This is a genomic window from Mycobacterium sp. NGS27 (assembly GCF_059813005.1).
In genome coordinates, this window is record NZ_JCALDT010000013.1 from 1 (window position 1) to 57671 (window position 57671).

A 57671-nucleotide genomic window follows, 5' to 3' on the forward strand; every position below is an offset into this window, starting at 1 on the left:
ACGGGGGTCTGACGCATGCATCCGGCAGCGCCCGGGCCCGTGGTGAACACGGCGTTGATGGCCGGTCTGCCGGCCAGTCCCGGTACCGCCAGCTACACCGCCTTCCAGCGCGCCGCGCGTCGTACGTTCAAACGACTGCGCGAAATACGGTCCAGCCCAACGTAATCCGCTGCGCCCGTCGTTGTTGGGCTCGGCGGATCAGCGCCAGTTCGGGTCCCACGGGCCGTTGTGCCAGTGCCCCTGGTCGTGGACTTCACCGTCATACCAGTGGTCACCGTGGCAACGACCCGCGTCCCAGTTACCGCCCCAGCCCGGATCCCACCATTGGCCAGGGCACCAGTGGTACTCCGGTGAGGGCGCGGGATGCGCGTGTGCGATGGCGGACGCCCCCGAACCGGCGAGCCCCAAACCGGCGGTCAATGCGACCACCGATGCTGCGATGCGCACGATCTTTTTCATGACAGGCAGTTACCCGCTCCGGCACTGCCTAATCCAGCTCGACGGCCATACTTGGCACGGCACCGCCCGGCTTGCCACATCCGCCGAGCGGGAACGGATTTGGCAGAAGGGCGCCGAGCTCCATCCCGGCCTCATCAAGGAGCGGGCGGGGGCCGGCAACCTGTGCTCCTGAAAGCCTGCTGAGAACCAGCTGCGACGCAGTTTGCGCAGCACGACCCGGGGTACACAGCCGTTGCGCTTCGGTCGCGACGCGTCGTCGAGACCACTTCGGTTGAAAGACACAGCTGGGCGCTTTCAGTTCTCTGGGCAGCTTTGGCAACCAGTGTTGTAGTGACAGCGCCGGGACCGAAGCCCGCCGGAGCGTGGTTTCAGCCGAAGGCGAGGTCGTTCATGGACACGACGACAGAATTCGTCGGCGGACCCAGCACCGAAAGCGTCAGCGGGTTCCCGCAGTCACCGAATGACGGCGCCGTCGGCGCACCGAACGCGGCCAACCTCCCCACCAAAGAAACCAGCCGGCACCGGTAAACCCCGGTCCGGGCAAACGCGCGCGAGAAAGGACGACACATGTTGTTGCTGGGCGACGGCGGACGGCGAAAAGGCCGCACCGCCGGCAGCGACGGATTCGGCGAGGTACAGCATCTGGCCGGAAGGGCGTTGTACGACGTCGCGCACGGCCGTTTCGAACGCTCGCTGTCTGGGCTCACCGCCGTCGCGGCACTCGTCACGACGGCCGAAATCTACTTCGAGCACTACAAAGCCAGCTTCGGCAACAAGTGGATGTGGAGCCCGATCGTGGTGACCCCGCCGGTGGTCGTCGCCGGAGTCGGTGGGGTGTTCTCGCGGCGCTGGGCCAAAGTCTGGCTGCCGATCACCGCGGGCATCTACACGGCCAACGGACTGCTGGGTGAATACCTGCACGCGCGCGGGGTTGCCCGCAAGCCGGGCGGGTGGAAGAACGCGTCTTACAACGTGCCGATGGGCCCGCCGATCGCGGCACCGGGACTGATGTGCATGGTCGGCGGGATGGGATTGCTGGCGTCGATCCTGCGCCGCGAGCGGTTCCGGGATTAGGGGCGCTGGGATTCCCGAGATGGCCGACACCTCACGCCCCGACCACCTGCCCAACCTGCGTCCCGATGGCAAGCCGCCGCACCCGTCCTGGCTGCCCAAGCAACGTCGCGGCACCACGCCGCAGATGATCGGGCGCTACCCCGATTACGACGTGCTCGAAACCGCCGACAACTGGGACGCTGCCACCAGGAAGGTGGTGCTGGCCCGGCTGGAACCGCCCGGGCCGCTACGGTTTTTCACTCCAGAAGAGGAGCCCTGCCTGCGCGCGTTCTGCGACACGGTGCTGGCGCAGGACGTCGAGCCGCGGGTTCCGGTGGCTGAGTCCGTCGACTCCAAGCTCGCCGACGGGCGCCTCGACGGCTACCAGTACGTCGACATGCCCGACGACCGCGACACCTGGCGGCTCGTGCTGCGCGGGCTCGACGAGACGGCGTCGGCCAAGCACGGCAAGCCCTCGTTCGCCGAAGCCGATCCCGCCACCCGCGAAGCGATCATCGACAAGTTCTCGCAAGGGGATCTGCAGGGCGGGGCGTGGGAGAGCCTGAACGTCAAGCGCGCGTGGTCGGTGTGCATGCGAGCGACGTTGTCCGGCTTCTACTCTCACCCCTGGGCGTGGAACGAGATCGGCTTCGGCGGGCCGGCCTACCCGCGCGGGTTCATGCGCCTCGGTGGTGCCACCGGGCCGGCCGCCGCGCGGGAACCGTACGAGACCCCCGGCGCCACCGACGAGGATCCGGTGCAGATCGTGAACAACGGGGAGCTGTGATGGGCGATCTGCTGCGCGGCCTCTTGAAAGGCGCGGTCGAACCGAAAGACAACGATTCGCGCTTCCTGCTCGACGTGCACTCGCGCGATCTGCCCGGTGAGAAGACCATGCGCCGCTACGCCGACGACGACGAGGTCGACCTGGTGGTAGTCGGGGCCGGGGCCGGCGGCTCGGTGCTGGCGCAGCGGCTGGCGCGGGAGGGCTGGCGGGTCGTGATTTTGGAGGCCGGCCCGTTCTGGCACCCGGACGAGGACTGGGTGTCCGACGAGGCCGGGTCCCATGCGCTGTACTGGACGCAAAAGCGCATCCTCGGCGGCGATGACCCGATCGAGCTGGGCAAGAACAACTCCGGGCGCGGAGTCGGCGGCTCCATGGTGCACTATGCCGGGTACACCCCGCGGTTTCACCCCAGCGACTTCGAGACGTACACCCGTGACGGCGTCGGGGCGGACTGGCCGATCCGCTACGAGGACATTCGCCGCCACTACGAACAGGTCGAACTCGAGCTGCCCGTGGCGGGCCAGAACTGGCCCTGGGGCGACCCGCATCGCTATCCGTTCGCACCGCACCCTATTTCGGGTGCCGCCGCCAAGATCTGGCGCGGAGCGCTCAAGCTCGGAATCGAGATGCGCGTCGGGCCGGTCGGCATCGTCAACGGCACGTTCGGCAATCGGCCGCATTGCATCTACCGCGGTTACTGCCTGCAGGGCTGCAAGGTCAATGCCAAGGCCAGCCCGTACGTCACGCATCTGCCCGACGCGCTGGCCCACGCCGCGGAGATCCGCGCCAACTGCATGGCCTCGCGGGTCGAGCTCGACGAGAGCGGCGCGGCGCGCGGCGTGGTGTACTACGACGAGATCGGCGGCAAGGAGCGGCTGCAGCGCGCCAAAGTCGTTGCCATTGCCGGTTATTCGATCGAGACGCCGCGCCTGCTGTTGAATTCGGCCAGCAACCGCTTCCCGAACGGGTTGGGCAACAACGACGATCAGGTCGGGCGCTACGTCATGGTGCAGGGCGCCACCCAGTCCGCCGGCCGGTGGTCCGAGGAGGTCCGCATGTACAAGGCGCCTCCGCCGGAGGTGACCTCCGAACAGTTCTACGAGACCGACGTCTCTCGCGGCTTCGCCCGTGGCTTCGCCATCCAGACCGTGTCGCCGCTGCCCATCGGATGGGCTGAACACGTTCTTGCCGAAGGACACTGGGGCCGCGCGATGCGGGAATACATGCGCGACTACAACCACTGGGCGACCGTCGGCGTGCTCAACGAGCTGCTGCCGCTACCCGACAACCGCGTGACCCTGGCCGACGAGAAAGATCCGTACGGCATTCCGGTGGCCCGGTTCGACTACACGCTGTGCGACAACGACAAGGCCAATATGGCCTACTCCACCAAGGTGATCGGTGACATCCTGCACGCGGCCGACGCCCAGGATGTGCTCACCATCGAGCGCTTCGCCCACCTGATCGGCGGCGCCCGCATGGGCACCAGCCCGCAGCAGTCGGTCGTCGACTCCGATCAACGCGTGTGGGGGGTGCCGAACCTGTTTCTCGCCGACGGCTCGGTGTGCCCGACCCAGGGATCGGCGAACCCCGCGCTGACCATCATGGCGCTGGCCTCGCGGCTCGCCGAACGGCTGGCCGGTGGGAAGATCGATACCACCGCGGGACGGAGGTCGGAGGCGAGAGCCCGTGGCTGACCAGACAATGGACGTCGAGACTACCTTCGCGCCGCGGGTGCTGCGCGAGTACGCGCTGCTGGCCGACGGCGAGCGCGGCGCGCTGGTCGGGCCGCAGGGGGACGTGGCCTGGATGTGCGCGCCGCACTGGGACTCCGACGCCGTCTTCTCCAATCTCATTGGTGGCGGCGGAATTTACGCGATCACGCCGACCGACATCCGGCACGTGTGGGGCGGTTACTACGAGCCTGGCACCCTGATCTGGCGCAACCGCTGGATTACCCGCGACGGCACCGTGGAATGCCGTGAGGCGCTGGCCTTTCCGGGCGATCCCGACCGGGTGGTGCTGCTGCGGCGCCTCATGGTCTGCCGCGGCACGGCGCGGGTGCGGGTGCTGCTGGCGCCGAGTGCGGGATTCGGCCGGCACGGTCTGGGCCGGCCGAGTTGCGACGGTGGGGTGTGGAGCGGCCGGTCGGGCCGGTTGCGCTGGCGTTGGCAGGCCGGCTGCGACGCGCGCACCGTCAAAGCCTCGCACGACAAATCCGAACTGCTCACCTGCGAGATCACCCTCGAGGAGGGCAGGCAGCACGACCTGGTGCTGGAGTTGTCCGAACGCGCCCTGCCCGATCAACCGCCCAACCCGGACCTGGCCTGGGACGCCACCGCGGCCGCCTGGCGGCGGAGCGTGCCCCAGCTCGACTGCACCATCGCCCCCCGCGACGGTCGCCACTCCTACGCGGTGCTGCGCGGGCTGACCAGCAGTGGCGGCGGCATGGTGGCCGCCGCCACGATGAGCCTGCCCGAACGCGCGCACACCAATCAGAACTACGACTACCGGTATGCCTGGATCCGGGACCAGGTCTATGCCGGGATGGCCGCCGCCACCGTCGGCACCACCGAACTGCTGGACCGGGCTGTCGAATTCGTCGGCGCCCGGTTGCTCGACGACGGTCCGAACCTCAAACCCGCCTACACCGTCACCGGCTGTGCGGTGCCCAGCGAAGAAACGCTCGACCTCCCGGGCTATCCGGGCGGCACGGACAAGGTCGGCAACTGGGTCAATCAACAGTTTCAACTCGATGTATTCGGCGAGGCCCTGCAGCTGCTGGCCAAGGCGGGTGACGCCGACCGGCTCGACGCCGACGGGTGGCGAGCCGCGCAGACGGCCATCAAGGCCATCGAAAAGCGTTGGCGCGAACCGGACGCCGGGGTCTGGGAGATCGACGATGAGCACTGGGCGCAGTCGCGGCTGGCCTGTGTAGCGGGATTGCGTGCCATCGCCAAGGTGGCCGGCGCCGGCCCCGAGGTGGCAGCCTGCGCTTCCCTGGCCGACGCGATCCTGGCCGAGACCGCCTCGAGCAGCCTGCACCCGCACGGCTACTGGCAGCGCAGTCCGCGGCGGACGGGGGTCGACGCGTCGCTGCTGCTTCCGCCGGTGCGCGGCGCCGTTCCCGCCGAGGATCCCCGCACCCGGGCCACCCTGGACGCCGTGCGGCGGGAACTCACGCAAGACGGGTTCGTGTACCGCTTCCGGCACGACGAGCGCGAACTCGGCGACGCCGAGGGGGCGTTCTTACTTTGCGGATTCATGATGGCGCTGGCCGAAAACCAACTGGGACACGGCGATTGCGCGATGCGCTGGTTCGAACGCAACCGGGCCGCGTGCGGCCCGCCGGGACTGTTCTGCGAGGAGTACGACGTGCGCCAGCGCCAGCTCCGCGGCAACCTGCCGCAAGCGTTCGCGCACGCGCTGATGCTCGAATGCACGGCAACCCTCACCGACGACGACGCCCACCATGACTGATTACTCGGACCGAGCGAAAGGCAGTACTGCGATGACACAGACAGTGGTGATCACCGGAGCCAGCGCGGGCATCGGCCGCGCCACCGCGAAGGCGTTCGGGCAGCGCGGCGACAACGTGGTCCTGCTCGCCCGCGGCGCCGCGGGGCTCGACGGCGCCGCTCGCGATGTCGAAGCCGGCGGCGGCAAGGCGCTGACGATTCCGACCGATGTGGCCGACCACTCGGCCGTCGAGGCCGCGGCCGACGAGGCCGAATCCGCCTTCGGTCCCATCGACGTCTGGGTCAACGTCGCGTTCACGTCGGTGTTCGCGCCGTTCAGTGAGATCAGCGCCGAGGAGTTCAAACGCGTGACCGAGGTGTCCTACCTCGGGTACGTGCACGGCACCATGGCGGCGCTGGGCAAGATGCGACCCCGCGACCGCGGCACCATCGTGCAGGTCGGGTCGGCGCTCAGCCAGCGATCGATCCCGCTGCAGTCGGCCTACTGCGGCGCCAAACACGCCATCAACGGGTTCACCGAGTCGGTACGCTGCGAGCTGTTCCACGAGGGTTCGAACGTGCGGATCACCGTCGCTCAGATGCCGGCGGTCAACACCCCGCAATTCTCCTGGGTGCTGTCCCGGCTCCCCCGCCATCCGCAGCCCGTGCCGCCGATCTACCAGCCCGAGGTGGCCGCGCGCGGCGTCCTGTACGCCGCCGATCATCCAGGGCGCAAACAATATTGGGTCGGTGATTCCACCGCCGTTACGCTGCTGGGGCAGAAGTTCGTCGCGCCGCTGCTGGACCGCTACCTCGGCCGCACCGGATACGACTCGCAGCAGACCTCCGAACACGTCAGCCCCGACCGGCCCAACAACCTGTGGCAGCCGCTGGATCAGGAGCCGGGCACCGACCACGGCCCGCACGGCCAATTCGACAACCAGTCGCACACGCACAGCCCGCAGCTGTGGGCTTCCCAGCACCCGGTCGTCAGCGGCACCGGCGCGCTGAGCGCCGCCGGGGTGGGTGCCTGGCTCGTGGCGCGGGCGGGACGACGGTGGGCGCGATGACTCCCGACGCGCAGATCGAAGAGGTCACCGCGCAGGTTTACGAAATCCCCACCGACGCACCGGAAGCCGATGGCACCCTGGCCTGGTCGTCGACCACGCTGGTGCTCGCCGAGGTTGTGGCCGGCGGCCGGCGCGGGGTTGGCTACACCTATGCCGACGGGGCCTGCGCCAAGCTGATCGGCGGCAAGCTCGGCAAAGCGCTCACGGGGCACAGCGCCGTGGATATCCCGGCGCGGTGGGGGTCGATGGTCAGGGCGATGCGCAACAACGGGCGGCCCGGGCTGGTGTCTTGCGCGATCTCGGCGGTCGACACCGCGTTGTGGGATCTCAAGGGCAAACTGCTGGACCTACCGGTGTGCCGGCTGATCGGGATGGCGCACCCCGAAGTACCCATCTATGGCAGCGGCGGCTTCACCACCTACGACGAGTCCACCACCCGCGCCCAACTCCAGCGCTGGGTCGACGAATGGAAGATCCCGCGCGTCAAAATCAAGATCGGTGAGTCATGGGGCTCCGACGTCAGCCGGGACTTGGATCGGATTGCATTGGCGCGCAAGGTGATCGGTCCCGATGTCGAACTGTATGTGGACGCCAACGGGGGTTACCGCCGCAAACAGGCGATCCGGGTGGCCCACGCCATGGCCGACCACGGGGTCACCTGGTTCGAAGAACCTGTGTCCTCCGACGACCTGGCCGGGCTGCGCGAAGTGCGCGACCAGGTCAGCCCGGACGTCACGGCCGGTGAGTACGGTTACGACCTGGCCTACTTCAACCGGATGCTCGCCGCCGACGCGGTCGACTGCCTGCAGATCGACGTCACGCGCTGCGGGGGGATCACCGACTGGGTGCGCGCCGCGGCCGTGGCCGCCTCCTACAACGTGGACGTCTCGGGGCACTGCGCTCCCAACCTGCACGCCCACGTCGCCAGCACCATCGGAAACCTGCGGCATTTGGAGTACTTCCACGACCACCACCGCATCGAGCACATGCTTTTCGATGGCGCGCTCTCGCCCGAGGGCGGCGCGCTACGACCCGATCAGCAACGCCCCGGGTTCGGCCTGGAGTTCAAGCACCAGGATGCCGAGCGCTATCGGGTGGCCTGACCGTCGAGCAGCTTTCGAAATCCCCTGGCCGGGCAGGAATGGACGCGCTCAAAAACGGGAATGATATGCCAAGGTTTTCACAGCGGGAATTGGGGAAACGGCGATGACGGTGAACTCCAACGACGAGACTGTTGAGCGCCGCGAGGCGCCGGCGTCCGACGTCGTCGAACACGACGACCTGAGCGCGGTCGACGAGGTGCTGGGTCTGGGCGATCCGCAGCGTGTCGGCCGGTTCCGGTTTTTTCTGGACGGCCATCGCTGGGAATGGTCGGACGCGGTGGCGCGCATGCACGGCTACAAGCCGGGACGGGTGCAGCCCACCACGGAACTCTTGCTGCAACACAAGCACCCCGAGGACCGCGAACGGGTGGCGGCCGTGCTCGAACGGGTGATGAAGGGAAAGCCGTTCAGCAGCCGGCACCGCATCATCGATACCGCCGGGCGCACCCACTGCGTCGTCGTCGCCGGCGATCGGATGGTCGACGACACCGGCGCGCTGGCCGGCACCTCCGGCTTCTACGTCGACGTCACCGACTCGCTGCACTCCGATATCACCAATGTGCTGTCGGCGGTCGCCGACGCCCGGGCCCGCATCGAGCAGGCCAAGGGCGTGCTGATGATCGCCTACGGCATTTCCGCCGAGCGTGCGTTCGACATCCTGGTGTGGCGTTCCCAGGAGACCAACCTCAAGGTGCGAGACGTCGCCAGCCGTTTCCTGGACGCCGTGGCCAGCAAGGCGTCAGCGGAAACGCAAAGCCACGTGGACCAGGCGCTGCTGACGCTCATGTAGCGCCATAGGGTCGGGCCGGTGGCGCACCTACTCGGAGCCGAGGCCGTACACCTCGAATACCCGACCCAGGTGGTGTTCGGGTCGATCACGGTCGGCGTCAACGACGGCGCGCGCATCGGCATCGTCGGGCGCAACGGCGACGGCAAATCCAGCCTGCTGCGGCTGCTCACCGGCCAGCAACGGCCCGATTCGGGCCGGGTCACCCGGCGCGGCGGGTTGCGGGTCGGCGCGCTGAGCCAGGCCGACACCCTGGACCCGGACCACACCGTGGGCTGGACCCTGGTCGGTGCGGCGGCCGAACACCAGTGGGCCGGTGACGCGCGAGTCCGCGACGTGGTCGCCGGGCTGGTCTCCGACATCGCCTGGGAGGCAACGGTTGCCACGCTGTCCGGCGGTCAGCGCCGCCGGGTGCAGCTGGCCAGGTTGCTTGTTGGCGAGTGGGACGTCATCGCGCTCGACGAGCCCACCAATCACCTGGACATCGAGGGCATCACCTGGCTGGCCGGCCACCTGCGCCAACGCTGGGCACGCAACACCGGCGGCCTGCTGCTGGTGACCCATGACCGCTGGTTCCTCGACGAAGTCGCCACCACCACGTGGGAGGTGCACGACGGCATCGTCGAACCGTTCGACGGCGGATACGCGGCCTACGTCCTGCAACGCGTCGAACGTGACCGGATGGCCGCCGTCGCCGAGGCCAAGCGGCAAAACCTGATGCGCAAGGAGTTGGCGTGGCTGCGCCGCGGGGCCCCGGCGCGCACCTCCAAGCCCAAATTCCGGATCGAGGCGGCCAACCAGCTGATCGCCGACGTGCCGCCACTGCGCAACACCGTCGAGCTGGCCAAGCTGGCCACCGCCCGGCTGGGCAAGGACGTGGTCGACCTGCTCGACGTGTCGGTCTCCTACCCACCTCTCAGTGGCCGCCCGGTGCTGCGCGACATCGAGTGGCGGATCGCGCCCGGCGAGCGGACCGGCATCGTCGGGGCCAACGGCGCCGGCAAGTCGACGCTGCTGGGCTTGATCGACGGCACCGTCACGCCGGACGCGGGGCGCGTCAAACGCGGCAAGACGGTGCGGCTGGCGGTGCTCGACCAGCAGGGCGATGCGCTGGCCGGCGTGGGCGGCGACCGGATCGCCGATGTGCTGGGCAGGCTGCAGGGGGGTTATCAGGTCGACGGACGCGAGGCCACCCCGGCGCAGCTGCTGGAGCGGCTCGGGTTCGCGCGCGGCCAGCTGTCCGCCCGCGTCGAGGATCTCTCCGGCGGTGAGCGGCGGCGGCTGCAGCTGATGCTGACGCTGTTGGCCGAGCCCAATGTGTTGCTGCTCGACGAGCCGACCAACGACGTCGACACCGACACCTTGGCCGCGATGGAGGATCTGCTGGACTCGTGGGCGGGCACCCTGATCGTCGTCTCGCACGACCGCTACCTGCTGGAGCGGGTCACCGATCAGCAGTACGCGGTGCTCGACGGCCGGCTGCGCCATCTGCCCGGCGGCGTCGACGAGTATCTGCAACTGGCCGGCCGGCGCACCGTTGCGGCGCCGGAACCCACGCCGGAGCGCGCGCCGGCCGGTTCGTCGGAAATGTCCGGCGCGCAACGCCGCGCCGCGGAAAAAGAGGTGGCCTCCCTCGATCGCCAACTTGCGCGGTTGGCGGGCCGGATCGAGGACAAGCACACGGAACTCGCCGCGCACGACCAATCCGACCATGTCGGCATCACCCGGCTCACAGGCGAGTTGCGCGCGCTCCACGACGAGGTCGCCGAGACGGAGACCCGCTGGCTGGAGCTCTCCGAGCTACTCGAATGACAGTGATGCGCAGGGGATTTCGCGAGCCGGCCCTGGAATTCAGTGCCAGCGCAGCAACACCAGTTCGGAGCCGAAGCCGGGACCCATCGCGAGCATGAGCCCGGGGCTGCCGCTGGGCGGCGGCTTGGCCATGGTGTCGCGCAGGATGTGCAGCACCGACGCCGAGGACAGGTTGGCGACCTCCCCGAGCGAGCGCCAGGTCAATTCCTGCGCGTCGGGCGGCAGTTCGAGGCTCTTGGCGATCGTGGTGATCACCTTGGGGCCGCCCGGGTGGGTCACCCAAACGCCGATGTCGTCCTTGGTCAGGCCATGTTGGGCGAGGAAACCGTTCACGTCGTCGGCCAGGTGACGGTCGATGATGTCCGGCAGTTCGGGCGACATCGTCAGTTGCATGCCGTCCGCGCCGATGTTCCAGCCCATGATGTGCAGCGATTCGGGGTACAGACGGCTGCGCGAATCCACGACGTCCGGCCCTGCGGAATTCAGCCGCTCGGCGCGACGGTCGCCGACTGCGACCACGGCCGCGGCGCCGTCACCGAACATGGCCGTCCCGACCAGTCCGGACACGGTCGGCCTGACCGTCGGAAAGGTGAGCGAACACAGCTCGACCGACAGCAGGGCGGCGACGCCGTCGGGCGCACCCCGCAGGTAATCGTGCAGCCGTCCGACGCCCGCCGCGCCGGCCGCGCAGCCCAGCCCGAACAGCGGGGCCCGGCGCACGTCCGCCCGCAGGCCGAGCCGCCCGACGATCCGGGCGTCGAGCGACGGGACCGCGATGCCGGTGACCGTCGTGGTGGCGATCATGTCGATGTCGTGCGGTTGTAGCCCGGCCTCGTCGAGAGCGCCCAGCAGTGCGTCGCAGCCCAAATCCACGGCTTTGTCGATGAAGATCTCGTTGGTCGCGTCGAAATCGGTCAACTCGCCGTACCGCTCGAGGGGCAGCACGAAGTGGCGCCCGTTGACCCTGGCGGCCGCGTGCAGGCGCCGGACGACGCCTTCATGCTCCTTCAACGCGGGCAATTCGACTAGCGCGTCGGTGATTTCACGTTGGCTATACCGATGTGGCGGCAACGCGCCGAATACACCCGCGATGACGCTCATCTTCTACCCTCTTGATTGCCCAGCGGAAAAGGACCTCTTAATGCGAGGAAGTTTATGCGGTTCCGTTTGGTGGCGCAAAGACTCGCGTATTCAACACGTGTCTGATCAAGCTGATCTTGGGTCCGCGTAATCATATCCGCCAGAGCAGAATTCGTCATTCGGCGTCATCCTCGTCCGCCGGGCTGAGCGCCATCGCGATTAATGCCTCGGGGCTCAATGAGTCGATCTCGTCGGCACTGACATTTCCGTCGGGGACGGCAGTTTCCGGGGCGCCGGCGAGCAATAGCAGTTTTTCGAGCAATCCGGTTCTGCGAAGCTCGCGCACCGGAATCCTGCGCACCGCCGACCAGATCTTCTCCTCCTCCGATTCGCCCGCCTCGTCATGCAGCAGCTGCCGGCGAAGATGGTCGGCCAGCGCTGCCGGCGTCGGGTAATCGAAGATCAGCGTTCGCGACAAAGCCAGGCCGGTATGGCCGGTGAGGCGGTTGCGCAGCTCGACCCCGACCATCGAATCGAAGCCGAGGTCGCCGAATGCGCGATCGGGGTCGATCGCGTCGGCGCCCGGATGCCCCGACACCGCCGCCGCATGCTCGCAGACCAGCTCCACCAGCAGCCGGTGCTGGTCGTCGGGCGCCAGTCCGTGCAGCCGGTGCGTCAGGTCGGGTGTTCGGGTGGACGTGGCCGGCGAACTCCCCGCCGCACCGGCGCCCAGCCAAAAACTTTGCCGCGCAAAGCCATACGTCGGCAACTCGACCCGTCGCGCGTTGCGCCCGGCGAACAGGGCCGCCCAGTTCGGATCGAGGCCGCGGGTGAACAACTGGCTGACCGCACCCATCAGCGATTCCGTCTCGGGCCGGTCCTTGGCCATCGTGGGCAGCGACAGGGCGCGCTCGGCGCTCAGCGATTGGTCCACCGCTGCGGTGAGCGAGGCGCCCGGACCCAGTTCCACGAAGAGTTCGGCACCGGCCGTCTCGGCGGCGCGTACGCCCTCGAGAAAGCGCACCGGCTGACCGACATGCGCCGCCCAGTACTGCGGCGACCCATACCCGGCGTCCGCCAGCCGCCCGGTCACGTTGGACACCAACCCGATTCGCGGCGCCGCCACCTCGATGCCGGCCACCGCCGCGGAGAATTCCGCCATCATGGGCCGCATCAGAGCCGAATGAAACGCGTGCGACACGGCCAGCCGATGCACGCGCCGGCCCTCGCGGGCGAGCCGGTCCGCCACCGCTTCCACCGGCGCCTGCGCGCCCGAAAGCACCACCGCGTTGGGACCGTTGACCGCGGCGATGCTCACCTCGTCGGTCAGCAACCCAGCCACCTCGGCCTCACCGGCGCCGACGGCCACCATCACCCCGCCGGCGGGCAGCCCCGCCATCAACCGTCCCCGCGCCGCCACCATGCGCGCGGCATCCGCGAGCGACAGCACGCCGGCCACACATGCCGCGGCGATCTCGCCGACCGAGTGGCCCATCACCACATCCGGCGCTATGCCGACCGACCGCCACAACGCCGTCAGCGCGATTCCGAGCACGAACAACGCCGGCTGGGCAAACTCGGTGCTGCGCAACAACTCCGGGTCCGCTCCCCACATCACCTCACGAAGCGGCAGCCGCAGATGGGCGTCCACCGCGGCGACAGCCTCGTCGAAGGCCCGGGCGAACACGTCGAACCGGTCATAGAGCTGTCGTCCCATTCCCAACCACTGCGACCCCTGGCCCGGGAACACGAAGACGGTCTTGCCCGACGGCGTCTCGCGGCCCACCGCCACATCCGGCGATGACTCGCCCGCCGCGAGGGCCGCCAAACCCCTTGCCAGCGTAGGGCGGTCGTCGCCGACTACCACCGCGCGGTGCTCGAAGGCCGTCCGGGTGCTGACCAACGACCAGGCGATGTCGAGGGGGCTCAGATCAGGCCGTTCGCCGACATGGGCCGACAACCGTTGCGCCTGGTTGGCCAGCGCCTGCTCGGAGCGGGCCGACAGCACCCACGGCAATGCCCCGCCTGCGTCCGCCGGCGGTTCGGGTCGGCCCGATTTCTGCTGGACGGGGGGCTGCTCGAGGACGAGGTGCGCGTTGGTGCCGCCCATTCCGAACGAGGACACCCCGGCTCGCCGTGGATGGTCCGCCGGCGGCCACGGCGTCAGCGCGGTGTTGACCTGCAGCCCAAGGCTATTGAGGTCACCCTGGGACTCGGCGTAGTTGAGGCTGGGTGGGATGGCGCCATGTTCGATCGCCAGTACGGCCTTGAGCAGGCCCGCGATTCCCGCGGCGGCTCCGGCGTGGCCGGTGTTGGTCTTCACCGATCCCACCGGCACCCGATCGTGGGCGCGCTCGGCGAAGATCTCCCCCAGCGCCTGAGCTTCGACCGCGTCGCCAACCTTCGTCCCCGTGCCGTGGGCCTCGATGTAGTCGATGTCGCTGCCGCGCAGGCCGGCATCGGCGAGCGCGCGCCGGATCACGTCGGCTTCGCTGCGCGCCGACGGCACGGTCTGGGCGGTCGCGCTGTGTCCGGCATTGACGACGGCGCTGCCGCGAATGACCGCGCGGATGCGGTCACCGTCTCGCAGCGCAGACGGCAAGGGCTTCAGCAGCACCAGCCCGCCGCCTTCACCCCGCACGTAGCCGTCGGCGCGCCGATCGAACGCATAGGTGTGGCCCGACGCCGACACCGCGCCGAATTCCCGTTCCAGCATGGTGATTTCGTCGGCCAGGTTGAGGTGGACCCCGCCCGCGATCGCCAGCGTCGACTGGCCGGAGGCCACGCTTTCGCAGCCGAGGTGCACCGCCACCAGAGATGACGACTGGCCGGAATCGACGGTCATGCTGGGCCCCTGCAGCCCGAAGGCATACGAGATACGGTTGGCGATCATCGCCCGGCTGATCCCGGTGAAGGTGTGGTGGTCCAGGTTGTCGGCGAGGTCGCGCAGCGTCAGCGCGGCATAGTCATCCGTCATCGCCCCGAGGTACACCGAAACCGGCTCTCCCCGAACCAGTTCCGGCAGCAGGAAGGCGTCTTCGAACAACTCCCAGCTCAGTTCGAGGGCCAGGCGTTGCCGGGGATCCATCGCGCACGCCTCGCGCGGTGACACATTGAAGAAGTCGGCATCGAATCCGCCGGGGTCACCGCTGAATTCAGTGGCCTCCCGCCCGTCGCGGATCAGGCGCCAGAACGCGCCGGGGCTCGCCGCGGCGGGGAACCTGCATGCCAGCCCGATGATCGCTACGTCTGTCGATGGCAAGATCAGGGGCCGACTTCATCGTCGAGGATCGCGAAAAGCTGGCTCTCGGTGGCGGTGGAGATGTCGTCGTCGAACGCGTCCTCGGGGGCCGGCAGGAGCGGCGCGGGTGACGCCACCGCCACGCCGCCCAACAGGCCTTCCAGCCGGGCGATGACCTGCGCCTTGTCGCCGGGACTCAGATCGGCCTGGTTGAGCAGCGCCTGCAGCTCTCGGGCGATGTCGTTGAAGCGGGTCATGCGATCGGGCGTCGTGACAGTCGCCCCTTGCGGGGCACTGGTGGCCAGCTGGGTCTCGAGGTGTTCGGCAAGCGCGCCCGGCGTGGGCTGGTCGAAGATCAGCGTGGGCGAAAGGGTAAGGCCGGTGGCGATTTTCAGCCGGTTGCGCAGTTCGACGGCGGTCAGCGAGTCGAAGCCGAGGTCGCCGAACGCATCGTCGGCGTTGACGTCCGCGGTGCTGTGGCCCAGTACCGCGGCCGCGTTGCTGCAGACCAGTTCGACCAATTCGCTGTGCCGCTGTTCGGGGGTCATGCCCTCCAGGCGCGCCCGCAGGCCAGTCAGGGACACCATGTCGGTGTGTTCCAGGACGCGCCGCGCCGGCCGGGCGGCCAACTGGCTCAGCAACGGCGGCAGCGTGTCGCTGTGGTGGGCCAGCGCCCCCCTGTCCAGTCGGGTGCCCACCACCATGGGGTGTTCGGTCAGCAGCGCAGCGTCCAGCAGGTCCAGCGCCTGCCGAGTGGACAACGCGCTCAGACCGGCCCGGGTCATCCTGGCCTTGTCACGCTCACCGAGGTGTCGGGTCATCGTGGAGGCCTCCTCCCACATCCCCCACGCCACCGACAGGCCCGGCAGGCCGTGGGCGCGGCGATGCGCCGCCAGCGCGTCGAGGAAGCTGTTGGCCGCGGCGTAATTCCCTTGGCCCGGCGCGCCCACGATGCCCGCCATCGACGAAAACGCCACGAACGCCGACAAATCCAGCGCTTTGGTGAGCTCGTGCAGGTTCCAGGCGCCATCGACTTTGGCCCGCAACACCGTGTCGATGCGCGCGGGCGTCAGCGACGCGATCACCGCGTCGTCGAGCACGCCGGCCGCGTGGAACACCGACCGCAGCGGGTATCGTTCCGGTACTTGTGCCAGCAACGCCGCGACGGCGTCGCGGTCGCCGACATCGCACGCCACCACCGCCACCGAGGCTCCCGCCTCGCGCAATTCGGCGGCGAGCCCGGAGATGCCGTCGGCGCGTTCACCGCTGCGGCTGACCAGCATCACGTGGGGCACCCGGTGCCGCCCGACGAGGTGCCGCGCCACCGCAGAACCCGCCATGCCGGTGCCGCCGGTGATCAGCGCGGTGCCGCCGGCCAGCCCGGCGGGCCCGTCCGGCATGGTGAGCACGACCTTGCCGATGTGGCGGGCCTGGCTGACGAACCGGTAGGCGTCGGCGGCGCTGCGGGCGTCGAAAACCTTGACGGGCAACGGCGCCAGGACACCCGCCGCGAACAGCCCCATCAATTCCGCCAGCATCTCGGCGATGCGGTCCGGGCCGGCCTCCATCAGATCGAACGCGCGATACATCACCCCGGGGTGCGCCGATGCGACGGCATCCGGGTCACGCAGATCGGTTTTGCCCATCTCGATGAAGCGCCCGCCGGGCCCCAGCAGGCGCAGCGACGCGTCGTTGAACTCCCCGGCCAGGGAGTTGAGCACCACGTCCACGCCGGCGGCGAATTTCTGTTCGAAATCCAGCGTCCGGGAATCGGCGATGTGCGCATCGTCGAATCCCATGGCGCGCAACGTGTCCCACTTACCCTGGCTGGCGGTCGCGAACACCTCCGCGCCCCAGTGCCGGGCCAGCTGCACCGCCGCCATGCCCACGCCGCCGGTGGCGGCGTGCACCAGAACTCGCTGCCCTGCCCGCAAGCCCGCCAGCACCGACAGCCCGTAATAGGCCGTCAAGAACACCACCGGCACGGCCGCGGCCTGAGCCGTCGACCAGCCCTGCGGCGCCCGGGTCACCAAGCGGCGATCCACCACTGCCTCGGAGCCGGCCAGCCCGAAGATCCCCATGACCGCGTCCCCGACGGCCACATCCGTCACGCCCGCGCCGAGTTCGGTGACGATTCCCGCGCCCTCGGCGCCCAGCTGCGCGGCCCCCGGGTACATGTTCAGCGCCACCAGCACGTCGCGGAAGTTCACCCCGGCCGCGCCGACCGCCACCCGCACCTGACCGGCCTGCAACGGCGCCGGCCCGGTCTCCTGCACCGCCAGATCCTCGAGCGTTCCGGCGTCGCCGGCGGCCAGCCGCCACACCGACGGCGGGTCGGGCAGCTGCAGCAGGGGTCGCCGGTCGGCCGGTTTCAGCCGGGCGCTGTAGGCCACACCCGCGCGCACCATCAATTGCGGCTCACCACAACCGATCACCGTTGCGACATCGAGTGTGCCGTCGGTGTCGACCAACACGACGCGGCCCGGGTTCTCGGCCTGGGCGGACCGCGTCAGCCCCCACACCGCGGCGCCGGCCAGGTCCGCGACGTCCTCGCCCGTCAGGCTCACCGCCCCGCGGGTCACCACCGCCAGGACGCCGGCCGCCTCACCTGTCAGCCAGGGTTGCAGCGCGCCCAGGGCCTGGTGGGTCGCGGCGTAGACGGAGCGCACCGTGCCCGAGCCCGTGGCCGGTAGCTCCCAGACGGTGAACTTCTCGCCAAGGTCGTCGCCGGGCAGCGGGACCGGCGACCACACCACCTCGAGCAGTTCCCCGCTGCCGGAGCGGGCCGCCACGGCCGCGGTCAGCTGATCGGCCGACACGGGGCGCGTCACCAGCGCGCCCACCGACAAGACGGGCAGCCCGGACGAGTCGGCCAGCTCGACCGACACGGCACCCGAACCGACCTGCGCCAGCCTGACCCGGACCCGCGATGCGCCGGCCGCATTCAAACTCACTTGCTGCCACGAGAACGGCAACACTGTCTCGATCTGCGCGTCGGACACTCCCAGCCCGTGCAGCGCCGCATCCAGCACCACCGGATGGATGCCGAAGCCACCGGTCGACACTCCGGCCTGGTGCGACAGCTCCACCTCAGCGAAAGTCTCGGTCCCCCTTCGCCAGACGGCCCGTAACCCCCGAAAGGCGGGTCCATATCCGTAGCCCCGGGCGGCCAGGCCGTCGTACGCACCGGTCACATCCACCGGGTCCGCACCCGGCGGCGGCCACACCGACAGGTCGGCGCCCGGCGCGGGTGCACCGTCGCTCAGCACGCCTTCGGCGTGCAGCACCCAATCGGATTGCGCGGCACGCGAATACACCGCGACCGAACGCATTCCGGCCTCGCCGGCGGCGGCTACGACCACCTGGAGGTGCACCACACCGGCCGCCGGCACCGACAGCGGCGCGGACAGCGTCAACTCCTCGACCACCGAGCAGCCGACCTCGTCGCCGGCCCGCAACGCCAACTCGACGAAGCCGGCCCCCGGAAACAGCACCGTGCCGGCGACTGCGTGGTCGGCCAGCCACGGCTGAGCGGCCAGCGAAAGCCGGCCCGTCAACACCACACCGCCGGAATCCGGGCGGTCCACCACCGCGCCCAACAGCGCGTGGTCGGCCTCGGCCAAACCCAGGCTGGCGATGTTGGCCGAGCCCACCGAATCGCTGGATAGCCAAAAGTGGCGCCGCACAAAGGCATACGTCGGCAGCTCGACGCGCCGGGCGTTGGAGTCGGCGAAGGCCGCGGCCCACCGCACCTCGGTCCCGGCCGTGAACAGCTGGCCGGCCGCCCGCAGCAGCGACTCCACTTCGGGGCGCCCCTTGGCCATGGTCACCACCGAGGCCGCGCGGTCGGTCGTCAGGGATTGCTCCACCGCGGACGTCAACGCCGCGCCCGGACCCACCTCCAGGAAGACACCGGCACCCAGGGATTCGGCCACCCGCACCCCGTCGACGAATCGCACCGGCTGGCGCACGTGGTCGACCCAGTACCCGGTGGACCCGTAGCCGGGGCCGGCCAGCTGCCCGGTCAGGTTGGACACCAACGCGATTCGCGGCTCGCCCGCCGCCACGCCGTCGGCCACCGCCGCGAAGTCCCGCGTCATCGGCTCCATCAGCGGCGAGTGAAACGCGTGCGAGACCGCCAGCCGGTGCACCCTGGCGCCGCCGGCCGCCAGCCGGTCCTCGATCGCCGTCACCGCGGATTTTTCGCCGGAGAGCACCAGCGATCGGGGGCCGTTCACCGCGGCGATGCTCACCGCGCCGTTGAGCAACGGGGCCACCTCCGCTTCCGTCGCGGTCACCGCGACCATCACGCCGCCGGCGGGCAGCGCGGCCATCAACCGGCCGCGCGCCGCCACCAGCCGTGCCGCATCGGGCAGCGACAGCGCCCCGGCCACGTGCGCCGCGGCGATCTCGCCGACCGAATGGCCGATCACCACATCCGGTGTCACACCGAAGGACTGCCACAACGCGGCCAACGCGACTTCCAGGACGAACAACGCCGGCTGGGCAAACTCGGTGCTCTGCAACAACTCCGGGTCGCTGCCCCACATCACCTCGCGCAGGGGTAACCGCGCATGGGCGTCGACCGCCGCGACGGCTTCGTCGAAAGCGCGGGCGAATACGGGAAATCGCCCGTACAGCTCGGCGCCCATCCCGAGCGACTGCGAGCCCTGGCCCGGGAACACGAACACCCGCTGGCCCACCGACCGAGTCCGGCCGACCAGCGCGCCCGCGTCCGGCCGCCCGGACGCCAGCCCCGCCAACCCCGCCGCCAGGGCCTCGCGGTCGGCGCCCAGCAGCACCGCCCGATGCTCGAAGGCCGCCCGGGTGGTCGCCAGCGACACACCCACGTCGACCGGCCGCACGCCCGCATCGGCGTCGAGCCGATCCAGCAGTCGCTGCGCCTGACCGGCAAGGGCTTCGGGCGAGCGCGCCGAAATCACCCACGGGATAACCGGATTCGCATCGTCAGGCGCAGGCTCCGGGACCGGTTCGGAAGGCGCCTGCTCGACGATCACGTGCGCGTTGGTGCCGCTGATCCCGAACGACGACACGCCCGCCCGCCGTATCCCGCCGTGCTCCGGCCACGGCCGCGGCTCGGTCAACAGCGACACCGCCCCGGCGGACCAATCCACGTGCGGTGACGGGATATCCACGTGCAGCGTCTTGGGCAGCACCCCGTGCCGGATCGCCTGCACCATCTTGATCACCCCGGCCACACCCGCCGCGGCCGAGGTGTGCCCGATGTTGGATTTGATCGAGCCCAACCACAGCGGCCGGTCCGCGGGACGTTCCTGCCCGTAGGTCGCCAGCAGGGCCTGGGCCTCGATGGGGTCCCCGAGCACCGTTCCGGTTCCGTGGCCCTCGACCACATCCACATCCGCCGCCGCCAGTCCGGCGTTGGCCAGCGCCGCCCGGATCACCCGCTGCTGTGAGGGCCCGTTGGGAGCGGTCAACCCGTTGGACGCGCCGTCCTGATTCACCGCCGTGCCGCGCAGCACCGCCAAGACGGGATGGCCCAGGCGCCGCGCGTCGGCCAGCCGCTCCAGCACCAGCACACCCGCGCCCTCCGACCACGAAGTCCCGTCCGCCGCACCGGCGTACACCTTGCAGCGACCGTCGGGGGCCAGCGCGCGCTGGCGGCTGAACTCGACGAAGGCCGCGGGCGTGGCCATGACGGTCACCCCGCCGGCCAGCGCCAAATCGCACTCCCCGGACCGCAGCGACTGCGCGGCCAGATGCATGGAGACCAACGACGACGAACACGCGGTGTCCACCGACACGGCCGGGCCTTCCAGGCCCAACACATAGGACACCCGGCCCGAGGTCACGCTCAGCGTCGAACCGGTCAGCCCGTAGCCCTCGAGCTCTCCCTTGACCTCGCCGCCATAGCCGGCGTGAATGACCCCCGCGAACACCCCGGTCGCCGAGCCCCGCAACGCGAACGGGTCAATGCCCGCGCGCTCCAACGCTTCCCAGCAGATCTCCAGCATCACCCGCTGCTGGGGATCCATGGCGAGCGCCTCGCTGGGCCCGATGCCGAAGAAACCGGCGTCGAAGTCGCCCGCGCCCTGCAGGAAGCTGCCCTGGCGGGTGTACATCTTTCCCTTGCTATCGGGGTCGGGATCGTACAACCCCTCGACGTCCCAGCCACGGTCGGCGGGGAAATCCGACACCGTGTCGCGGCCCTCGATCACCAGTTGCCACAAGTCTTCTGGCGACTGGACACCACCGGCGTAGCGGCACGCCATGCCCACCACGGCGACGGGCTCGGAAAGCCGGTCTTCCAATTCCGCGACGCGCCGCCGGGTCCGCCTGAGATCCGCCGTGAGGCGTTTCAGGTAGTCGACATGCTGCGTGGTGCCCGGCATCGTTGCTCCTTGTGGGGTGTCAGCGGCCGAGTTCTTCATCGAGGATCGCAAAGAGTTGGCTTTCGGTGGCGGCGTCGAGGTCGTCGTCGAGGTGTTCGGCGTCGGAATGATCGTCCGGGCCGAGCGCGGCGAGCAGGTTGTGAATGCGGGCGCGCAGCACCGACTTGTCGTCGGCGGTCCAGTTCGGGGCGCCGAGCAGCGCCTGCAGTTCCCGGGTTATGTCGTTGAAGCGACTCAGGCTCGGCTGATCGACGGCGCCGGCGGTGCCGGCCAGTTGGGTGTCCAGCTGCGTCGCCAGCACGGCAGGCGTCGGGTAGTCGAATATCAAAGTCGGTGAAAGGGTAAGGCCCGTCGCGTTTTTGAGGCGGTTCCGCAGTTCGACCGCGGTCAGTGAATCAAACCCCAATTCCTGGAAGGCGCGGCCGGCGTCGATGTCCGCCGGATTGGGCACGCCCAGCACCATCGCCGCGTTGCCGCAAACCAGGTCGACCAGCTCGCGCTGCCGTGCCTCGGGAGTCAGGCCGTGCAGACGCGCCGATAGCCCGCTCGTCGAGGCGGTGACGTCCGTGTCGTCGATGACGCGCCGAGCCGGCGCGGCCACGAGTTCCCGCAGCAGTCCAGGCAGCGCGGCGGCGTTCTCGGCCAGGGCGGCCCGGTCCACCCGGGCGGCAACCAGCACCGGCCTGTCGACCAGCATCGCGGCGTCGAAGGCCGCCAGCGCCTGTTCGGTGGACAGCGGTGCCAACCCGATCCTGCTCATCCGGGCCTTGTCGCGATCGCCGAGGTGCGCGGTCATCGCGGAGGCCTGCTCCCACAGGCCCCAGGCCAGCGACAGTCCCGGAAGTCCGTGGGCGCGCCGGTAGGCGGCCAGCCCATCGAGGAAACTGTTGGCCGCCGCGTAGTTGGCCTGGCCCGGGGTCCCCACGATCCCGGCCATCGACGAAAACACCACGAACGCCGAGAGATCCAGGTGCCGGGTGAGCTCGTGCAGGTTCCAGGCCCCGTCGACCTTGGCGCGCAGCACCGCGTCCACCCGATCCGGGGTCAGCGACGAGATCAACCCATCGTCGAGAATGCCCGCGGCATGCACGATTCCGCGCAGCGGATACTGCGCCGGTATCTCGGCCAGCATCGAGGACGCCGCTTCGCGGTCCGCGACATCGCAGGCCACCACCGACACCTGCGCGCCGGCCTCCCGCAGTTCGGCCACCAGTTCGGCGACCCCGGCGGCCCCGGCGCCGGCGCGGCTGACCAGCACCACGTGGGCCACTGCGTAGCGGTCAACGAGGTGGCGGGCCAGCGCCGAACCGGCCATTCCGGTGCCACCGGTGATCACCACGCTGGCCCCCGCCAGCCCGCCACCGCAGCCGCTGAGCGCTGCGCCCGGCCCGGACGGGACGGTCAGCGCGACCTTGCCGATGTGACGCGCCTGGCTGACATACCGATAGGCCGCCGAGGCGCAGCGAACGTCAAAGGTCTTCAACGGCAACGGTTTCAAGACGCCTTCTGCCAACAGTGCCACGATCTCGGCCAGCATGGCCGCCGTGCGCTCGGGGCCGGCCTCCATCAGGTCGAACGCCCGATACCGCGCGCCCCGATACTGGGCGGCGACGGCGTGCGGATCGCGCACGTCGGTCTTACCCATCTCGATGAATCGGCCGCCGGGAGCCAACAGCCGCAACGACGCGTCGGTGAGCTCGCCGGCCAGGGAGTTGAGCACGACGTCGAACCCGTGGCCGTTGGTGGCCGACGCGAATTTCGCCTCGAAATCCGTCGTGCGCGAATCGCCGATGTGGTCGTCGCCGAAACCCATCGCGCGCAGTGTGTCCCACTTGCCGCGGCTGGCGGTGACGAACACCTCGGCGCCCCAGTGCCTTGCGAGCTGTACCGCGGCCATGCCCACCCCGCCGGTGGCGGTGTGCACCAGGACCCGTTCGCCGGCGCGCAGCCCGCCCAGGACCGACAGCCCGTACAGCGCCGTCAGGAAGACCACCGGCACCCCCGCCGCCGCGACCAGCGGCAGTCCCGGCGGCACCGGTGTCAGCACGCGTTGATCCACCACCGCCTCGGAACCGACGACCCCCAGCAAGCCCATCACCGCGTCGCCGACGGCCAGACCGGTCACGCCGGGCCCCACCTCGACGACCACGCCGGAGCCCTCGGCCCCCAGCTGCCCGCCCCCCGGGTACATGCCCAGAGCCACCAGGACATCGCGGAAGTTCACCCCGACCGCGGCCACCGCCACTCGCACCTGCCCGCCGGTCAATTCGGTTCGCGGGCAAGAGCTTACGACCAGATCCTCCAGCGTTCCCTCCCCGCCGGCATCCAGCCGCCAGACCGCGTCGGGCAGCCCGACGGCGGCGCGCACCGGGCGCAACCGCGCCGCATACGCCACACCCTGCCGGATCACGACTTGCGGCTCGCCACAATCGATCACCGCGCGGGGATCGATAGAGCCGTCGGAGTCGATCAGCACCATCCGCCCCGGGTGCTCGGCTTGCGCGGAGCGCACCAGGCCCCACACCGCGGCGCCGGCCAGATCCGAAACATCCTCCCCGGCAGGGGCGACCGCGCCGCGCGTCCGCACGGCCAGCATCGCGTCGCTTTCGTCGCGCACATGAGACTGCAGCGCCGCCAATATCTCGGTGGCCGCGGCGTGCACCGCCTTCACGACGTCGCCCCCGTGATCGCCGAGTTCCCACACCGAGGCCTCGGCGCCACCGGCGCCGCCGCCCAGCGCGATCGGCGACCACGTCACGTCGAGCAGTCCCTCGGAGCGCTGCGCGGGAGCCGCCGTCAACTGCTCGGCCGAGACCGGACGCATGGCCAGCGATCGCACGGTCAGCACCGGGAGCCCTGTCCCGTCGGCCAATTCCACCGAGACCGAGCCGGCGCCGGCCGGTGCGATGCGGACCCGCGCGCGCGACGCACCCGATGCGTGCAACGACACACCCTGCCACGAGAACGGCAACACGGTCTGATCCTGCTCGGTGGCGACGCCGACCGCATGCAGCGCGGCATCCAGGAGCACGGGGTGCACTCCGAAGCCGCCATCCTGGGCGCCGGCCTCGGGCACCGCGACCTCGGCGAACACCTCGTCGCCGCGCCGCCACACGGCCCGCAGACCCTTGAAGGCGTCGCCGTATTCGTAGCCCCGCTGCGCCAGCCGCGCATAGGCCCCGGTGATGTCCACCGCGGTCGCCCCGGCGGGCGGCCAGACCGAAAGGTCCGCGGCCGGCGTCACCGTGCCGGGCCGCAGCGCTCCCTGGGCATGCAACACCCAGTCCGAATCCGGCTGGGCACCAGCGGAATACACCGACAACCGCCGCGCGCCCGACTCGTCGGCCGCGCCGACCACCAGTTGTACCCCCACACCCTCGGCGGCCGGCAACAGCAGCGGAGCCGACAGGGTCAGCTCGTCGAGCACCGCGGCGCCGACCTCGTCGGCCGCGCGGATGGCCAGCTCGACGAATCCGGCCCCCGGGAACAACACGGTCTCGCCCACCGCGTGATCGGCCAGCCACGGATGGTCCGCGGTCGACAAGCGGCCCGTCAGCACCACACCGCCGGAATCGGGCCGCGGTACCACGGCGCCGAGCAATCCGTGCTCGGCGGCGGCCAGCCCCAAGGTGGTGACGTCTTGCGAGCCCGTCGCACCACCGGGAAGCCAAAAGTGTTGGCGGACAAACCCGTACGTCGGCAGGTCGACGACCCGGCCACCCAGGCCGGCCATCGCGGCGCGCCAGTCCACGGCCACGCCCGCGACGTGGGCTTGGGCGACCGAGAGCCAGAAGCGGTCCAGGCCACCGTCATCGCGGCCGAGCGAGGGGATGACGCACCCCCGCTCGCCGTCGGGCATGGTTTCTTCGATGGCGGCCATCAGCACCGGATGCGGGCTGCATTCGATGAACGTGCTATTGCCCGCGTCGCACGCGCTGCGCACCGCGCGCTCGAATTGCACTGTGCGCCTGATGCTTTGGAACCAGTAGTCGGCGTCCAGGCGCGCGGTGTCCATCGGTTCGCCGGTGACCGTGGAGAAGAAGGCGACCGCGGCGGACCGCGGCTCGAGGCCGTGCAGCGCCTCGGCGAGGGGCTCGCGAATCGCGTCCACCTGCGCGGAATGCGATGCGTAGTCGACGTCGATCCGGCGGGCACGGAGATTCTCGGCTTCGCACCGTTGCATCAGTTCGCCCAGTGCGTCTACCTCGCCGGACACCACCACCGCCGCAACACCGTTGACTGTCGCGATATTCAGTCGTTCGCCCCAGCCGGCGATCAGCTGCTCGGCGCGCGCCAGACTGCACGCCAACGAGACCATGCCGCCGCGGCCCGACAACCGCACCAGCAGCCGGCTGCGCAGCGCGACCACCCGGGCGGCGTCCTGAAGCGACAGCGCCCCCGCCACATAAGCCGCCGCGATCTCGCCCTGCGAATGGCCGATCACCGCATCGGGGACCACTCCCACCGAGCGCCACAGTTCGGCCAGCGACACCATCACCGCCCACAGCGCCGGCTGCACCACGTCCACCCGGTCCAATCCGGGTGCGCCCGGGGCACCGCGGATCACGTCGATCAGCGACCAGTCGACGTAGTCGGACAGCGCGTCAGCGCAGCGCCGCAGGTGCTCGGCGAACACCGTTGAACTGTCCAGCAATTGAGCGCCCATGCCGGCCCACTGCGACCCTTGGCCGGGGAACACGAACACCGTCTTGCCCACCGGCTGCGCCCGGCCCGTCACCAGGCCCGCACCCTGTTCACCGCCCGCCAACGCCGTCAGCCCACGCAGCAACTGCGCGCCGTCGGCGCCCACGACGACCGCCCGGTGCTCGAAGCTCGACCGCGTCGCGATCAGCGACCAGCCCACGTCCAACACCCGCGCCCCGGGATCGGCCTTCACTCGGGCCAGCAGGCGCGCGGCCTGATTCGCCAGCGCATCGCCCGAGCGGGCCGAGAGCACCCACGGCACCACCACGTCATCATTTGGGCGCGTGCCGATTTCCGGCTGCGGGACATACTGCTCCACGATGACGTGCGCATTGGTGCCGCTGATGCCGAACGAGGAGACACCCGCGCGGCGCGGCCGGTCCACCGCCGGCCAGGGCAGCTGCTCCGTCAGCAGCGAGACCGCCCCGGCGGTCCAATCCACGTGCGGCGTCGGCTCATCCACGTGCAGCGTCTTGGGCATCACGCCGTGGCGGATCGCCTGCACCATCTTGATCACCCCGCCGGCACCCGCGGCCGCCGAGGTATGGCCCATGTTCGATTTGATCGATCCCAGCCGCAGCGGCCGATCCGCCGGGCGGTCCTGCCCGTAGGTCGCCAGCACCGCTTGAGCCTCAATGGGATCGCCGAGCGTGGTGCCGGTGCCGTGGCCCTCGACCAGATCGACGTCGGCCGTGCCCAGCCGCGCATCGGCCAGCGCCGCCCGGATCACCCGTTGCTGCGACGGCCCGTTGGGCGTCGCCAGGCCGTTGGACGCGCCGTCCTGATTCACCGCGGACCCGCGTATCACGGCCAGCACCGGATGCCCGTGCCGCCGGGCGTCGGACAGCCGCTCCAGCACCAGCACACCGACGCCTTCGGAGAACCCGGTGCCGTCGGCGGCACCCGCATAGGCCTTGCACCGGCCGTCGGCGGCCAGGGCGCGTTGCCGGCTGAACTCGATGAACATCGCCGGTGTGGCCATCACCGTCACTCCGCCGGCCAGCGCCAGATCGCATTCGCCGCCACGCAACGACTGCGCCGCCAAGTGCAGGGCCACCAGCGACGACGAACACGCCGTGTCCACCGAGACGGCCGGCCCTTCGAACCCCAGCGAATAGGCCACCCGGCCCGAGGCCACGCTCAAAGTCGAGCCGCGCAGGCCGTATCGCTCCAGGTGTCCCGGGACCCGTCCCTGCCCCCCGTAGGAGCCGTGGAATATCCCGGCGAACACACCGGTCGCCGACCCGCGCAGGGTGGCGGGGTCGATCCCGGCCCGCTCCAGCGCCTCCCAGGACACCTCGAGCAGCAGCCGCTGTTGCGGGTCCATGGCCAGCGCCTCGCTGGGGGCTATCCCGAAGAACGCCGCGTCGAAATCCGCGACGTCCGAGAGGAACCCGCCGCACCGCGCGTAGGACTTGCCCACGGCGTCGGGATCCGCATCGAACAAACCCGTCAAGTTCCAGCCACGGTCCGCCGGGAACTCCGAGACCACATCGCGGCCGTCGACCACCATCTGCCACAACGCCTCCGGTGAGTCCACGCCGCCCGGGTACCGGCAGCCCATGCCGACCACCGCCACCGGTTCGGTCGCTCGTTCGGCTAACAAGCCAAGGTATTCGCGGTTCTCGCGCTTGAGCCGCTCGGTTTCTTTCAGCGATTGGCGAAGAGCCTTGATCAGCTCTTCGGTGTTGCCGTTCATCGAAGGCGGCCTCTCGTGTCACTCACAGCGATACTCCCGCGACGGACGTGTCCCACGCCGGCCCGCATCCCCTCGCCAAACTTTCAAGCCCAAGAAGCGACGCCTTGAAGTAGAAGTGCACGGGCCAAAATCAGTGCCAACGCAACAACACCAATTCGGAACAGAACCCTGGACCCATCGCGAGCATCAGGCCGGGGCTTCCACTCGCCGGCGGCTTGGCCATGGTGTCGCGCAGCACATGCAACACCGACGCCGACGAGAGGTTGCCGATCTCGCCGAGCGAACGCCAGGTCAGTTCGAGTGCCTCCGGCGGCAGGCCGAGTGCAGAGTTGATGGCCTCGATGACCTTGGGGCCGCCGGGGTGGCTCACGAAGGCGCCGATGTCGCCCGTGGTCAAGCCGTGCGCGGCGAGGAACTGCGTGACATCGGCTTCGATGTACTGCTCGACGACGGCCGCGACGTCCTTGGACAGCACCAGCTCGAAGCCGGTGGCGCCCACGTCGAAGCCCATGGTGCGCAGCGAGTCGGGGTACAGGTGGCTGCGCGAGTCGAGGATGGTGGGCCCGCTCGGCGCCAGTTGTTCGGCACGCCGCTCGCCGACGGCCACCACCGCCGCGGCGCCGTCGGCGAACAGGGCGCTGCCGACCAGGCCGGCCAGCGACGGGGTGTAGCCGGGATAGGTCAGCGAGCAGAGCTCGACGGAGATCAGGGCGGCCACGGCGTCGGGTGCGCCGCGCAGGTAGTCGTTCACGCGGGCCACGCCCGCGGCGCCGGCGACACACCCGAGGCCGAACAGCGGCACCCGGCGCACGTCGTCGCGAAGACCGAGCTGCGCGGCGATCCGGGCGTCCACGGAGGGCACGCTGAGGCCGGTGACGGTGGTGGTGATGAGCACGTCGACGTCCCGCGGCCGCAGCCCCGCCTCGTCGAGGGCGCCGGACAGCGCTTCGCAGCCCAGTTTCACGGCGTGCTCGGTGAAGATCCGGTTCGCCGTGCCGAAGTCGGTCAGCGCGGGGTACTGCTCCAGCGGCAGCACCAGGTGGCGGCTGCCGACCTTGGAGCTGGCATGCAGCTGCCGGACGATGTCTTCGTAGCCCTCGAACTTCGGGATGCTCACGAAGAAGTCGGTGAGCTCGCGCTGCGAGTATCGGTGCGGCGGCAACGCACCGAAGACGCCGGCGACGACGCTCATCGTTCTTCCACCCCTTGATGACGAGGACCCCGCCCCAAATGTTCAAGCCGATCGCTGTGAGGCCGAAGTCTAGTCTGCCTGTCACAGCCCGTCAGGGAAAACAAGCCCATCTCAATCGTCGTCGCGCAGCTGGCTTTTGAGCCTATCGGCGCTGGCCAGGACGGTTTTGATCTGCTCGGCGACCCGATCCGGCGCGGTGCCGCCTCGCGCGTCGCGCGACGACACCGAGCCCTCGATCGTCAGCACCTCACGGACCTGTGGCGTGAGATCGGGGCTGATGGCGGCCAATTCGTCGTCGGTCAGTTCGTCGAGTCCGACGGCCCGCCGCTCCGCGGCGCGCACCGCGGCCCCGGCGGCCTCGTGCGCGGAGCGGAACGGCACCCCCTGTCGCACCAGCCATTCGGCGATGTCGGTGGCCAGCGTGTAGCCGGCCGGGGCCAGGGCGGCCATCCGCTCGACGTCGAAGGTCAGGCTGCGCAGCAGCCCGGCCATCGCCGGCAACACCAGTTCCAGCTGGGCGACGGAATCGAACACCGGTTCCTTGTCTTCCTGCAGGTCGCGGTTGTAGGCGAGCGGCTGGGCCTTCAGCGTGGCCAGCAGGCCGGTCAGGTTCCCGATCAGGCGGCCGGACTTGCCGCGCGCCAGCTCGGCGATGTCGGGGTTCTTCTTCTGCGGCATGATCGAGCTGCCGGTCGACCACGAATCGTGCAGGGTGACGTAGCCGAATTCCGTCGAGCTCCACAGGATGACGTCCTCGGCCAGGCGGGACAGGTCGACACCGATCATGGCGAACACGAACGCGGCCTCCGCGGCGAAATCCCGGGCGGCCGTCGCGTCGATCGAGTTGTCGGCCGCGGCGGTGAAACCGAGCTCCGCGGCGATCGCGTCGGGATCCAGGCCCAGCGACGAGCCGGCCAGCGCGCCCGAGCCGTACGGGGACACCCCGGCGCGCCTGTCGAAGTCGACGATCCGGTCGACGTCGCGCAGCAGGGGGTGGGCGTGCGCCAGCAGGTGGTGGGCCAACAGCACCGGTTGCGCGGACTGCAGATGGGTCTTACCCGGCATGATGGCACCGGGGTGGGCGGCGGCCTGGGCGGCCAGCGCGGCAACGACGTCCAGCGCCCCGGCGGCGACCCGGCGCACCGCGTCGCGCAGCCACATCCGGAACAGCGTGGCCACCTGGTCGTTGCGCGACCGGCCGGCGCGCAGGCGGCCGCCGAGGTCGGGTCCGACCCGGTCGATCAGCCCGCGTTCCAGCGCCCCGTGCACGTCTTCGTCGGTGACCAGGGGCGCGAAGCTGCCGTCGGCGACGTCCGAGGCGAGCTGGTCCAGGCCGGCCAGTAACCCGTCGCGCTGTTCTTCGTTCAGCAGCCCGGCCCGGAACAGGATCACGGTGTGCGCCCGCGAGGCGACGATGTCGTAGGGGGCCAGCACCCAGTCGAAGTGGGTGGACTTGCTCAGCGCGGCCAGCGCATCCGCCGGGCCGTCGGCGAACCGCCCGCCCCACAGCGACCCCTCGCGAGTGCTCACGCGTCGGCCGGGCCCGTTGCGGTCTGGTCCCGGCGGGAGGCGATCTTCGACGACAGCCCGTGCACGTAGACGAAACCCTTTGCGGCCGACTGGTCGAAGCTGTCGCCCTCGTCGTAGGTGGCCAGGTTGAAGTCGTACAGAGATTCCGCGCTGCGGCGGCCGTTGACCGCGATGTGGCCGCCGTGCAACACCATGCGCACTTCACCCGACACGTGCTCCTGGGTCCTGGCGACGAAGGCCTCCAGGGCGTCCTTGAGCGGTGAATACCACAGCCCGTCATAGACCAGCTCGGCCCAACGCTGATCAGTGTGCCGCTTGAACCGGCCCAGTTCCCGCTCCAGCGTGACGTGTTCGAGTTCGGTGTGCGCGGTGATGAGCACCATGGCGCCGGGCGCCTCGTAGATCTCGCGGCTCTTGATTCCCACCAGCCGGTCCTCGACCACGTCGAGGCGGCCGACGCCCTGGGCGCCCGCGCGGGTGTTGAGTTCCTCGATGGCGCCCAGCACCGAGACGCGCTTGCCGTCGATCGTCACCGGCACGCCGCGCTCGAACCCGACGATCACCTCGTCGGGCGTGCTCCAGTTCAGCGTGGGGTCCTCGGTGTAGGCGTACACGTCCTTGGTCGGCGCGTTCCAAAGATGTTCCAGGAAACCGGTTTCCACCGCACGACCCCACACGTTCTGGTCGATGGAGAACGGCGAGCGCTTGGTCACGTTGATCGGGATGGCGTTCTCTTCGGCGAACGCGATCGCCTTCTCCCGCGTCCACGCGTAATCGCGAACCGGCGCCAGCACCTCGAGATCCGGTGCCAGCGAACCGAATCCGACCTCGAACCGGACCTGGTCGTTGCCCTTGCCGGTGCAGCCGTGGGCGACGATGCTGCCGCCGTGCTCGCGCGCCGCCGCCACCAGGTGCTTGACGATCAGCGGCCGGCTGATCGCCGACACCAGCGGGTAGCGGTCCATGTAGAGGGCGTTGGACAGGATCGTGGGCAGGCAGTATTCGTCGGCGAACTCGTCGCGGGCGTCGACCACGACGGCTTCCACCGCGCCGCAGTCCAGGGCCCGCTGGCGAATGACCTCCATGTCTTCGCCGCCCTGGCCGAGGTCGATCGCCACCGCTACGACCTCACGGCCGGTCTCCTTGCCGATCCAGCTGATGGCCACCGAGGTGTCCAGACCGCCGGAATACGCCAGGATGACGCGTTCTGACATAAATCTCCTTAGGTTGAAACGCTTTACGTGAGTTTTTCCAGGGTGGCGGCCAGCTCGGCGCCGGTCATCGGCTCTCGAGCGGCCACGAAGACGGTGTCATCGCCGGCGATGGTGCCGACGACGTACGGGAGCGCCGCGCGGTCGATCGCGCTGGCCAGGTAGTCGGCGGCGCCGGGCGGGGTGCGCAGCACCGCGAGGTTGGCGCTGGCGTCGGCCGACACCAGCAGTTCGCTCAGCAGCCGGGACAGCCGTGCGGTGCCGCCGGATACCCCGCGCACCGGGTTGCCGTCCTCGGGAACCATGTAGACGCCGACGCCGCCGTCGGCGCCGCGCAGCTTCACCGCGCCCAGCTCTTCCAGGTCCCGCGACAGGGTGGCCTGGGTGACGTCGATGCCCTCGTCGGCCAGCAGCGCGGCCAGTTCGTTCTGGCTGCGCACCTCGGCCGACGACAGGATGGCCACGATGCGCGCCTGCCGGCCGGCCCGGGTGGTTTCGGGCGTGGTCTTCGAGCGGGTCACGAGTGGCGCTCCAAAAGCCATGCCAGCAAGGCCTTTTGGGCGTGCAGCCGGTTTTCGGCCTCGTCCCAGACCACGCTGGCCGGGCCGTCCATCACCTCGTCGGTGATCTCGTCGCCGCGGTGAGCCGGAAGGCAGTGCAGCACAATCGCTTCCGGGTCTGCCAGGGACAGCAGCCGGGCGTTGATCTGGTAGGGCCAAAACGGTGTGCGGCGGTCCAGCCCGTCGTCCTCCTGCCCCATCGACGTCCAGGTGTCGGTGACCAGGACGTCGGCGCCGCGCGCGGCCGCGTCGGCGTCGGGGGTGACGGTGACCGAGGCGCCGGTGTCTTCGGCGCGCCGCCGGGCCGCTGTCACGAACGCCGGGTCTGGGGCGAAGCCGTCCGGCGCGGCAATGGTGACGTGCAGGCCGGCCGTGACGCCACCGAGCATCAGCGAGTGGGCCATGTTGTTGGCGCCGTCACCGAAATAGGTCATCCGCAACCCGGTGAGCGCGCCCTTGCGCTCGGCGATGGTCTGCAGATCGGCGAGCACCTGGCACGGATGGAATTCGTCGGAGAGCGCGTTGACCACCGGCACCGTCGCGGTCGCGGCCATGGCCTCGAGGCGCTCCTGGCCGAACGTCCGCCAGACGATGGCCTCGACGTAGCGCGACAGCACCCGCGCGGTGTCCTCCAGGGTTTCGTCGCGGCCCAGCTGGGTGCTGCGGGCGTCGACGACGACGGCGTGCCCGCCGAGCTGGGCGATGCCCATCTCGAACGAGAACCGGGTGCGGGTGGAGTTCTTGTCGAACAGGACCGCGACCCCGCGCGGGCCGTCCAGCGGGCGGGCGCTGAAGGGATCCTTTTTCAGTTCGGCGGCCAGTTGCAACACCTCGGCCTGCTCGGTGGGCGACAGGTCGTCGTCGCGAAGGAAGTGCCTCGTCATGCGGCGGCTCCGGCGGATTCATCGAGGATGCCCGGCAGCGCCGCGACGAAGCCGTCGATCTGCGCCTCGGTGATGATCAGCGGCGGCGCCAGCCGCAGGACATCGGGTGCGGCCGCGTTCACCAGGAACCCGGCCCGGCGTGCGGCCGCTTCGGCGTCTTTGGCGCGCGGCGCGGTGAGCGCCACCCCGCAGAGCAGGCCGCGGCCGCGCACGTGGTCGATCAGCGGGTGGGCATGCGCCTCGATGCCGTGGCGCAACGACTTGCCCAGCGTCTCGGCGTGCCGGACGAGGTCCTGCTCGGCCAGCACCCGCAGCACCGCGAGCGCCGCCGCCGCGCAGATCGGATTGCCGCCGAAGGTGCTGCCGTGCAGCCCGGGGGTCATCAGGTCGGCGGCCGGGCCGACGGCCAGGCAGGCCCCGATGGGCAGGCCGCCGCCGAGCCCCTTGGCCAGCGTCACCACGTCCGGGGTGATGCCGTCGTGCTGGTGGGCGAAAAACGTTCCGGTGCGGCCCATCCCGGTCTGCACCTCGTCGAGCACCAGCAGCGCCCCGTGCCGCGCGGTGATGTCGCGCGCGGCGACGAGGTATCCCTCGGGCGGGACGACGACACCGCTCTCCCCCATGATCGGCTCCAAGAACACGGCGGCGGTGGCGTCGTCGACCGCGGCGGCCAGCGCGTCCGCGTCGCCGTAGGGCACGTGCGTGACGTCGCCGGGCAGCGGCGCGAACGGCGCCTGCTTGCTCGGCTGGCCGGTCAGCGCCAGCGATCCCATGGTTCGGCCGTGGAAAGCCTCTTGTGCGGCAATCAGTTTCGTGCGCCCGGTGAGTCGCGACAGCTTGAACGCCACCTCGTTGGCCTCGGCCCCGGAGTTGCAGAAGAACACCCGCGCGGGCACCTCGGTCCCGAGCAGCGCGACCAGTTGCTCGGCCAGCGCGACACCGGGTTCGGTGGCATACAGGTTGGAGGTGTGCCCCAGCGTCGACATCTGGTGGGTGACGGCCTCGATGATCGCGGGGTGGCGATGGCCCAGGACGTTGACCGCGATCCCGCCGAGCAGGTCGAGGTAGGTCTTGCCGTCCACGTCGGTGACCACGGCGCCGTCCCCCCTGGCCAGGGCCATCGGCGGGGTGCCGTAGTTGTTCATCATCACGGCTTCCCACCGCTGTTTGATGGCGTCGGTATGGCTCACAGGCGCACCACCTTGGTGCCGGTGCCCGCATCGGTGAACAGCTCGACCAGCACGCAGTGTTCGACGCGTCCGTCGATGACGTGCGCGCTGGGCACGCCCGCGGTCACCGCCCGCAGGCAGGCCTCGACTTTGGGAATCATGCCCGCCTCCAGCGTGGGTAGCAGTTGCGACAAAGTGCCGGCGTCGATTTCGCTGACCAGCGAACCGCGGTCCGGCCAGCTGGTGTACAGGCCTTCGACATCGGTGAGCATCAACAGCTTTTCGGCGCGCAGCGCTTCGGCCAGCGCCGCCGCGGCGGTGTCGGCGTTGATGTTGTGCACCACGCCTTCGGCATCCGGGGCCAGCGTCGAGACCACCGGAATACGCCGTGCGGCAATCAGATCCAGCACCGCGGCGGTGTTGACCCGTTCGACATCGCCGACCAGGCCGATGTCGGTGGCCACGCCGTCCACGGTGACGCTGCGCCGCACGGCGGTGAAGAGCTGGGCGTCCTCGCCGGTGATGCCGACGGCATACGGTCCGTGGGCGTTGATCAGGTTGACCAGTTCGCGGCCGACCTGGCCGAACAAGACCATCCGCGCCACGTCGAGCACTTCCGGTGTGGTGACCCGGAATCCACCCTTGAAGTCCCCGGGGATGGCGAGCCGGCGCAGCATCGCGCTGATCTGGGGGCCGCCGCCGTGCACCACCACGGGGTGAACGCCACAGTTGCGCAGGAAAGCCATGTCAGCGGCGAAGGCGTGCCGCAGCGTGTCGTCGGTCATGGCGTTGCCGCCGTACTTGATGACGACGACCTTGCCGTGCAGTTGCTTGAGCCAGGGCAGGGCTTCGGCGAGCACCTGCGCCTTGACCGCGGTAGGTAGGGCTTCCGTTGAGGCGCTCATGAGCTGTAGGCCGAATTCTCTTCGACGTAGCCGTGGGACAGGTCGGTGGTCCGGATGGTGACCCCACCGTCGCCGAGCGCCAGATCGACCGTGATGTCGATGTCGGGTCCCGAGAGGTCCACCGCACGCGCGCCCGGGGCCCCGGCCCCCTCGGCGAAGACCTCGAAGCCGTTGAACGACACGGTGATCCGGTCGGGGTCCAGGGCGACGGGCGCCATGCCGACGGCGGCGAGCACCCGGCCCCAGTTGGGATCCGAGCCGAACACCGCCGTCTTGACCAGGGAGTCGCGGGCGATCGTCCGGGCCGCGACCAGCGCGTCGTCCTCGGAGGCGGCCCCCTGCACGGTGACATTGACCCGCTTGGTGACGCCTTCGGCGTCGGCCTGCAGCTGGGCGCACAGGTCATCGCACACCCGCAGCACCGCCTCGTCGAGATCGGCCTGGCTGGGAGCGATTTCGCTGGCGCCCGACGCGAGCAGCAGCACCGTGTCGTTGGTCGAGCACGCGCCGTCGATGTCGAGCCGGTCGAAGGTGCGGGCGCTGGCGTTCCGCAGAGCGGAGTCCAGGGCCGCGGCGTCGACGGCCGCGTCGGTGGTCAGCACACAGAGCATCGTGGCCAGCGACGGCGCGAGCATGCCGGCGCCCTTGGCCATCCCGCCGACCGTCCAGTTGCCCGGATGGTGCAGCGCAACCTGTTTGGGCACCGTGTCGGTGGTCATGATCGCCTGGGCCGCCTCGTCGCCGCCGGACAGCCCACCGGCCATCTCCTGCACGATCGCGCGCACCCCGGCGAGCACCTTGTCCATCGGCAGCCGGTCACCGATCAACCCCGTCGAGCACACCGCGACCTCGACGGCGCCGGTCTCGGTTCCCCAATCCGACAGCGCGGCCGCGACGGCTTCCGCGGTGGCGTGCGTGTCCTGAAACCCGCCCGGTCCGGTGCAGGCGTTGGCGCCGCCGGAGTTGAGGATCACCGCGCGCAGCGCGCCGGTGCTCAGCACCTGCTGGCTCCACAGCACCGGCGCGGCTTTGACCTTGTTGCGGGTGAACACCCCGGCCGCCGCGTAGTCGGGTCCTTCGTTGAGGACCAGGGCCAGGTCGCGATTGCCCGAGGCCTTGATCCCGGCGGCGATGCCGGCGGCCCGGAATCCGGCCGGCGCGGTGACGCCTTGTTCGCGCAGCAACCGCGCCTCGGCCGCGGTGGACGTCATGGCGCCACCCCGATCACCGAAAGGCCGTCGGTCTCCGGCCAACCCAGCGCCAGGTTCATCGATTGCACGGCGGCTCCGGCCGTTCCCTTGACCAGGTTGTCGATCGCGGCGATCGCCACGAACGTGCTCGCCGCCTCGTCGACCGCGACGGCGATGTGCGCCGCGTTGCTACCGATCACGGCCCCGGTGCGGGGCAGTTGTCCTTCGGGCAGCAGGTGGATGAAAGGTTCTGCGTGGTAAGCTTTTTCGTAGGCTTCGCGCAGCCGCGGCAGCGGCGCCCGAGTGCGTGCGGTGCATGTCGCCAGGATGCCGCGCGACGTCGGGATGAGCACCGGGGTGAACGACACGGTGACGTCGCGACCCGTGACGGCGCCCAGGCCCTGGGCGATCTCGGGGGTGTGCCGGTGCGCCCCGGCGATGTTATAGGCCCGCGCCGAGCCGATGACCTCCGCGCCCAGCAGGTCGGTCTTGGCGGCGCGGCCGGCCCCGGAGGTGCCGCTGACGGCGACCACGGTGACGGCGGGCTCGATGAGGTCGGAGGCCACCGCGGGCAGCAACGCCAGCAGCGCCGCCGTCGGGTAACAGCCCGGTACCGCGATGCGCCGCGCGCCGCGCAGCCGCTCGCGCGCGCCGGGCAGCTCCGGCAGCCCGTACGGCCAGCTGCCGGCGTGCGGCGATCCGTAGAACCGCTCCCAGGCGGAAGCGTCGGTGAGCCGGAAGTCGGCGCCGCAGTCGATGATCAGCGTGTCGGGGCCGAGCTGCTGCGCCAGCGCGGCCGAATGGCCGTGCGGCAGGGCCAGGAACACGACGTCGTGGCCGGCGAGCGCGGCGAGGTCGGTCGGTTCGACCACGCGCTGGCCCAGCGGTGTCAGGTGCGGGTGGTGCTCGCCGAGCGTGCTGCCCGCGCTGGCGGCCGCGGTCACGGCGCCGATCGTCAGGCGCCCGTGCGCGTAGGCCGGGTGCCCGAGCAGCAGGCGTAGGATTTCACCGCCGGCGTATCCGCTGGCACCGGCAACCGCCACCTTCATCCCGTCGGCCATTCCGCCGATTCTGCATGGTTATGCAGTGGTTTGCAAATCCATTCCACTAGGCGCGCAACTCCGCGCCGACCGCCTCGGCCGCGCGGCGGACCGCCGCATCGCGGGCCGCGGTGGCGTCGTCCTCGGTCAGCGTGCGGTCGGGCGCGCGGAACCGCAGCGCGAACGTCAGCGACTTGCGGTCCTCGCCGATCTGCGGGCCGGTGAACACGTCGAACAATTGAAGGTCTTCGAGCAGCTCGCCCGCGCCCTCGCGTACCGCGTCGGCCACCGCCTGGGCCGGTACGTGTGCGGGCACCACCAGGCTGAGGTCCTGGAACACCGCCGGGAACGGCGACACCCGGGGCGCGGGCAGGGTCAGCGGGATGGGCATCGCGTCCAGGTTCAGCTCGAGGGCGCAGGTGCCCCTGGGCAGCCCGGAGCGTTCGGTCACCGCGGGATGCAGCTGGCCCGCATGACCGACCGGGGTATCCCCGACGAGCACTTCGGCGCACCGCCCCGGATGCCACGGCAGGTACTGCGCCGCGCGCAACCGTACGTCGATCCCGCCGGCGCGGGCGATGATGCGCACCGCCTCGAACGCGTCGGCGGCCTCGGCGCGGCGGCCGGGACCCCAGGGTCCGCGGCGCTCGCGCAGGCCGGTCAGGACCGCCGCGACGTGCTGCGGTTGCCGCGGCAACGACGCGTCGAGCGCGGCGATTTCGCCGTCGGTGGGCCGGCGGTCGACGGCAATGAGCTCCACGGCGCGGGTTTCCGCCGTCGGCTGGACCACCTGCGCCACGGCATACAGCGAGATGTCGACCAGGCCGCGAGAGACGTTGCGCACCAAGGCTTCCAGCAACGCGGGCAACAGCGTGGTGGCCAGCTGCGGGCGGTCGGCCTCGAGCGGGTTGAGCACGTCGGTGGTGGTCCGCCGTGGGTCGTCGGCCGCCAGGCCCCACAGGTCGAAGACACCGGCGGGCAGAAACGGGGTCGGCAGGATCTCGACGTACCCGGACTGTGCCAAAGACCTGCCGATGGCGCGGCGGCGCTTCTGCACCGCGGACAGGCCCCGGCCGGCCGGCGCCGACGGTAGCACCGACGGAATGACTTCCAGCCCCTCGAGCCGCAGCACCTCCTCGACGAGGTCGGCCGGCTGCACGAGGTCGGGCCGCCAGCTCGGTGGGGTCACCGTCAGAATGCCGTCGCGCTCCGCCACGCCGGCGCCGATCTGGGTGAGCCGCTTGGCGGTCGTACCCGGCGCATAGCCCACGCCGGCGACGCGATCCGGCAGGTCGACGGCGATCTCGAGGGGCGAAAGCGACCAGTCGTCGCGCGGCGGGTCACCGCGCCAATCGGTCAGGCCGTCGCCGACCTCCCCGCCGGCGATGTCGGCGAGCAGCGTGGCGCACCGGTCGAGCGCGGCTACCGAGATGGCCGGGTCCACGCCGCGCTCGTAGCGACGCGCGGCTTCGCTGGGCAGGTGCAGCCTGCGCTGGGTGCGCGAGACGGCGGCGGGATCCCAGACCGCGGCCTCGAGCAGCACGTCGGTCGAGTCGGCGCGCACCTCGGTGCTCGCCGCGCCCATCACGCCGCCGATCGCGGTGGTCGCCGTGTCGTCGACGATGAGGACGTCAGCCGGCTCGAGTTTGCGCTCGATGTCGTCGAGGGTCACCACGGTCTCGCCGGGCCGGGCGAACCGCACGCCGAAGCTCCCGGTGATTCGCTTGCGGTCGTGGGCGTGCATGGGGTGGCCGAGCTCGAGCATCACGTAATTGGTCACGTCGACCGCCGGGGAGGTCGCGCGGATGCCGGACAGCAGCAGCCGGCGCTGCAGCCACCACGGCGACACGGCCGCGGGGTCGATGCCGATGACCGGTCGCAGCGCGAAACGCCGCACCCCGGTGCCGGGCTGCACGGTCAGCGGCCACGCCTCCCCGTCGACCGGCAGCGGCTTGACCACCTGGCTGCCGGCGGGATCGACGTAGTCCAGGTCGTAGGCGCAGGCGATCTCGCGGGCCAGGCCGCGCAGCGACATGCAGTAGCCGCGATCGGGCGTGATCGCCAGGTGGAAGATCACGTCGCCGAGTCCAAGCACCGCCGCGCCGCCGGCTCCCGGATCGGCGGTGCCCGGGGGCAGCACCAGGATCCCCGAGTGGTCGGCGCCCATGCCGAGTTCTGCTGCCGAGCAGATCATTCCGTCGGAGTTGCGGCCGTAGGTCTTGCGGGCGGCGATGGTGAAGTCACCGGGCAATGTGGTGCCCGGCAGCGCCGCGACGATGAGGTCGCCCACCACGAAGTTGGTTGCACCACAGACGATTTCGCGGACGCTGCCCGCGCCGACGTCGACGTGGCAGAACCGGATCGGCTTCTTGAAACCGGTGAGTTCTTCGATGGCGGTGACCCGGCCCACGGTCAGCGGGCCCTCGACCGGCCCGAGGATGATCACCTCTTCGACCTCGTGGCCGATGCGCACCAATGTCTGTTCGAGCTCGTCTGGGGTGACGTCCCACTCCGGCGCCCCAGCCGCCACGATCTCACGTAGCCAGCTGTACGGAACGCGCATCAGGCACCCACCCCGAACGGCAGCGAGAAGCGGACGTCGCCCTCGACCATGTCGCGCATGTCCGGAATGCCGTTGCGGAACTGCAACGTCCTTTCCAGCCCCATGCCGAATGCGAAGCCGGAGTACGCATCCGGGTCAATCCCGGCGGCGCGCAAGACGTTCGGATGCACCATCCCGCAGCCGCCCCACTCCACCCAGCCGGGGCCGCCCTTCTTGCCGACGAACCAGACGTCGACCTCGGCGGACGGTTCGGTGAACGGGAAGAAGTGCGGCCGGATCCGGGTGCGCGCCTCGGGACCGAACTCGGCGCGTGCGAATGCGTCCAGCGTTCCCCGCAGGTGCGCCATGGTCAGGCCGCGGTCCACCGCCAAGCCCTCGACCTGGTGGAAGACCGGCGTGTGGGTGGCGTCGAGTTCGTCGGTGCGAAACGTCCGGCCGATCGACACGATGTAGACGGGTAGCTCGCGGGCGAGCAGGGTGCGGACCTGCACGGGCGAGGTGTGGGTGCGAAGCAGTTGGCGGGAACCGTCGGGCGCGACGTAGAAGGTGTCCTGTTCGCTGCGGGCGGGGTGGTCGGCCGGGAAGTTGAGCGCGTCGAAGTTGAACTGCTCGGTCTCGACCTCCGGGCCCTCCGCCAGTTCCCAGCCCATGGCGATGAAGGTGTCGGCGATGTGCTCGGCCAGGATCGTGATCGGGTGCCGGGCGCCGGCCGGCTGCCGCGTCGAGGGCAGCGTGACGTCGATGCCTTCGGCGACCAGCACCGCGGCGTCGCGTTCGGCGCGCAAAACCGCGAGTCGCTCGTCGTAACCGTGTTGGGCTTCGGTTCGGGCGGCGTTGACCCGCTTGCCCGCGTCGGCGCGCTCGTCCTTGGGGACGCCGCCCAGGGCCTGGCGCGCCAGCGCCAGCGGTGAGCGGTCACCGAGGTGCTCGGTTTTGACGCGCGCCAGAGTGTCGAGATCGCCGGCACGCGTGAATGCCTCCCGGGCCGCGCTGACCGCTTGGGCCAGGGCTTCCGGCGACAGGTCGACGGGTCGATCGGCCACGCGGCGACACTCTCCTTGCTTCAAGGTTGGCTGCACGTTGCCCGCAGCAAGTGCTGATCATAGTGATTCGGCGCGTGGCGCCTGGCGGGCGCTAGCAGCTAAGCCGGGCGCAGCGGCCGGCCGGGAGCTGGCTTAACCGGCGACGGCCGGCTGCGGACCGCCCAGCGCGTCGTCGACGTCGAACGGCACGGCCGTCAGGCGGCGGCCGCCGGCCAACTTCGCCACCTGGTAGGCCACGAACGCGCCGACGAGTCCGAACACCGGTGTCGACGCAAGGGTCCCCCAGTGGTGGGCCAGCATCAGGAAGCCGAAGCCCGAGGACGCCGCCAACATCAGGTACCGCGCCGGCGTCCAGTGGATCGGCTGCCGGAACCGGGCGGAGACCAGCACGCCGAGGATCACGGCGACGGTGTGCCCGGCGTCGGTGAAATCACCGCCCACGATCGCCGAAACGATGCCCGCCGATACCCACCAGCCGACCCAGGCGGCCCGCCAGCGGGAGGGAATCACGGCCGTCATCGCGCCAAGCACGGCCAGGGCGCCGTAGCTCATTCCGACGTCGCTGGCCCGGGTGATCGACAAGGGCAACCACCCGAATTCGACCGACGCGGCCAGCGCGGCCGCCACCAGCAGCGTCGCACCGATGTGGCCGACGACGAAGGCCACCACCAGCCGAATGGTGCGCAGGTGCAGCTCGGCGAGCGCCAGCAGGCAGGTCAGGAAGGGCAGCCAGAAGTAGAGCGGGCCGGCGTCGACCACCAGCGCACTGCCCAGCAGCGTGCCGAGGTGGCCGTGCGCGAGGTTGTGCACGTTGGTGCTGGCGCGCGCAACGATGACGTCATGTGCCTGCGGGCCCAGGGCCAGGATGGCGCAGCTGATGGCAAGCAGCAGCGCCGCGTACCCGAGCGTGAATCGCACCCGGGCGAGCCGGGAGAAGATGCCCCCTAACATTGGCGTCCATTATGGCTGCGGTGTCGCTTCTTCTGTGTCATCAGAGCCTGACAACTCCTTAAGAGTCTTGAGGCGATAGATCGCCAAATCGTCGGGAATGCCGGCGGGCTTCGGCGCGAAGACCGGCTTCCTCGTGCGTTTGGCCTCGACGCCCAACGCGTCCAACTCGCTTTGCGGTATGAGATCCAACGTTGAACTCGACACCATGATTCCACCCTTGGTGGCTCTTTCCATAACTCGTGCGGCGATGTTCACATCGACACCAAGCCAGTCCGCGGCCAGTCGCTGCGGTCGCCCGGTGTGGATGCCGACCCGCATCCGCGGCGTGTGACCGGCCACCTCGACCGATTTCAGCGCCTTCTTGGCGGTCAGCACGGCCCGCACGGCGACGGTCGGATCGCCGAAGACCGCCATGAGGCCGTCGCCCATTCGCTTGACGATGTGTCCGCCCGCGTCGAGCAGCGGTGGCTCGAGGGCCCGCGCCACCTGCCGAAGCAGCGCCAGCGCCGCGTCATCGCCGACCTCCAGGGACCAGGTGGAGAAGCCGACCAGGTCGGTGAAGACCAGCGTCACCTCCGGATTGGCCGGCCGGCGCGACACTCCCTCTGTCAACGCCTGCCAGAGCTGCAGCACACCGAGGCTGACCTCGCGGGACACCGCGTCGCCGTCTCCCAGTAGCCGATCGGCCGCACGCGCCGCGGCGCGCGGACCGCCCTCGCCCGCCGTGGACAGCGGATCGCCGAAGTCGGGGTCGCCGGGCAGCAGCCGGCGCGCACGCCGGACGAACGCGACCGCCCCGGGGCTGCGGTTGCGGCTGTGCAGCCATTGGGTCGCGCTGTGTACCGGAGAGCGTTGCGGAGCGGATTGCGCTTGGGTCTCGTCGGGCTCACCCGGGTCCAGATCGCGACGCGCGAGTTCCACCAGGCCAGGTTATTTGGTTTCGTCGAAGGCAGGCAACGACGGTCCCGGCCGGGTCCGGCGGATGTGTCACATCTCGCATCAAAGCGCCTGATCACGATGGCGCCACACCGATGTGGAAGCTCGATAACACCCGAGCGAACACATCCCCGAAATCATAGACAACGTTCGTTGTCAAAGTTATCGTGAGCGCAACTGGAGCAGGAGGCCGCGATGACTGGCACTGTGCACGCTTCCGGGTCGGAAGCCGTCGATCCGCTCGGCCCAGATTCCCTGACCTGGAAGTACTTTGGCGATTTGCGCACCGGAATGATGGGCGTCTGGATCGGGGCGATCCAGAACATGTATCCCGAACTCGGCGCGGCGGTCGAGGAGCATTCGATCCTGCTGCGGGAGCCGCTGCAGCGGGTGGCGCGGTCGGTCTACCCGATCATGGGCGTCGTCTACGACGGCGACCGGGCATCGCAGACCGGACGCCAGATCACCAGCTACCACCACACCATCAAGGGGACCGACGCCGCAGGGCGGCGCTATCACGCGCTCAACCCGGAGACCTTCTACTGGGCGCACGCCACGTTCTTCATGCTGATCGTCAAGGTGGCCGAATACTTCTGCGGCGGTCTGACCGAAGCCGAGAAGCGGCAGCTGTTCGCCGAGCACGTGCAGTGGTACCGGATGTACGGGATGAGCATGCGGCCGGTGCCCGGATCGTGGGAGGAATTCCAGGAGTACTGGGAGCGGGTCTGCCGCGAGGAGCTGGAGATCAACCGGGCGACACTGGACATCTTCGAGATACGCATCCCGAAGCCGAAGTTCGTCCTGGTCCCCACCCCGATCTGGGACCAGCTCTTCAAGCCGCTGGTCGCCGGCCAGCGCTGGATCGCGGCCGGGCTCTTCGAACCGGCGGTGCGCGAGAAGGCCGGCATGCGCTGGACCCCGGGCGACGAGGTGTTGCTGCGGCTGTTCGGCAAGGCCGTCGAGTTGGCTTTCCTGGCGGTGCCCGACGAGATCCGGCTGCACCCGCGCGCGCTGGCGGCCTACCGGCGCGCCGAGGGACGGCTGCCCAGCGACGCCCCGCTGGTCGAGGCGCCGCCGTTCATGGCGCCGCCGCGCGACCGGCGCGGCCTGCCGATGCATTACTTCCCGCCGCCGCCCAGGTCGCCACTCGAACCCGCCCGCGCGCTGATGGAACGCGCGGGTTCCCTGGTGCACACGACCCTGTCGCTGGCCGGCCTGCGCGCCGGGCGGGGCAGGCCCAAACGGCCGGCTAAGGCCGCGTAGGCAGGCCCAGCGCCCGCGCGCTCTGATACAGACAGATGGCCGCGGCCGACGCCACGTTCAGGCTCTCCGCGCCGCCGGACATGGGGATGCGCATCCGGTGGTCGGCCACCGCCGCGATTTCGGTTGGCAGACCGTGTGATTCGGGGCCGAACAGCCACGCCGTCGGCGCGCCGAGCAGTTCGGCGGCCTCGTCGAGCCGTGTCTCACCGTCCACGGTGGTGGCGAGCAGCTGCAGGCCCGCCGCACGCACCGCGTCGAGGGCGGCGGCCGTGTCGGGCGCGACGGCGACCGGAAGCGAGAAGATGCTGCCCGCCGACGCGCGCAGGCACTTGCCGTTGTACGGGTCGACGCTGTGGCCGCCGAAGATGACGCCGGACGCACCCATCGCGTCCGCGAGGCGAATGAGGGTGCCCGCGTTGCCCGGCTCGCTGATCTCGACCGCGACCGCGACCAGCCGAGGCGAGCCGGCCAGCGCGTCCTGAAGGCGGGTGGCCGGCGTTTCGCACACGGCGACCAGCCCGGCCGGGGTGACGGTGTCGGACAACGCTTTCGCCGCGCGCTCGGTGACCGGGTGCACCGGGCACCGCGCGGAATCCAAGGTCGCCAGCAGCGACGCATGACGCTGCTGGGCGGCCTCGGTGACGAAGACGTCGCGAACCAGCCCGCGGCGGGCGGCGGCCGCCACGAGGTTGGGGCCCTCGGCGAGGAACCGGCCCGCCCGCCGGCGGGCGACGTGGCGGTGCAGCTTGACCGCCGCGGCGACCCTGGCCGAACGTTCGGTCAGCACCTGGCCGGTCCGCGCGCAGTTAGGCCGCTTCTCCCGAATCCGAGGGAGCGTTGACATCCTCGGGCAGTGCCGCCCGCGCGATGTCGACCAGCGCCGTGAACGCGGCCGGGTCGGCGATCGCGATGTCGGACAGGTTCTTTCGGTCCACTTCCACACCGGCGGCCTTAAGGCCCTGGATCAGCCGGTTGTAGGTGATGTCATTGGCGCGTGCCGCCGCGTTGATCCGCGAGATCCACAGTTTACGGAACTCGCCCTTGCGCGCGCGACGGTCGCGGTAGGCGTAGTTCAGTGAATGAAGTTGCTGCTCTTTGGCCTTGCGGTAGAGCCGGGATCGCTGGCCGCGATAGCCCTTCGAGGCCTTGAGGATGCTGCGCCTCTTCTTGTGGGCGTTGACCGCCCGCTTCACGCGTGCCATTGGATGTTCCTACTCTCGTTCACAAATTAGTTGGTCGGGTCGCCGTGCGAGCTCGCAATTACGGGTCTGGCCGGCGTGGTGGTCAGCCGTTCAGCAGGCTGTTAACACGCTTGGTGTCGTTGGCCGACACCGTCGTCCGGCCGTCGAGGCGGCGGGTCCGCTTGGTCGGCTTGTGCTCGAGCAGATGCCTACGGTTGGCCTGCTGGCGCACGATCTTGCCGGTACCGGTGCGCCGGAACCGCTTTGACGCCCCGCTGTGGGTCTTGGCTTTGGGCATGTTTCCTCTGTTCTGTGGAGTACTCGAGCTCTTACGGAGTCTCGCGTGGGTCAGTTCGACGAAGGTTCGGCTTCGGCGGCCGCATCGTCCGGGACCGGGCCGGCCCCGGGTCCCTCCGGATGCCGCGCCTTGGCGCGAGTCTTCGCGCCGCGATGCGGTGCCAGCACCATCGTCATGTTGCGGCCGTCCTGCTTGGCGGACGTTTCGACGAAGCCGTATTCGGCCACGTCCGCACCCAGGCGCTGGAGCAATCGATAGCCCAGCTCGGGCCGCGACTGCTCACGTCCGCGGAACATGATGGTGACCTTCACCTTCGATCCCGCTTCCAGGAAGCGGATGACGTGACCCTTTTTGGTCTCGTAATCATGATCGTCGATCTTCGGTCGCAGCTTTTGTTCTTTGACGACGGTCTGCTGCTGGTTCCGGCGGGATTCGCGCGCCTTTTGCGCCGCTTCGTATTTGAACTTGCCGTAGTCCATGATCTTGCAGACCGGGGGTCTGGCATTAGGGGCAACTTCGACGAGGTCGAGATCGGCGTCCGCAGCGACGCGCAGTGCGTCTTCGATGCGCACGATGCCTACCTGCTCTCCCCCTGGGCCGATCAACCGGACTTCAGGTACGCGAATGCGCTCGTTGACGCGGGTCTCAGTGCTGATGGGGCCTCCCTTGTTGGGCTTCTCTATGTCCTGCGGTGACGACTGCCTGGGTCGGTCCGGGAATCAGCGGCGGAGACACCACACCACTAGCAAAAAAGCCCTGCATCAGCAGGGCCCAATGCCGACCGATCGCGGCTGGAACTACTCGAGCCGCCCGCGTTGCCCGCGGAACAGGCATCCGCGATGCCTGTGACCGGACCGCCAAACCTTCGAAGATCCGCACAGGGATTTCGTCGGCTCGCGGTGGGAGTGGGACTCCACTTAACTGTTCCTGGCATTCGCCGGGATGGTCGCAGGCGCTAGTTTAGCAGCCTTGAGGTGCCGCTTAGCACTTCGGCCGGGCGCACGGGCCCGAACCGGCCGGGGCCGGGTCCGAAAACGTGTCCAACTAGTGCCCGCCACACTTAACGGTTACACAAGCTTTTCCCGGATTGAGCGCATATCCTCGCGGTCTGTGACTCTCGCATCTCCTCGTTCGGGGCCGCGTGTGGGACCCGGCGGTCGGTCGAACTCGCGGTACCGCTGGGTGCCGGCGGCGGCGGGGTGGACCGTGGGCGTCATCGCCACGGTCTCGCTGCTCGGGAGCGTGTCCCCGCTGATCAGGTACTTGATCAAAGTGCCGCGCGAGTTCATCAACGACTATCTCTTCAACTTCCCGGACACCAGCATCGCGTGGTCGTTCATCCTGGCCCTGCTGGCCGCGGCCCTGACCGCGCGTAAGCGCATCGCCTGGGTGCTGTTGCTGGCCAACATGATTCTGGCCGCGGCGCTCAACGCCGCCGACATCGCCGCGGGCGACAACACCGCCGCCCAGATCTTCGGCGAGAACCTCGGGTTCGCCCTGCATATCGTGGCGATCGTCCTGCTGGTGTTGGCCTACCGGGAGTTCTGGGCCAAGGTCCGCAAGGGCGCTCTGGTCAAGGCCGCCGCGGTACTGGTCGCCGGCGACGTGGTGGGGATTCTGGTGTCCTGGGGTCTGGTCGAGTTGTTTCCGGGCACCCTCGCCCGCCAGGACCGCCTGCCTTACGTGGCCAACCGGGTGGTCGGTTTCGCGCTGGCGGATCCGGATCTGTTCACCGGCCGGCCGCACGTGTTCCTCAACGCGATCTTCGGGTTGTTCGGTGCGCTGGCGCTGATCGTGGCGACGATCGTGCTGTTCCAATCCCAGCGCGCGGAGAACGCGTTGACCGGTGAGGACGAATCGGCGATCCGCGGGCTGCTCGAGCTGTACGGCAAGAACGACTCGCTGGGCTACTTCGCCACCCGCCGCGACAAGTCGGTGGTCTTCGCCCAGAGCGGGCGCGCCGCGATCACCTACCGGGTCGAGATCGGCGTCTGCCTGGCCAGCGGCGACCCGATCGGTGATCCGAGGGCGTGGCCGCAGGCCGTCGACGCCTGGCTGGGTCTGTGCCAGACCTACGGCTGGGCGCCCGGTGTGATGGGCGCCAGCACCCAGGGGGCGCGGGCGTATCGCGAAGGCGGTCTGAACGCGCTCGAGCTGGGCGACGAAGCCATCCTGCGGACTTCCGATTTCAAACTGTCCGGGCCCGACATGCGCGGGGTGCGTCAGGCCGTAACCCGGGCCCGCCGGGCGGGGCTGACCGTGCGGATCCGGCGGCACCGCGACATCACCGCTGACGCGATGGCCGACACCATCTCCCGCGTCGACGCCTGGCGGGACACCCAGACCGAGCGTGGCTTTTCCATGGCCCTGGGCCGGCTCGGTGATCCCGCCGACGGGGACTGCCTGCTGGTCGAAGCGCTGGACCGCGACGGCAACGTCGTGGCGATGCTGTCGCTGGTTCCCTGGGGCACCACCGGCGTTTCCCTGGACTTGATGCGTCGTTCGCCGCAATCCCCCAACGGCACCATCGAGCTGATGGTCAGCGACCTGGCATTGGGCGCCGAAGCCCTTGGCATCACCCGCATTTCACTGAACTTCGCGATGTTCCGCTCGGCGTTCGAACAGGGCGCTCAGCTCGGCGCCGGTCCCGTCGCCCGGCTGTGGCGGGGGCTGCTGCTCTTCTTCTCGCGGTGGTGGCAGCTGGAGACCCTCTACCGCTCGAACATGAAATACCAACCGGAGTGGGTGCCGCGCTACGCCTGTTACGAGGACGCCCGCCTGATTCCCCGGGTCGGCGTCGCTTCGGCCCTCGCGGAGGGCTTCCTGGTGTTGCCGTTCGGCCGGCGCAAGACGCACACCGGCCACTACCCCGCCGTCCCGCCGCGCTTGGCGGAATCCGGGCTGCTCCATCACGACGGCAGCGCCCCGGACGTCAGCGGGCTGCGGGAGCGCCGCGAGTCCGCCGACGAGGAGGAGTTCAGGTCCCGCCTGCCCGAACAGGTTCGAGTGCGGCTGGCCAAGCTGAAGATCTTGCAGCGCGAGGGGGTCGACGCGTATCCGGTCGGAGCTCCGCCCAGCCACACCGTCGCCAGGGCGCTCGACGCAGACGATGACGCCGACATCACCGTCTCGGGCCGGATCTTGCGGATCCGTGACTACGGCGGGGTGCTGTTCGCCCACCTGCGCGACTGGTCGGGGGAAATGCAAGTGCTGCTGGACAATTCGCAGCTGCAGCGGGGCCGGACCGCCGACTTCACCGCGGCCATCGACCTGGGCGACCTGGTCGAGGTGTCCGGCCACATGGGCTTTTCCAAGAAGGGCAGCCGCTCGCTGATCGTCGCCGACTGGCGAATGATCGGTAAGTGCCTGCGGCCTTTGCCGAACAAGTGGAAGGGGCTGACCGACCCGGAGGCGCGGGTGCGGACGCGCTACGTCGACCTGGCCGTCAATCCCGAGTCGCGTGAGTTGATCAAGGCGCGCAGCGAGGTGTTGCGCTCGGTCAGGCAGACGCTGTTCGCCAGGGACTTCATCGAGGTCGAGACCCCGATCCTGCAGCAGATCCACGGCGGGGCCACCGCGCGGCCCTTCGTCACGCACATCAACACCTACGACCTGGACCTGTTCCTGCGCATCGCGCCGGAGCTCTACCTGAAGCGGCTGTGTGTCGGCGGCGTCGAGCGAGTCTTCGAGCTGGGCCGGGCTTTTCGCAACGAGGGTGTCGACTTCAGCCACAACCCGGAATTCACCCTGCTGGAGGCCTACCAGGCGCACGCCGACTACAAGGTGTGGATCGACGGATGCCGCGAGCTCATCCAGAATGCCGCCCAGGCCGCGCACGGCGAGCAGACCGTGCTGCGCGCCGGGGCCGAAGGGCGGCTGGAACCGGTCGACATCTCCGGGGTGTGGGCGGTCAAGACCGTCCATGACGCCGTGTCCGAGGCGCTGGGCGAGCGCATCGACCCGGCCACTCCGCTGTCGGTCCTGCGGAAGTTCTCCGACGCCGCGCACGTTCCCTATCGGGCGCACTGGGATGCCGGCGCGGTGGTGTTGGAGCTGTACGAGCACCTGGTCGAGGACCGGACCGAGGAGCCGACGTTCTATATCGACTTCCCGACGTCGGTGTCGCCGTTGACGCGGCCGCACCGCACCCAACCGGGCGTCGCCGAGCGGTGGGACCTGGTGGCGTGGGGCGTCGAGCTGGCCACCGCCTACAGCGAGCTCACCGACCCCGTCGAGCAGCGCCGCCGCCTGCAGGAGCAATCGCTGTTAGCTGCCGGCGGCGATCCCGAGGCGATGGAGCTCGATGAAGACTTCCTGCAGGCGATGGAATACGCGATGCCGCCCACCGGCGGGCTCGGGATGGGCATCGATCGGCTCGTCATGCTCATAACGGGACGCAGCATCCGCGAGACGTTGCCATTCCCGCTGGCCAAACCGCATTAGCGGCGGCCACATCCGTCCAGAAAGCCCAAAGCGAACATTCGGCAAACAGGTTCCGGGCAGGTTACCGATAGATCACAATGAGTCACGTGACAGCCCCGATGGACAGCGCGCCCGCGCAGTTCCTGGCAAGTAGCCACACCTCGCTGATGCACGGCTGGGTGCCCGCGACGGTCCAGGTGCTCGCCGCGGTGATGCTGACGTCGGCGATCGGCTGGCGGTCGCGCCGGTGGCGCACGGTGTGGCTGCCGGGGGCCGCGCTGGCCGGCGGGGTCGCGGCCTACCTCACGCACTGGTACATCGTCGACCGCGGGCTTTCCGATGACCCCGCCCCGGCGGCGCTGTGGATCTGGATCGCGCTGACGGGCATGGCGGCGGCGGTGCTGGTCCTGGGCTGGCGCACCGCGCGCCGCTGGCGGCGTGGCGCCGCGGTGCTGGCCGTGCCACTGTGCCTGCTCAGCACGTCTCTGATGCTCAACCTCTGGGTGGGCTACTTCCCCACCGTGCAATCGGCGTGGAGCCAGCTGACGTCGGGCCCGCTGCCCGATCAGACCGATCAGGCCACCGTTACCGCCATGGCCGCCAAGGGGACCCGGCCGCCGCACGGCACCGTGGTGCCGGTGGCGATCCCCTCCGACGGATCGCACTTCAAACACCGGGGCGAGCTGGTCTACCTGCCGCCCGAGTGGTTCGCCACCACGCCGCCTCCGCCGCTGCCGACCGTGATGATGATCGGCGGGCAGTTCAACACGCCGGCGGACTGGACCCGAGCGGGCAACGCGGTCAAGACGATTGACGACTTCGCGGCCGCGCACGACGGCAAGGCGCCGGTGCTGGTGTTCGTGGATTCGGGCGGCGCGTTCAACAACGACACCGAATGCGTCAACGGTGTTCGCGGCAACGCTGCCGACCATCTGACCAAAGATGTTGTGCCTTTTATGATTTCGACTTTCGGCGTCAGCCCGAGGCGGGCCAACTGGGGCGTCGCCGGCTGGTCGATGGGCGGGACCTGCGCGGTGGACCTGACCGTCATGCACCCCGATATGTTCAGCGCGTTCGTCGACGTGGCCGGCGATTTCTTCCCCAACGCCGGGAACAAGGCCCAAACCATCGCCAGGCTGTTCGGCGGAAACGCCGACGCCTGGGCGGCTTTCGATCCGAGCACGGTGATTAACCGGCACGGGCCCTACCGCGACGTGGCCGGCTGGTTCGCGATCTCGTCCGACGGCCCGCCCGCCGCACGGCGCGACCTCCAGCTGGCCGACAGCGGCGCGATCCGCGTCGCCGGGCGCGACGCGGCCGCCAATCCGGGCAATCAGACCGCGGCGGCCTATTCGCTTTGTGCGCTGGGCCGCTCCAACGGAATCGACTGCGCGGTGGTGCCCCAGCCCGGCAAGCACGACTGGCCGTTCGCGGACCGCGTGTTCGCGACGTCGCTGCCCTGGCTCGCCGGCGAGCTGGGCACTCCGGGGATACCGCGGACGCCGTTGCCCGCCGCGTCCGCGCCCGCCGTCGGCACCCCGGTGGTCGTCCCGGCCGAGCACTCCAACACCCGATAGTGCCTGCGCTGTCCGTCGCGCGCGTCCGGCGTGCCGTCTTCGCTCGGCACTGCCATCCGTGCAGCGCATGGAGCCGATGGGCGAGCACACCGCTGATCCTGGTCCCGATCTGGACGCGGCGATGGGCGCATGCGGTGTGGATTGCGTTGTGGCTGACGGTAAATCCGTTGGTATTCGGCAAGCCCGCGCATCGACGCGCATGGTCGACGCGCGCGATGCTGGGCGAAGAGCTGTGGATCAGCCGTCGGCCCCGCGACGCGGCGATGGCGGTCAGCGCGGCGGCGTCGGCGGCCGCGCTGATAGCGCTGTTCGCCGCGCGCCGGCATCGGCTGCGGCCGGCGCTGATCGCGGTCGCGGTACAGATGGCGCTGACGCTGGTGTATTGGCAACAGATGGTTCGGTACTTCGAGCGCCAGCCGCTATAGCGTGGCGGCATGCCCGACGAAGGATCCGCTTCCAGCTCCACCGGGCCCGTCCCGGAATACGACGACGCCGGTGTGCCGACCTTCGAGTCGGTGCGCGACCAGATCGAGTCCCGCTACGCGACCGCGCAGGGCGCCGCCGAACTCGACGCGGAATCACCCGAGGGCCGGTCGGTGCAGGAACAGTACGACGAACGCCAGCGCGCGGCGGCCGAGCGGCTCGCCCAGATCCGGGAGTCGATGCGGCCCGACGAGGGTTGAGCCGACTCAGGCGGTGACTTTGCGACGCCTGTTCGATCGTGGCGGCGCACTGGATGACGCGGGGGTGCGCCCGATCACCTCGGCGAGGAATTTCCCGGTATAGCTTTCGGGCACGGCCGCGACGTCCTCCGGGGTTCCTTCCGCGACAACGGTTCCGCCCTCGGCGCCGCCTTCCGGGCCCATGTCCACGATCCAGTCCGAGGTCTTGATCACGTCCAGGTTGTGCTCGATGACGATGACCGTATTGCCTTTGTCGACAAGGCCGTTGATGACCTTCAGCAGCTTGCGGATGTCGTCGAAATGCAGGCCCGTGGTGGGCTCGTCGAGGATGTACACGGTGCGCCCGGTCGAGCGCTTCTGCAGTTCCGCGGCCAGCTTGACGCGCTGCGCCTCGCCGCCGGACAGCGTGGGCGCGGGCTGGCCGAGCCGCACGTATCCCAGCCCGACGTCGACCAGGGTGCGCAGATAGCGGTGGATGCCGGTGATCGGCTCGAAGAACTCCGCGGCCTCCTCGATGGACATGTCGAGCACTTCGGAGATGGTCTTGCCCTTGTAGTGCACCTCCAGCGTTTCCCGGTTGTATCGAGCGCCATGGCAGACCTCGCAGGGCACGTACACGTCGGGCAGGAAGTTCATCTCGATCTTGATGGTGCCGTCGCCGGTGCACGCCTCGCAGCGGCCGCCCTTGACGTTGAACGAGAACCGGCCCGGTTGGTAGCCACGGACTTTGGCTTCGGTGGTGGCGGCGAACAGGGTGCGGATCTTGTCGAACACCCCGGTGTAGGTGGCCGGGTTGGACCGCGGCGTCCGGCCGATCGGTGACTGATCCACCCGCACCAGCTTGTCCAGGTGGTCCAGCCCGGTGACCCGGGTGTGCCGGCCGGGGACCTGGCGCGCGCCGTTGAGCCGGTTGGCCAGCACCGCGGCCAGAATGTCGTTGACGAGCGTGGATTTGCCGGATCCGGACACCCCGGTGACCGAGGTGAGCACGCCGAGCGGGAACGAGACGTCGATGCCGCGCAGGTTGTGCTCGCGGGCGCCGACGACGGTCAGCTGACGCTTGCGGTCCACCGCGCGGCGCTTCGCGGGCATCTCGATGCGTTCCTTGCCGGACAGGTAGGCGCCGGTGATCGAATCGTCGTTCGCCAGCAGCTCGCTGTAGGTGCCGCTGTGCACGATCTCGCCGCCGTGCTCGCCGGCGCGCGGGCCGATGTCGACGATCCAGTCGGCGTGCGCGATGGTGTCCTCGTCGTGCTCGACGACGATCAGCGTGTTGCCCAAACCCCTTAGCCGCGTGAGGGTTTCGATGAGTCGACGGTTGTCGCGCTGATGCAGCCCGATGGACGGTTCGTCGAGCACGTACAGCACACCGACCAGACCGGACCCGATCTGGGTTGCCAGCCGAATGCGTTGTGCCTCACCACCGGACAGGGTGGCCGCGGCGCGCGACAGCGACAGATACTCCAGCCCGACGTCGAGCAAAAACCCCAGCCGTGACTGGATTTCCTTGAGCACCTGCCCGGCGATCGCCTTCTCGCGATGGCCGAGGGTGAGCCGGTTCAAAAATTCCGCGCAGTCCGAGATCGACAGTTCGCAGACCTCGGCGATGGACTTCGCACCCCGGTCCCCCGCGGTCAGCGTGACCGCCAGGATCTCCGGCTTGAGCCGGGTGCCGTCGCACTCCGGGCAGGGCACGTCACGCATGAAGCCCTCGTAGCGCTCCTTCATCTGCTCGGACTCGGTGTGGGCCATCTTGCGTTGCAGGAAAGCCAGCACGCCTTCGAAATCCGCGTAGTAGGACCGGGTGCGGCCATACCGGTTGCGGTATCGCACGTGCACCTGGTGGTCGGAGCCCTCGAGAATCGCCTTGCGGGCCTTGGCCGGCAGCTTGCGCCACGGGGTGTCGACGTCGAAGCCCAGCTCGTCGCCCAGCCCGGCCATCATCCGAATGAAGTACTCCGCGGTGTGGCCGTTGGACCACGGCGCCACCGCGCCCTCGGCCAGGGTGCGCTCGGGGTCGGGCACCACCAGGTCCGGGTCGACCTCCTTGCGGATGCCCAGGCCGCTGCACTCGGGGCAGGCGCCGTAGGGCGAGTTGAACGAGAACGACCGCGGTTCCAGGTCGTCGACCGCCAGGGCGTGCCCGTTGGGGCAGGCCAGCTTCTCGGAGAACCGCTGCTCCCGGTTGTGCGCGTCGTGTTCGTGGTCGACGAACTCGAGCACGACGATGCCGTCGGCCAGGTTCAGCGCGGTCTCCACCGAATCGGTGAGCCGCTGCTTGGCGGACGCCTTGACGGTCAGGCGGTCCACCACCACCTCGATGTCGTGCTTCTCCTGTTTCTTCAGCTTCGGCGGATCGGTCAAGGGGTGCACGACGCCGTCGACCCGCACCCGGCTGTAGCCCTGGGCGTTGAGCTTCTCGAAGAGGTCGGCGAACTCGCCCTTGCGGGTGCGTACCACCGGCGCGAGCACCAGGAAGCGGGTGCCCTCCGGCATCGCCAGCACCTGGTCGACGATTTGCTGCGGGGTCTGGCGGGCGATTCGCTCGCCGCAGATCGGACAGTGCGGCGTACCCGCCCGCGCGTAGAGCAGCCGCAGGTAGTCATAGACCTCGGTGATGGTCCCGACGGTCGAGCGTGGGTTGCGGTTGGTCGATTTCTGGTCGATGGACACCGCCGGGGACAGCCCCTCGATGAAGTCCACGTCCGGCTTGTCCATCTGCCCCAGGAACTGGCGGGCGTAGGCGGACAGGGACTCCACATAGCGGCGCTGCCCCTCGGCGAAAATCGTGTCGAAGGCCAGCGACGATTTTCCCGAACCCGACAGCCCGGTGAAGACGATCAGCGCGTCGCGGGGCAGGTCGAGATCGACGCCGCGCAGGTTGTGTTCGCGGGCGCCCTTGACGATCAGACGGTCAGCCAACGCTGCCCCTCTCAGAACTTTCCGGCAACTTCTCGTGGCCTCCTGGTAGCCCCGTGTGCATCCCGAACCGGAATTGCGCACGGCGCATTCCATGCTATGTGCCCACACCGACAAGCGAGTTTTGACCAGTAGCGTGACCGGTATGACTGCAGTGGACGACAACTACACCGGACACGTTGAGCCCGGTACCGCGGCCCGCCGGACCCTACCCGGCGCCACGATCCTAAAGGTCTCGGTGGGCCCCATGGACAACAACGCCTATCTGGTCACGTGTTCCGCTACCGGCGAAAGTCTGCTGATCGACGCCGCCAACGACGCGGACGTGCTGCTCGATCTGATCCAGCAGCACGCGCCGAAGCTGTCCCTGATCGTGACCAGCCACCAGCATTTCGACCACTGGCAGGCGCTGGAGGCGGTGGCGGCCGCCACCGGGGCGCCGACCGCGGCCAACGAGATCGACGCGGAGCCGCTGCCGGTCAAGCCGGATCGTTTGCTGGCGGGCGGTGACACCGTGCGCCTCGGCCAGCTGACGTTCGACGTCATCCACCTGCGCGGGCACACCCCGGGCTCGATCGCGCTGGCGCTCGACGGGCCCGCGACCGGCGGGGTCACGCAGCTGTTCACCGGCGACTGCCTGTTCCCCGGCGGCGTCGGGAAGACGTGGCAGCCGGGTGATTTCAGCCAGCTGATCGAGGACGTCTCCGCCCGGGTGTTCGACGTGTATGACGACTCAACCGTCATCTACCCCGGCCACGGCGACGACACGGCGCTGGGCGCCGAGCGCCCCCACCTGAGCGAATGGCGCGAGCGGGGCTGGTAGCGCGGTGCTACGTGGTGGTGTGCACGATCAACACGTCGGTCTTGGCCCGACGCGAGACGTTGGCCGGCACCGATCCCAGCAGCCGACCGGCGATCGTGCTCAAGCCGACGTTGCCGACCACGAGTAGATCGGCCTGCTCCTCCTCGGCGAGCTGCACCAGCGCATCGACCGGCGCCCCGACAACGGGTCGCTCGTCGATGTTCTTCGCGCCTGCGGCGTGGGCACGGTCCTTGGCGTCGCGCAGAATCGCGTAAATGGGTGCGGTGCCCGAAACCTTGTAGCTTTCCTCCCGCAGGGCGTCGGCCGCCCGGGCGTCCTCATGTTGGGGCAGATATGCCGACGCCACGATCAGCTTGGCGTCCTCTCCGGCGATCTGCGCCGCCTTCTCCACAGCGCGCATCGACGAGTCCGAGCCATCGGTTCCTACCACCACAGTCCGATAGGCGCCCATTTACCCTCCCAGTTTCGGTTGGTCAGCCAACCCAAGACAGTAGCGCGTTTGCTCGATACAGAGGAGACAGATCAACGACACGACGCGGCGTGGCGCGTCCGCAATTTGCGGGTTTTGGCTGCGGCAACGGAGGATATCGACAATGGCAGAACATTCACCTGCACGCGCCCGGCGTGGAAGGCATTGCATTACGCCGCTTTTCGTGAATCAACACCCGCATAGCGAATGCGCCGGACGCTTTGTGACCGACTGCATGACCAGCGACTTAAAGTAACAAGCATCATGTCCATGCCCACCGTCGAGCCCACTTTGCAACCGCGTGCCGGGGCTGTTGGCTCCCAACCGGTGTGCGGGCCTGCGCGCGGCAGATTGCTCGATCCCTGGGCGAACGCGCTGTTCGCCACCGTCGTCAGCGCCGCCTGGGCCTGCCGGCCGTCGCTCTGGTTCGACGAGGGCGCGACGATATCGGCTGCGGCCAGCCGGACGCTGCCAGAGCTGTGGCGGTTGCTGGGCCACATCGACGCCGTCCATGGCGCCTACTACCTGCTGATGCACGGTTGGTTCGCCATCTTCCCGCCCACCGAGTTCTGGTCGCGCGTTCCGAGCGCGTTGGCAGTCGGGGTCGCCGCGGCCGGCGTCGTGGTGTTGACCAGGCAGTTCACCCCCAGCCGCGGTACCGCGGTGTGCGCCGGAGTCGTCTTCGCGATCCTGCCGCGCATCACGTGGGCGGGCATCGAGGCCCGCTCGTATGCGATGTCGGTGGCCGCGGCGATCTGGCTGACGGTCCTGTTCGTCGCCGCGGTGCGGCGGCGCCGGCCCTGGCTGTGGGTCGGCTACGCCGTGGCGCTGATGGCGTCGATTCTGCTGAGCCTCAACCTGATCCTGCTCGTCCTCGTCTACGCGGCGATGCTGCCGCTGGTGGCCGCCAAAGGATCCCGCAGGTTTCCAACGATCTGGTGGGCGGCCAGCACGGCCGTCGCGCTGGGTGCGATGACGCCGTTCATCCTGTTCGCGCACGGGCAGGCGTTCCAGGTCAATTGGCTTTTCCCGGTCAGCTGGCACTACGCCTTCGACATCACCCAACGCCAATACTTCGACCACAGCGTTCCGTTCGCGGTGCTCAGTGCGGTCATCATGGTGGCCGCGGTCGCCGCTCGACTGGCCGGCGCGCCCGCCCCGCCGGGCGACATAGCTCGCCTGCTGACCAGCTGCATCGCGTGGGTGGTATTGCCCACCGCCGCCGTCGTCATCTACTC

At 69.6% G+C, this 57671-nt stretch carries 40 protein-coding genes and 1 pseudogene (1 of these 41 running past the window's edge); 17 read left to right on the plus strand and 24 right to left on the minus strand.

Annotated features, from left to right (window positions below):
- Positions 1-198: 198 nt before the first annotated feature.
- Entirely contained in the window at positions 199-459 is a 261-nt protein-coding gene (locus AC5Y30_RS24570) for an Mtp family mycobacterial-type pilin (RefSeq protein ID WP_499921751.1), read from the minus strand.
- Here AC5Y30_RS24570 and AC5Y30_RS24575 point away from each other — a divergent pair.
- The 10 genes from AC5Y30_RS24575 to AC5Y30_RS24620 all read left to right on the plus strand — a co-directional run bounded on the left by AC5Y30_RS24575 (position 458) and on the right by AC5Y30_RS24620 (position 10529).
- A complete protein-coding gene (locus AC5Y30_RS24575; protein ID WP_499921752.1) occupies positions 458-631 on the plus strand; it encodes a hypothetical protein in 174 nt (57 codons plus the stop codon). The genes AC5Y30_RS24570 and AC5Y30_RS24575 overlap by 2 nt on opposite strands.
- A 218-nt stretch (positions 632-849) precedes the next feature.
- Positions 850-987 (plus strand): hypothetical protein, encoded by a 138-nt coding sequence (locus AC5Y30_RS24580; protein ID WP_499921754.1) that lies wholly within the window; start codon positions 850-852, stop codon positions 985-987.
- Positions 988-1026: 39 nt separating this feature from the next.
- On the plus strand, positions 1027-1533 hold the full coding sequence (locus AC5Y30_RS24585) for a hypothetical protein (RefSeq protein WP_499921755.1): 507 nt from the start codon (positions 1027-1029) through the stop codon (positions 1531-1533).
- A 19-nt stretch (positions 1534-1552) separates the two neighbouring features.
- Complete coding sequence (locus AC5Y30_RS24590; protein WP_499921757.1) at positions 1553-2299, plus strand: gluconate 2-dehydrogenase subunit 3 family protein; 747 nt, start codon at positions 1553-1555, stop codon at positions 2297-2299.
- Positions 2299-3996: a GMC family oxidoreductase gene (locus AC5Y30_RS24595; RefSeq protein ID WP_499921759.1), complete on the plus strand. Its 1698-nt coding sequence runs from the start codon at positions 2299-2301 to the stop codon at positions 3994-3996. The genes AC5Y30_RS24590 and AC5Y30_RS24595 overlap by 1 nt, the downstream gene beginning before the upstream one ends.
- Complete coding sequence (locus AC5Y30_RS24600) at positions 3989-5779, plus strand: glycoside hydrolase family 15 protein (protein WP_499921761.1); 1791 nt, start codon at positions 3989-3991, stop codon at positions 5777-5779. Before AC5Y30_RS24595 ends, AC5Y30_RS24600 begins: the two co-directional genes overlap by 8 nt.
- 31 nt (positions 5780-5810) lie before the next feature.
- Entirely contained in the window at positions 5811-6827 is a 1017-nt protein-coding gene (locus AC5Y30_RS24605; protein ID WP_499921763.1) for an SDR family oxidoreductase, read from the plus strand.
- Positions 6824-7930, plus strand: coding sequence for an enolase C-terminal domain-like protein (locus AC5Y30_RS24610; protein WP_499921765.1), 1107 nt, complete (start codon positions 6824-6826; stop codon positions 7928-7930). Before AC5Y30_RS24605 ends, AC5Y30_RS24610 begins: the two co-directional genes overlap by 4 nt.
- 103 nt (positions 7931-8033) lie before the next feature.
- Positions 8034-8720: a PAS and ANTAR domain-containing protein gene (locus AC5Y30_RS24615; RefSeq protein ID WP_499921767.1), complete on the plus strand. Its 687-nt coding sequence runs from the start codon at positions 8034-8036 to the stop codon at positions 8718-8720.
- 18 nt (positions 8721-8738) lie between these two features.
- Entirely contained in the window at positions 8739-10529 is a 1791-nt protein-coding gene (locus tag AC5Y30_RS24620; RefSeq protein ID WP_499921769.1) for an ABC-F family ATP-binding cassette domain-containing protein, read from the plus strand.
- Between the two features lie 39 nt (positions 10530-10568).
- Here AC5Y30_RS24620 and AC5Y30_RS24625 read toward each other — a convergent pair whose 3' ends face one another.
- The 17 genes and pseudogenes from AC5Y30_RS24625 to AC5Y30_RS24705 form a co-directional block, all read right to left on the minus strand.
- A complete protein-coding gene (locus AC5Y30_RS24625; RefSeq protein WP_499921771.1) occupies positions 10569-11630 on the minus strand; it encodes a type III polyketide synthase in 1062 nt (353 codons plus the stop codon).
- Between the two features lie 154 nt (positions 11631-11784).
- Positions 11785-14871: a type I polyketide synthase gene (locus tag AC5Y30_RS24630; RefSeq protein WP_499921773.1), complete on the minus strand. Its 3087-nt coding sequence runs from the start codon at positions 14869-14871 to the stop codon at positions 11785-11787.
- Between the two features lie 2 nt (positions 14872-14873).
- On the minus strand, positions 14874-21221 hold the full coding sequence (locus AC5Y30_RS24635) for an SDR family NAD(P)-dependent oxidoreductase (protein WP_499921775.1): 6348 nt from the start codon (positions 21219-21221) through the stop codon (positions 14874-14876).
- 19 nt (positions 21222-21240) lie between these two features.
- Positions 21241-27624, minus strand: a complete 6384-nt coding sequence (locus tag AC5Y30_RS24640) for an SDR family NAD(P)-dependent oxidoreductase (protein WP_499921777.1) — start codon at positions 27622-27624, stop codon at positions 21241-21243.
- A 130-nt stretch (positions 27625-27754) separates the two neighbouring features.
- Entirely contained in the window at positions 27755-28816 is a 1062-nt protein-coding gene (locus tag AC5Y30_RS24645) for a type III polyketide synthase (RefSeq protein ID WP_499921779.1), read from the minus strand.
- A gap of 111 nt (positions 28817-28927) precedes the next feature.
- Positions 28928-30346, minus strand: a complete 1419-nt coding sequence (gene argH, locus AC5Y30_RS24650; protein ID WP_499921781.1) for an argininosuccinate lyase — start codon at positions 30344-30346, stop codon at positions 28928-28930.
- Positions 30343-31560, minus strand: coding sequence for an argininosuccinate synthase (locus tag AC5Y30_RS24655; protein ID WP_499921783.1), 1218 nt, complete (start codon positions 31558-31560; stop codon positions 30343-30345). The genes argH and AC5Y30_RS24655 overlap by 4 nt, the downstream gene beginning before the upstream one ends.
- Positions 31561-31583: 23 nt before the next feature.
- Positions 31584-32099, minus strand: a complete 516-nt coding sequence (locus tag AC5Y30_RS24660) for an arginine repressor (protein ID WP_499921785.1) — start codon at positions 32097-32099, stop codon at positions 31584-31586.
- On the minus strand, positions 32075-33001 hold the full coding sequence (gene argF, locus AC5Y30_RS24665; protein WP_499921787.1) for an ornithine carbamoyltransferase: 927 nt from the start codon (positions 32999-33001) through the stop codon (positions 32075-32077). The genes AC5Y30_RS24660 and argF overlap by 25 nt, the downstream gene beginning before the upstream one ends.
- Positions 32998-34191, minus strand: a complete 1194-nt coding sequence (locus tag AC5Y30_RS24670) for an acetylornithine transaminase (protein ID WP_499921789.1) — start codon at positions 34189-34191, stop codon at positions 32998-33000. The genes argF and AC5Y30_RS24670 overlap by 4 nt, the downstream gene beginning before the upstream one ends.
- Entirely contained in the window at positions 34188-35075 is an 888-nt protein-coding gene (gene argB / locus AC5Y30_RS24675) for an acetylglutamate kinase (protein WP_499921791.1), read from the minus strand. The genes AC5Y30_RS24670 and argB overlap by 4 nt, the downstream gene beginning before the upstream one ends.
- On the minus strand, positions 35072-36286 hold the full coding sequence (gene argJ / locus AC5Y30_RS24680) for a bifunctional glutamate N-acetyltransferase/amino-acid acetyltransferase ArgJ (RefSeq protein ID WP_499921793.1): 1215 nt from the start codon (positions 36284-36286) through the stop codon (positions 35072-35074). Before argJ ends, argB begins: the two co-directional genes overlap by 4 nt.
- Positions 36283-37342 (minus strand): annotated as a pseudogene (gene argC, locus AC5Y30_RS24685) (N-acetyl-gamma-glutamyl-phosphate reductase). Before argC ends, argJ begins: the two are co-directional and overlap by 4 nt.
- Positions 37343-37372: 30 nt before the next feature.
- Complete coding sequence (pheT, locus tag AC5Y30_RS24690) at positions 37373-39868, minus strand: phenylalanine--tRNA ligase subunit beta (RefSeq protein WP_499921795.1); 2496 nt, start codon at positions 39866-39868, stop codon at positions 37373-37375.
- Positions 39868-40911 (minus strand): phenylalanine--tRNA ligase subunit alpha, encoded by a 1044-nt coding sequence (pheS, locus tag AC5Y30_RS24695; protein ID WP_499921797.1) that lies wholly within the window; start codon positions 40909-40911, stop codon positions 39868-39870. Before pheS ends, pheT begins: the two co-directional genes overlap by 1 nt.
- A gap of 132 nt (positions 40912-41043) precedes the next feature.
- Positions 41044-41862 carry a rhomboid-like protein gene (locus AC5Y30_RS24700; protein ID WP_499921799.1) on the minus strand — a complete coding sequence of 273 codons (819 nt, stop codon included), beginning with the start codon at positions 41860-41862 and terminating at the stop codon, positions 41044-41046.
- A 9-nt stretch (positions 41863-41871) separates the two neighbouring features.
- Complete coding sequence (locus tag AC5Y30_RS24705; RefSeq protein ID WP_499921801.1) at positions 41872-42783, minus strand: adenylate/guanylate cyclase domain-containing protein; 912 nt, start codon at positions 42781-42783, stop codon at positions 41872-41874.
- Positions 42784-42993: 210 nt separating this feature from the next.
- Between AC5Y30_RS24705 and AC5Y30_RS24710 the strand changes: the two genes are divergently transcribed.
- Positions 42994-44061 carry an oxygenase MpaB family protein gene (locus AC5Y30_RS24710; RefSeq protein ID WP_499921803.1) on the plus strand — a complete coding sequence of 356 codons (1068 nt, stop codon included), beginning with the start codon at positions 42994-42996 and terminating at the stop codon, positions 44059-44061.
- On the opposite strand, the gene AC5Y30_RS24715 is transcribed toward AC5Y30_RS24710, so the two are convergent.
- The 4 genes from AC5Y30_RS24715 to infC form a co-directional block, all read right to left on the minus strand.
- Positions 44048-44848 (minus strand): TrmH family RNA methyltransferase, encoded by an 801-nt coding sequence (locus AC5Y30_RS24715; RefSeq protein WP_499921805.1) that lies wholly within the window; start codon positions 44846-44848, stop codon positions 44048-44050. The genes AC5Y30_RS24710 and AC5Y30_RS24715 overlap by 14 nt on opposite strands.
- Positions 44849-44867: 19 nt before the next feature.
- Positions 44868-45263, minus strand: coding sequence for a 50S ribosomal protein L20 (rplT, locus tag AC5Y30_RS24720; RefSeq protein ID WP_007776071.1), 396 nt, complete (start codon positions 45261-45263; stop codon positions 44868-44870).
- 82 nt (positions 45264-45345) lie between these two features.
- Positions 45346-45540 (minus strand): 50S ribosomal protein L35, encoded by a 195-nt coding sequence (rpmI, locus tag AC5Y30_RS24725; RefSeq protein ID WP_066882282.1) that lies wholly within the window; start codon positions 45538-45540, stop codon positions 45346-45348.
- Between the two features lie 50 nt (positions 45541-45590).
- Entirely contained in the window at positions 45591-46196 is a 606-nt protein-coding gene (gene infC / locus AC5Y30_RS24730) for a translation initiation factor IF-3 (RefSeq protein ID WP_499921844.1), read from the minus strand.
- 454 nt (positions 46197-46650) lie between these two features.
- On the opposite strand from infC, the gene lysX reads away from it, so the two are divergent.
- The 4 genes from lysX (at position 46651) to AC5Y30_RS24750 (ending at position 52222) form a co-directional block, all read left to right on the plus strand.
- A complete protein-coding gene (lysX, locus tag AC5Y30_RS24735) occupies positions 46651-49983 on the plus strand; it encodes a bifunctional lysylphosphatidylglycerol synthetase/lysine--tRNA ligase LysX (protein WP_499921808.1) in 3333 nt (1110 codons plus the stop codon).
- Between the two features lie 77 nt (positions 49984-50060).
- Positions 50061-51539 (plus strand): alpha/beta hydrolase, encoded by a 1479-nt coding sequence (locus AC5Y30_RS24740; protein WP_499921809.1) that lies wholly within the window; start codon positions 50061-50063, stop codon positions 51537-51539.
- Positions 51539-51964: a DUF6653 family protein gene (locus tag AC5Y30_RS24745; protein WP_499921810.1), complete on the plus strand. Its 426-nt coding sequence runs from the start codon at positions 51539-51541 to the stop codon at positions 51962-51964. Before AC5Y30_RS24740 ends, AC5Y30_RS24745 begins: the two co-directional genes overlap by 1 nt.
- 9 nt (positions 51965-51973) lie before the next feature.
- On the plus strand, positions 51974-52222 hold the full coding sequence (locus AC5Y30_RS24750; protein ID WP_499921812.1) for a hypothetical protein: 249 nt from the start codon (positions 51974-51976) through the stop codon (positions 52220-52222).
- A gap of 6 nt (positions 52223-52228) precedes the next feature.
- Here the strand turns inward: AC5Y30_RS24750 and uvrA are convergent, their stop codons facing one another.
- Positions 52229-55144: an excinuclease ABC subunit UvrA gene (uvrA, locus tag AC5Y30_RS24755; RefSeq protein ID WP_499921814.1), complete on the minus strand. Its 2916-nt coding sequence runs from the start codon at positions 55142-55144 to the stop codon at positions 52229-52231.
- A gap of 142 nt (positions 55145-55286) precedes the next feature.
- Here uvrA and AC5Y30_RS24760 point away from each other — a divergent pair, with 142 nt between their 5' ends.
- A complete protein-coding gene (locus tag AC5Y30_RS24760) occupies positions 55287-55964 on the plus strand; it encodes an MBL fold metallo-hydrolase (protein ID WP_499921816.1) in 678 nt (225 codons plus the stop codon).
- A 7-nt stretch (positions 55965-55971) separates the two neighbouring features.
- Here the strand turns inward: AC5Y30_RS24760 and AC5Y30_RS24765 are convergent, their stop codons facing one another.
- Entirely contained in the window at positions 55972-56415 is a 444-nt protein-coding gene (locus tag AC5Y30_RS24765) for a universal stress protein (RefSeq protein WP_499921818.1), read from the minus strand.
- 282 nt (positions 56416-56697) lie between these two features.
- Here AC5Y30_RS24765 and AC5Y30_RS24770 point away from each other — a divergent pair, with 282 nt between their 5' ends.
- Positions 56698-57671, plus strand: partial view of a mannosyltransferase gene (locus AC5Y30_RS24770; protein WP_499921820.1) — the 5' portion only. It continues 613 nt past the right edge of the window; the window shows 974 of its 1587 coding nt (coding positions 1-974); its start codon is at positions 56698-56700; the stop codon falls past the right edge of the window.

Bases quoted from the DNA above. Each gene is read 5' to 3' on its own strand.
- AC5Y30_RS24575 (WP_499921752.1), top strand. From the start codon at position 458: ATGACAGGCAGTTACCCGCTCCGGCACTGCCTAATCCAGCTCGACGGC.
- AC5Y30_RS24570 (WP_499921751.1), bottom strand. From the start codon at position 459: ATGAAAAAGATCGTGCGCATCGCAGCATCGGTGGTCGCATTGACCGCC.
- AC5Y30_RS24580 (WP_499921754.1), top strand. From the start codon at position 850: ATGGACACGACGACAGAATTCGTCGGCGGACCCAGCACCGAAAGCGTC.
- AC5Y30_RS24585 (WP_499921755.1), top strand. From the start codon at position 1,027: ATGTTGTTGCTGGGCGACGGCGGACGGCGAAAAGGCCGCACCGCCGGC.
- AC5Y30_RS24590 (WP_499921757.1), top strand. From the start codon at position 1,553: ATGGCCGACACCTCACGCCCCGACCACCTGCCCAACCTGCGTCCCGAT.
- AC5Y30_RS24595 (WP_499921759.1), top strand. From the start codon at position 2,299: ATGGGCGATCTGCTGCGCGGCCTCTTGAAAGGCGCGGTCGAACCGAAA.
- AC5Y30_RS24605 (WP_499921763.1), top strand. From the start codon at position 5,811: ATGACACAGACAGTGGTGATCACCGGAGCCAGCGCGGGCATCGGCCGC.
- AC5Y30_RS24610 (WP_499921765.1), top strand. From the start codon at position 6,824: ATGACTCCCGACGCGCAGATCGAAGAGGTCACCGCGCAGGTTTACGAA.
- AC5Y30_RS24615 (WP_499921767.1), top strand. From the start codon at position 8,034: ATGACGGTGAACTCCAACGACGAGACTGTTGAGCGCCGCGAGGCGCCG.
- AC5Y30_RS24625 (WP_499921771.1), bottom strand. From the start codon at position 11,630: ATGAGCGTCATCGCGGGTGTATTCGGCGCGTTGCCGCCACATCGGTAT.
- AC5Y30_RS24635 (WP_499921775.1), bottom strand. From the start codon at position 21,221: ATGCCGGGCACCACGCAGCATGTCGACTACCTGAAACGCCTCACGGCG.
- AC5Y30_RS24640 (WP_499921777.1), bottom strand. From the start codon at position 27,624: ATGAACGGCAACACCGAAGAGCTGATCAAGGCTCTTCGCCAATCGCTG.
- AC5Y30_RS24645 (WP_499921779.1), bottom strand. From the start codon at position 28,816: ATGAGCGTCGTCGCCGGCGTCTTCGGTGCGTTGCCGCCGCACCGATAC.
- AC5Y30_RS24655 (WP_499921783.1), bottom strand. From the start codon at position 31,560: ATGTCAGAACGCGTCATCCTGGCGTATTCCGGCGGTCTGGACACCTCG.
- AC5Y30_RS24660 (WP_499921785.1), bottom strand. From the start codon at position 32,099: ATGGCTTTTGGAGCGCCACTCGTGACCCGCTCGAAGACCACGCCCGAA.
- argF (WP_499921787.1), bottom strand. From the start codon at position 33,001: ATGACGAGGCACTTCCTTCGCGACGACGACCTGTCGCCCACCGAGCAG.
- argB (WP_499921791.1), bottom strand. From the start codon at position 35,075: ATGAGCGCCTCAACGGAAGCCCTACCTACCGCGGTCAAGGCGCAGGTG.
- argJ (WP_499921793.1), bottom strand. From the start codon at position 36,286: ATGACGTCCACCGCGGCCGAGGCGCGGTTGCTGCGCGAACAAGGCGTC.
- pheT (WP_499921795.1), bottom strand. From the start codon at position 39,868: ATGCGCGTTCCGTACAGCTGGCTACGTGAGATCGTGGCGGCTGGGGCG.
- AC5Y30_RS24700 (WP_499921799.1), bottom strand. From the start codon at position 41,862: ATGTTAGGGGGCATCTTCTCCCGGCTCGCCCGGGTGCGATTCACGCTC.
- AC5Y30_RS24710 (WP_499921803.1), top strand. From the start codon at position 42,994: ATGACTGGCACTGTGCACGCTTCCGGGTCGGAAGCCGTCGATCCGCTC.
- rplT (WP_007776071.1), bottom strand. From the start codon at position 45,263: ATGGCACGCGTGAAGCGGGCGGTCAACGCCCACAAGAAGAGGCGCAGC.
- rpmI (WP_066882282.1), bottom strand. From the start codon at position 45,540: ATGCCCAAAGCCAAGACCCACAGCGGGGCGTCAAAGCGGTTCCGGCGC.
- AC5Y30_RS24740 (WP_499921809.1), top strand. From the start codon at position 50,061: ATGAGTCACGTGACAGCCCCGATGGACAGCGCGCCCGCGCAGTTCCTG.
- AC5Y30_RS24750 (WP_499921812.1), top strand. From the start codon at position 51,974: ATGCCCGACGAAGGATCCGCTTCCAGCTCCACCGGGCCCGTCCCGGAA.
- AC5Y30_RS24760 (WP_499921816.1), top strand. From the start codon at position 55,287: ATGACTGCAGTGGACGACAACTACACCGGACACGTTGAGCCCGGTACC.
- AC5Y30_RS24765 (WP_499921818.1), bottom strand. From the start codon at position 56,415: ATGGGCGCCTATCGGACTGTGGTGGTAGGAACCGATGGCTCGGACTCG.